This is a genomic window from Arthrobacter sp. BG3 (assembly GCF_056680185.1).
In genome coordinates, this window is record NZ_CM155270.1 from 3,656,920 (window position 1) to 3,714,590 (window position 57,671).

General features: G+C 68.9%; 49 protein-coding genes, 2 tRNA genes and 1 riboswitch (1 of these 52 running past the window's edge). Of the genes, 38 read left to right on the top strand and 13 right to left on the bottom strand.

All coding sequences use genetic code 11. The annotated features are described in order from the left end of the window. Window positions 1–65 precede the first annotated feature (65 nt). From AC1MFL_RS16415 to AC1MFL_RS16445, 7 genes are all read left to right on the top strand, one after another. Complete coding sequence (locus tag AC1MFL_RS16415; protein WP_479811171.1) at window positions 66–1,118, top strand: 3-isopropylmalate dehydrogenase; 1,053 nt, start codon at window positions 66–68, stop codon at window positions 1,116–1,118. 148 nt (window positions 1,119–1,266) lie between these two features. Then, window positions 1,267–2,379 (top strand): branched-chain amino acid aminotransferase, encoded by a 1,113-nt coding sequence (locus AC1MFL_RS16420; protein WP_479811173.1) that lies wholly within the window; start codon window positions 1,267–1,269, stop codon window positions 2,377–2,379. Window positions 2,380–2,516: 137 nt separating this feature from the next. Continuing rightward, on the top strand, window positions 2,517–2,891 hold the full coding sequence (locus AC1MFL_RS16425; protein ID WP_479811175.1) for a DUF1304 family protein: 375 nt from the start codon (window positions 2,517–2,519) through the stop codon (window positions 2,889–2,891). Between the two features lie 51 nt (window positions 2,892–2,942). Next, the gene (locus AC1MFL_RS16430) at window positions 2,943–3,716 is read left to right on the top strand and encodes an MBL fold metallo-hydrolase (RefSeq protein ID WP_479815527.1); all 774 of its coding nucleotides are present in this window, start codon (window positions 2,943–2,945) and stop codon (window positions 3,714–3,716) included. A gap of 95 nt (window positions 3,717–3,811) precedes the next feature. Beyond that, a complete protein-coding gene (locus AC1MFL_RS16435) occupies window positions 3,812–4,588 on the top strand; it encodes a fumarylacetoacetate hydrolase family protein (protein WP_226760730.1) in 777 nt (258 codons plus the stop codon). A gap of 131 nt (window positions 4,589–4,719) precedes the next feature. After that, window positions 4,720–6,252: a glutamate--tRNA ligase gene (gene gltX, locus AC1MFL_RS16440; protein ID WP_479811177.1), complete on the top strand. Its 1,533-nt coding sequence runs from the start codon at window positions 4,720–4,722 to the stop codon at window positions 6,250–6,252. A 50-nt stretch (window positions 6,253–6,302) separates the two neighbouring features. Further along, entirely contained in the window at window positions 6,303–7,016 is a 714-nt protein-coding gene (locus AC1MFL_RS16445; protein ID WP_479815529.1) for an HAD family hydrolase, read from the top strand. Between the two features lie 8 nt (window positions 7,017–7,024). Here AC1MFL_RS16445 and AC1MFL_RS16450 read toward each other — a convergent pair whose 3' ends face one another. After that, window positions 7,025–8,440: a hypothetical protein gene (locus AC1MFL_RS16450; protein ID WP_479811179.1), complete on the bottom strand. Its 1,416-nt coding sequence runs from the start codon at window positions 8,438–8,440 to the stop codon at window positions 7,025–7,027. 331 nt (window positions 8,441–8,771) lie between these two features. Between AC1MFL_RS16450 and AC1MFL_RS16455 the strand changes: the two genes are divergently transcribed. The 4 genes from AC1MFL_RS16455 (at window position 8,772) to AC1MFL_RS16470 (ending at window position 12,502) form a co-directional block, all read left to right on the top strand. Beyond that, window positions 8,772–8,843: transfer RNA gene (locus AC1MFL_RS16455), tRNA-Gln, on the top strand. Window positions 8,844–8,973: 130 nt separating this feature from the next. Further along, window positions 8,974–9,046: transfer RNA gene (locus AC1MFL_RS16460), tRNA-Glu, on the top strand. A gap of 97 nt (window positions 9,047–9,143) precedes the next feature. Then, window positions 9,144–10,889, top strand: coding sequence for a dynamin family protein (locus AC1MFL_RS16465; RefSeq protein ID WP_479811181.1), 1,746 nt, complete (start codon window positions 9,144–9,146; stop codon window positions 10,887–10,889). Next, entirely contained in the window at window positions 10,886–12,502 is a 1,617-nt protein-coding gene (locus AC1MFL_RS16470; protein WP_479811183.1) for a GTPase, read from the top strand. The genes AC1MFL_RS16465 and AC1MFL_RS16470 overlap by 4 nt, the downstream gene beginning before the upstream one ends. Window positions 12,503–12,513: 11 nt before the next feature. On the opposite strand, the gene AC1MFL_RS16475 is transcribed toward AC1MFL_RS16470, so the two are convergent. Beyond that, complete coding sequence (locus AC1MFL_RS16475; RefSeq protein ID WP_479811185.1) at window positions 12,514–13,050, bottom strand: DUF1697 domain-containing protein; 537 nt, start codon at window positions 13,048–13,050, stop codon at window positions 12,514–12,516. A gap of 162 nt (window positions 13,051–13,212) precedes the next feature. On the opposite strand from AC1MFL_RS16475, the gene AC1MFL_RS16480 reads away from it, so the two are divergent. Further along, window positions 13,213–14,856 carry an HNH endonuclease signature motif containing protein gene (locus AC1MFL_RS16480; RefSeq protein WP_479811187.1) on the top strand — a complete coding sequence of 548 codons (1,644 nt, stop codon included), beginning with the start codon at window positions 13,213–13,215 and terminating at the stop codon, window positions 14,854–14,856. Window positions 14,857–14,957: 101 nt separating this feature from the next. Here AC1MFL_RS16480 and AC1MFL_RS16485 read toward each other — a convergent pair whose 3' ends face one another. Continuing rightward, complete coding sequence (locus AC1MFL_RS16485) at window positions 14,958–15,677, bottom strand: IclR family transcriptional regulator (RefSeq protein WP_463962776.1); 720 nt, start codon at window positions 15,675–15,677, stop codon at window positions 14,958–14,960. A gap of 124 nt (window positions 15,678–15,801) precedes the next feature. On the opposite strand from AC1MFL_RS16485, the gene leuC reads away from it, so the two are divergent. The 6 genes from leuC (at window position 15,802) to AC1MFL_RS16515 (ending at window position 22,475) form a co-directional block, all read left to right on the top strand. After that, window positions 15,802–17,256 (top strand): 3-isopropylmalate dehydratase large subunit, encoded by a 1,455-nt coding sequence (gene leuC / locus AC1MFL_RS16490; RefSeq protein WP_479811189.1) that lies wholly within the window; start codon window positions 15,802–15,804, stop codon window positions 17,254–17,256. Window positions 17,257–17,298: 42 nt separating this feature from the next. Continuing rightward, complete coding sequence (gene leuD, locus AC1MFL_RS16495) at window positions 17,299–17,901, top strand: 3-isopropylmalate dehydratase small subunit (protein ID WP_226759553.1); 603 nt, start codon at window positions 17,299–17,301, stop codon at window positions 17,899–17,901. A gap of 245 nt (window positions 17,902–18,146) precedes the next feature. Continuing rightward, window positions 18,147–19,472 (top strand): UDP-N-acetylglucosamine 1-carboxyvinyltransferase, encoded by a 1,326-nt coding sequence (gene murA, locus AC1MFL_RS16500; protein WP_479811191.1) that lies wholly within the window; start codon window positions 18,147–18,149, stop codon window positions 19,470–19,472. Window positions 19,473–19,483: 11 nt separating this feature from the next. After that, window positions 19,484–20,278 (top strand): lysophospholipid acyltransferase family protein, encoded by a 795-nt coding sequence (locus AC1MFL_RS16505; RefSeq protein WP_479811193.1) that lies wholly within the window; start codon window positions 19,484–19,486, stop codon window positions 20,276–20,278. 11 nt (window positions 20,279–20,289) lie between these two features. Next, window positions 20,290–21,327 (top strand): NAD(P)H-dependent glycerol-3-phosphate dehydrogenase, encoded by a 1,038-nt coding sequence (locus AC1MFL_RS16510; RefSeq protein WP_479811195.1) that lies wholly within the window; start codon window positions 20,290–20,292, stop codon window positions 21,325–21,327. A 2-nt stretch (window positions 21,328–21,329) separates the two neighbouring features. Next, window positions 21,330–22,475, top strand: a complete 1,146-nt coding sequence (locus AC1MFL_RS16515; protein ID WP_479811197.1) for a D-alanine--D-alanine ligase family protein — start codon at window positions 21,330–21,332, stop codon at window positions 22,473–22,475. Between the two features lie 68 nt (window positions 22,476–22,543). Here the strand turns inward: AC1MFL_RS16515 and AC1MFL_RS16520 are convergent, their stop codons facing one another. After that, window positions 22,544–23,053: a DUF3515 family protein gene (locus AC1MFL_RS16520; RefSeq protein ID WP_479811199.1), complete on the bottom strand. Its 510-nt coding sequence runs from the start codon at window positions 23,051–23,053 to the stop codon at window positions 22,544–22,546. Between the two features lie 236 nt (window positions 23,054–23,289). On the opposite strand from AC1MFL_RS16520, the gene thiL reads away from it, so the two are divergent. The 4 genes from thiL to rsmD are packed head-to-tail and all read left to right on the top strand — an operon-like array spanning window position 23,290 to window position 28,289. Next, window positions 23,290–24,300, top strand: coding sequence for a thiamine-phosphate kinase (thiL, locus tag AC1MFL_RS16525; protein WP_479815531.1), 1,011 nt, complete (start codon window positions 23,290–23,292; stop codon window positions 24,298–24,300). 22 nt (window positions 24,301–24,322) lie between these two features. Further along, window positions 24,323–25,384, top strand: coding sequence for a DAK2 domain-containing protein (locus tag AC1MFL_RS16530; RefSeq protein WP_479815533.1), 1,062 nt, complete (start codon window positions 24,323–24,325; stop codon window positions 25,382–25,384). Then, entirely contained in the window at window positions 25,374–27,632 is a 2,259-nt protein-coding gene (locus AC1MFL_RS16535) for an ATP-dependent DNA helicase RecG (protein ID WP_479811201.1), read from the top strand. The genes AC1MFL_RS16530 and AC1MFL_RS16535 overlap by 11 nt, the downstream gene beginning before the upstream one ends. A gap of 30 nt (window positions 27,633–27,662) precedes the next feature. Further along, entirely contained in the window at window positions 27,663–28,289 is a 627-nt protein-coding gene (gene rsmD, locus AC1MFL_RS16540) for a 16S rRNA (guanine(966)-N(2))-methyltransferase RsmD (RefSeq protein ID WP_479811203.1), read from the top strand. On the opposite strand, the gene AC1MFL_RS16545 is transcribed toward rsmD, so the two are convergent. The 3 genes from AC1MFL_RS16545 to AC1MFL_RS16555 are packed head-to-tail and all read right to left on the bottom strand — an operon-like array spanning window position 28,286 to window position 31,130. Then, complete coding sequence (locus AC1MFL_RS16545) at window positions 28,286–29,068, bottom strand: spermidine synthase (protein WP_479811205.1); 783 nt, start codon at window positions 29,066–29,068, stop codon at window positions 28,286–28,288. The two genes, rsmD and AC1MFL_RS16545, sit on opposite strands and share 4 nt — an antisense overlap. Beyond that, complete coding sequence (locus tag AC1MFL_RS16550; protein WP_479811207.1) at window positions 29,068–30,276, bottom strand: aminotransferase class I/II-fold pyridoxal phosphate-dependent enzyme; 1,209 nt, start codon at window positions 30,274–30,276, stop codon at window positions 29,068–29,070. The genes AC1MFL_RS16545 and AC1MFL_RS16550 overlap by 1 nt, the downstream gene beginning before the upstream one ends. After that, window positions 30,273–31,130: an SDR family NAD(P)-dependent oxidoreductase gene (locus tag AC1MFL_RS16555; RefSeq protein ID WP_479811209.1), complete on the bottom strand. Its 858-nt coding sequence runs from the start codon at window positions 31,128–31,130 to the stop codon at window positions 30,273–30,275. The genes AC1MFL_RS16550 and AC1MFL_RS16555 overlap by 4 nt, the downstream gene beginning before the upstream one ends. A 48-nt stretch (window positions 31,131–31,178) precedes the next feature. On the opposite strand from AC1MFL_RS16555, the gene coaD reads away from it, so the two are divergent. The 5 genes from coaD (at window position 31,179) to mutM (ending at window position 34,381) form a co-directional block, all read left to right on the top strand. Further along, window positions 31,179–31,679, top strand: a complete 501-nt coding sequence (coaD, locus tag AC1MFL_RS16560) for a pantetheine-phosphate adenylyltransferase (RefSeq protein ID WP_301227544.1) — start codon at window positions 31,179–31,181, stop codon at window positions 31,677–31,679. 173 nt (window positions 31,680–31,852) lie between these two features. Then, complete coding sequence (locus AC1MFL_RS16565; protein WP_301227542.1) at window positions 31,853–32,377, top strand: YceD family protein; 525 nt, start codon at window positions 31,853–31,855, stop codon at window positions 32,375–32,377. 36 nt (window positions 32,378–32,413) lie between these two features. Continuing rightward, window positions 32,414–32,617: a 50S ribosomal protein L32 gene (rpmF, locus tag AC1MFL_RS16570; protein ID WP_009356569.1), complete on the top strand. Its 204-nt coding sequence runs from the start codon at window positions 32,414–32,416 to the stop codon at window positions 32,615–32,617. A 21-nt stretch (window positions 32,618–32,638) separates the two neighbouring features. Next, complete coding sequence (rnc, locus tag AC1MFL_RS16575) at window positions 32,639–33,400, top strand: ribonuclease III (RefSeq protein WP_479811212.1); 762 nt, start codon at window positions 32,639–32,641, stop codon at window positions 33,398–33,400. A gap of 9 nt (window positions 33,401–33,409) precedes the next feature. Next, window positions 33,410–34,381 (top strand): bifunctional DNA-formamidopyrimidine glycosylase/DNA-(apurinic or apyrimidinic site) lyase, encoded by a 972-nt coding sequence (gene mutM, locus AC1MFL_RS16580; RefSeq protein WP_479811214.1) that lies wholly within the window; start codon window positions 33,410–33,412, stop codon window positions 34,379–34,381. Here mutM and AC1MFL_RS16585 read toward each other — a convergent pair. Genes AC1MFL_RS16585 through AC1MFL_RS16595 form a run of 3 tightly spaced genes read right to left on the bottom strand, consistent with a single transcriptional unit; the run spans window position 34,333 to window position 39,061 of the window. After that, window positions 34,333–35,346: an NAD-dependent epimerase/dehydratase family protein gene (locus tag AC1MFL_RS16585; RefSeq protein WP_479811216.1), complete on the bottom strand. Its 1,014-nt coding sequence runs from the start codon at window positions 35,344–35,346 to the stop codon at window positions 34,333–34,335. The genes mutM and AC1MFL_RS16585 overlap by 49 nt on opposite strands. Then, on the bottom strand, window positions 35,343–38,045 hold the full coding sequence (locus tag AC1MFL_RS16590) for an alpha/beta fold hydrolase (protein WP_479811218.1): 2,703 nt from the start codon (window positions 38,043–38,045) through the stop codon (window positions 35,343–35,345). The genes AC1MFL_RS16585 and AC1MFL_RS16590 overlap by 4 nt, the downstream gene beginning before the upstream one ends. Then, entirely contained in the window at window positions 38,039–39,061 is a 1,023-nt protein-coding gene (locus tag AC1MFL_RS16595; RefSeq protein WP_479811220.1) for a 3-oxoacyl-ACP synthase III, read from the bottom strand. The genes AC1MFL_RS16590 and AC1MFL_RS16595 overlap by 7 nt, the downstream gene beginning before the upstream one ends. A 284-nt stretch (window positions 39,062–39,345) precedes the next feature. Here AC1MFL_RS16595 and smc point away from each other — a divergent pair, with 284 nt between their 5' ends. Continuing rightward, window positions 39,346–42,954 carry a chromosome segregation protein SMC gene (gene smc, locus AC1MFL_RS16600; RefSeq protein WP_479811221.1) on the top strand — a complete coding sequence of 1,203 codons (3,609 nt, stop codon included), beginning with the start codon at window positions 39,346–39,348 and terminating at the stop codon, window positions 42,952–42,954. A 62-nt stretch (window positions 42,955–43,016) separates the two neighbouring features. Continuing rightward, the gene (gene ftsY / locus AC1MFL_RS16605) at window positions 43,017–44,228 is read left to right on the top strand and encodes a signal recognition particle-docking protein FtsY (RefSeq protein WP_479811222.1); all 1,212 of its coding nucleotides are present in this window, start codon (window positions 43,017–43,019) and stop codon (window positions 44,226–44,228) included. Between the two features lie 269 nt (window positions 44,229–44,497). On the opposite strand, the gene AC1MFL_RS16610 is transcribed toward ftsY, so the two are convergent. Further along, entirely contained in the window at window positions 44,498–45,745 is a 1,248-nt protein-coding gene (locus AC1MFL_RS16610; RefSeq protein WP_479811223.1) for an MFS transporter, read from the bottom strand. Between the two features lie 273 nt (window positions 45,746–46,018). Here AC1MFL_RS16610 and AC1MFL_RS16615 point away from each other — a divergent pair, with 273 nt between their 5' ends. Both AC1MFL_RS16615 and AC1MFL_RS16620 read left to right on the top strand, forming a co-directional pair. Then, window positions 46,019–47,383, top strand: coding sequence for an ammonium transporter (locus AC1MFL_RS16615; protein WP_479811224.1), 1,365 nt, complete (start codon window positions 46,019–46,021; stop codon window positions 47,381–47,383). After that, window positions 47,380–47,718 carry a P-II family nitrogen regulator gene (locus tag AC1MFL_RS16620; protein WP_024366371.1) on the top strand — a complete coding sequence of 113 codons (339 nt, stop codon included), beginning with the start codon at window positions 47,380–47,382 and terminating at the stop codon, window positions 47,716–47,718. The genes AC1MFL_RS16615 and AC1MFL_RS16620 overlap by 4 nt, the downstream gene beginning before the upstream one ends. A 90-nt stretch (window positions 47,719–47,808) precedes the next feature. On the opposite strand, the gene AC1MFL_RS16625 is transcribed toward AC1MFL_RS16620, so the two are convergent. Further along, window positions 47,809–49,197, bottom strand: a complete 1,389-nt coding sequence (locus tag AC1MFL_RS16625) for a glucose-6-phosphate dehydrogenase (protein WP_479811226.1) — start codon at window positions 49,195–49,197, stop codon at window positions 47,809–47,811. A 152-nt stretch (window positions 49,198–49,349) separates the two neighbouring features. On the opposite strand from AC1MFL_RS16625, the gene ffh reads away from it, so the two are divergent. After that, window positions 49,350–50,936, top strand: coding sequence for a signal recognition particle protein (ffh, locus tag AC1MFL_RS16630; protein WP_479811228.1), 1,587 nt, complete (start codon window positions 49,350–49,352; stop codon window positions 50,934–50,936). 58 nt (window positions 50,937–50,994) lie between these two features. Next, complete coding sequence (locus tag AC1MFL_RS16635; RefSeq protein WP_301227520.1) at window positions 50,995–51,744, top strand: alpha/beta hydrolase; 750 nt, start codon at window positions 50,995–50,997, stop codon at window positions 51,742–51,744. Between the two features lie 42 nt (window positions 51,745–51,786). Here the strand turns inward: AC1MFL_RS16635 and thiC are convergent, their stop codons facing one another. Continuing rightward, the gene (gene thiC, locus AC1MFL_RS16640) at window positions 51,787–53,622 is read right to left on the bottom strand and encodes a phosphomethylpyrimidine synthase ThiC (RefSeq protein WP_479811230.1); all 1,836 of its coding nucleotides are present in this window, start codon (window positions 53,620–53,622) and stop codon (window positions 51,787–51,789) included. Continuing rightward, a riboswitch (TPP riboswitch) is annotated at window positions 53,618–53,725 on the bottom strand. It overlaps the preceding gene by 5 nt. A 76-nt stretch (window positions 53,726–53,801) precedes the next feature. Here thiC and AC1MFL_RS16645 point away from each other — a divergent pair. The 5 genes from AC1MFL_RS16645 to rpsP all read left to right on the top strand — a co-directional run. Then, entirely contained in the window at window positions 53,802–54,296 is a 495-nt protein-coding gene (locus AC1MFL_RS16645) for a GNAT family N-acetyltransferase (RefSeq protein WP_479811232.1), read from the top strand. 3 nt (window positions 54,297–54,299) lie between these two features. Further along, on the top strand, window positions 54,300–55,382 hold the full coding sequence (locus tag AC1MFL_RS16650) for an amidohydrolase family protein (RefSeq protein WP_479811234.1): 1,083 nt from the start codon (window positions 54,300–54,302) through the stop codon (window positions 55,380–55,382). Window positions 55,383–55,481: 99 nt separating this feature from the next. After that, window positions 55,482–56,357 (top strand): VOC family protein, encoded by an 876-nt coding sequence (locus AC1MFL_RS16655; protein WP_479811236.1) that lies wholly within the window; start codon window positions 55,482–55,484, stop codon window positions 56,355–56,357. A 398-nt stretch (window positions 56,358–56,755) separates the two neighbouring features. Beyond that, entirely contained in the window at window positions 56,756–57,193 is a 438-nt protein-coding gene (locus tag AC1MFL_RS16660) for a hypothetical protein (protein WP_479811238.1), read from the top strand. A gap of 205 nt (window positions 57,194–57,398) precedes the next feature. After that, window positions 57,399–57,671, top strand: the 5' portion of a protein-coding gene (gene rpsP, locus AC1MFL_RS16665; protein ID WP_463962816.1) for a 30S ribosomal protein S16. 150 nt of this gene lie beyond the right edge of the window; 273 of the gene's 423 nt are visible here — the first part of the coding sequence; its start codon is at window positions 57,399–57,401; the stop codon falls past the right edge of the window.

Here is a 57,671-nt window from a genome sequence, read left to right on the forward strand (position 1 = left end):
AAATCGGGTGTTCGGATAATGAGACGACTTGACCAGCATGTGGATCTCTTGGCTACGCTGAAAACATGAGCGCATCCACGATTGACCTGGCTGTTATTCCCGGCGACGGCATCGGCCCCGAGGTCACTGCCGAAGCCCTGAAGGTCCTTGAGAAGGCTGCTGCGGCCGAGGGGATCGTCCTGCAGCAGACCCACTACAGGCTTGGTGCCCAGCACTGGCTCGAAACGGGGGAGACCCTGCCGGAGGAGACCCTCGCCGATCTTCGCACCCGCGACGCCATCCTCTTTGGTGCGGTCGGGGCCGCCCCAGGCGATACCCGGATTCCGTCCGGCATCATCGAGCGCGAACTGCTGCTCAAACTGCGCTTCAGCCTGGACCACTTCGTCAATCTGCGCCCCTCCCGCCTGTACCCGGGTGTCGGCAGCCCGCTCGCCAGCCCCGGCGACATCGACTTCATCGTGGTCCGCGAGGGCACCGAGGGTCCTTACGTCGGCAACGGCGGTACGCTGCGCGCCGGCACCCCCCACGAGGTCGCCACCGAGGTCTCGCTCAACACCGCCCACGGCGTGGAGCGTGTGGTGCGGGACGCTTTCCGCCGCGCCAACGACCGGCCGCGCAAGAAGCTGACCCTGGTCCACAAGCACAACGTCCTGGTCTTCGCCGGCCACCTCTGGAAGCGCACCGTGGAGGCCGTGGCCCTGGACTTCCCCGAGGTGACCCATGACTACCTGCACATCGATGCCGCCACGATCTTCATGGTCACCGATCCGGCGCGCTTCGATGTGATCGTCACGGACAACCTCTTCGGCGACATCATTACCGACCTCGCCGCCGCGGTCACGGGCGGCATCGGCCTGGCCGCGTCCGGAAACATCAATATGGAACGCACCGCGCCGTCCATGTTCGAACCCGTCCACGGGTCGGCACCGGACATCGCCGGCCAGCAGAAGGCCGACCCCACCGCGGCCATCCTCTCTGCTGCGCTCCTGCTCGACCACCTTGGCTACGGCGCCGCCGCCCGCAAAATCGAAGCGGCCGTTATCGCCGATGTCGCAGGCCGCGGCTCCGCGGTCCGCAGCACCAGCGCGGTCGGCGACGCGATCGCCGCCGCCCTTTAGCCGTCCTTACAGCCGCCCCGCAGGCGGCTCCCCGCCGCGCGCCGGAGGGTCTGCTGACGGGCGTAAGCTTGTTTCGAATCACCAATATGCTGCCGTGGTCCGACGATGAACCACGTTCACACGCCAGGCAGCCGACCGTGGAGGAACCATGACTCAGACTGCCCATGGCGTCGAATTCACCCAGCATCTTTCGGCAACCCCGAAGTCCGCTGAAGAACGTGCTGCCATCCTGGCGAACCCGGGTTTCGGCAACTATTTCACCGACCACACCGCCATCGTCGACTACAGCGTCGACGCTGAGGGCAAGGGCGGCTGGCACGATGCCCGGGTGGAGGCCTACGGCCCGATCTCCCTGGACCCGTCCGCGGCCGTGCTCCACTACGGCCAGGAGATCTTCGAAGGGCTCAAGGCCTACCGCCACGCCGACGGCTCCATCTGGACGTTCCGCCCCGAGGCCAACGCCGCGCGCCTGAACAGTTCGGCGCGCCGTCTGGCCCTCCCCGAGCTTCCGGAAGAGTACTTCCTGGGCGCCATCCGCGAGCTCGTCTCGGTGGACAGGGAATGGGTTCCCTCCGGCGACGGCGAAGCCCTCTACCTGCGGCCGTTTATGATCGCCACCGAGGCCTTCCTCGGTGTCCGCGCCGCCCGCGAAGTCTCCTTCCGCGTCATCGCCTCCCCGGCCGGCAACTACTTCGGCGGCGAGCTCAAGCCGGTCTCCATCTGGATCTCCCGCGAATACGCCCGCGCCGGCCGCGGCGGAACCGGCGCCGCAAAGTGCGGCGGCAACTATGCCGCGTCACTGATCGCGCAGCAGGAAGCCGAGGCCCACGGCTGCAAGCAGGTGCTGTTCCTGGACCAGTTCAATGACAACGCCGTGGAAGAGCTCGGCGGCATGAACGTGTTCTTCGTGATGAGGGACGGCTCCCTGGTCACCCCCGCGCTGAGCGGAACCATCCTGGAGGGCATCACCAGGATGTCCGTCATCCAGGTCGCCAGGGACATGGGCCGCGAGGTCACCGAACGCAAGATCACCCTGGATGAGTGGCGCGACGGCGTGGCCTCCGGCGACATCGCCGAGGTCTTCGCCTGCGGCACCGCCGCCGTCATCACCCCGATCGGGGTGCTCAAGGACAACACCGAGTTCATCGGCTCCGAGGACGCGGCAGCCGGGGAAACCACCATGGCCATCCGCGAGCAGCTCCTCGGGATCCAGACCGGAACCGTCAAGGACACCCACGGCTGGCTGACCCGCCTGGCCTGAGCCCCGGCCCCCAGGCAACAGCCAGCGCGCGACGGCGGCCCCCACCTTCCGGTGCGGGGCCGCCGTCGTCGTTGGGCTTGAGGCCCGACCCGCAGAAGTCCTAGCCACGTTCTGGACGCAGGGGCACAATATTGCCCATGACTGGACTCATTCAGGTTCTGGGAGTCATCTTTGGGATTGTGCTGATTCTCGTGGGAATCCTCGAGTCCTTCTTCTTCCGGGACCACCGGCTCCACCGGCTGTTCCTGATCCAACCGGAGGACACCGACGCCGTGCGGATGTGGACCTTCAATCTCGGCTTCTACAACATGATCTGGGGAGTCGGCGCAATTGTCGGCGCGGTGATGCTGGCCGGTCCGGAGCCGGCGGCCGGGCGGACCCTGTTGCTCTTCACCTGCCTCGGCCACGTGCTCCTGGGTATTATTCTGGTGCTCTCCGAACGGCGGCTGTGGGCGAGCGCCATCGCCGAGGCACTCCTGCCGGCGGTCATTGCAGTAATGCTGCTCGTCTGACTGCCGCTTCGGTGCGAAGATGGAACTGTGATCCCGGACGACCCCCGCGCCATGGTGCGCAGCACAGAGCTGACCCGCTTCAGGCTGGCCCCCAACCCGGGGCCGATGAGCCTGCACGGGACCAACTCCTACGTCATTTCCGCCCCCGGAGCGGCCGGCGCCGTCGTGGTTGATCCCGGCCCGCTGGATGAACCGCACCTGCAGGAACTGGCCGGGGCCGGCGCCGTCGAGCTCATCCTCATCACGCACCGGCACGCCGACCACACCGCCGCCGCCGCCAGGTTCGCCGAACTGACCGGCGCACCGGTCCGCGCCAAGGATCCCGCGCACTGCCATGGCGGAAGCCCCCTCGTGGACGGCGAAGTCATCCACGCCGGCGGCGCAGAAATCAGGGTCCTGGCGACGCCGGGCCACACCTCGGACTCGGTCTGCTTCCATCTGCCACAGGACGGCGCCCACGGCTCGGTCCTTACCGGCGACACGATCCTGGGACTCGGAACCACGGTCCTGGACTACCCTGACGGCACCCTGGGCGACTACCTGGCCTCGCTGGACCGGCTGGAAAGCCTCGGCGCCGCCACCGTCCTCCCGGCCCACGGACCGATGCTTCCCGCCCTGAACACCATCGTCCGCGCCTACCGGGACCACCGCGAGGGCCGCCTCGCACAAATCCGCGCCGCCCTCGAGAGCCTCGGCGACGGGGCCCAGGTCACCGAGGTTGCCGACGCCGTGTATGCCGCCGTCGATCCCGCCGTGCGCCCCGCGGCGGAACTCTCCGTGGCCGCCCAGCTGCACTACCTGCGACTGGGCAGCGGCACCCCCTAACCCGGCGCCGGGGGGACCCGGCCCGCACGTCCCGTGCCGGCCCCGGGCCCTGCAAGGCGTCGGGCCCACCCGCCGGAGACGGTACGCTTGGAGCCATGCGTATCGCCCGGTTTGTTGTTGATTCTGATCCCCTCTACGGCATTGTTGAAGGTGAGCCCGGCAGTGAGGAAGTCACTGTCATCAACGGCGACCCCTTCTTTCACGGCGTGGAACGAACTGCCGTCCGGCACAAGCTGGAGGACGTGCGCCTGCTCGCCCCGATCATCCCGCGCAGCAAGGTTATCGGCGTCGGCCGCAACTTTGTGGAACACGCCGAGGAACTCGGCAACGAAGTCCCGAAGCAGCCGCTGCTTTTCCTGAAGCCCAATACGTCTGTGATCGGGCCCAACGATCCGATCGTCCTGCCGGAGTTCTCCGAGGAAGTGTCCTTCGAAGCCGAGCTCTGCGTCGTCATCAGCCGGATCTGCAAGGATGTCCCGGAGGAGCGCGTCGACGACGTCATCTTCGGCTACACCTGCGGCAATGACCTCACCGCCCGCGACGTCCAGAAGACCGACCTGCAGTGGGCCCGGGCCAAGGGTTTCGACACCTCCGCGCCGCTGGGGCCGTGGATCGAGACCGAACTGAACACCGAGGACCTGCAGATCCAGGGTCGTCTGAACGGTGAACTGCGCCAGGACGGCAGCACCAGCCAGATGATCCGGGGCGTCCGCGAACTCGTCTCCATCGTCTCGCAGGCCTTCACCCTGCTGCCCGGCGACGTCATCATGACCGGCACTCCCGCCGGCGTCGGGCTCGTCCAGGCCGGCGACCGCTTCGAGGTGGAGATCGAGGGCATCGGCCGCCTCTCCAACCCGGTCGTGCGGCGCTAGCCCGCTCCGCGCCAAAGAAACAGCTCCGATTCCGGACAGCCGCACTGTGGGTCCACGGTGCGGCTGTCCGTTTCCGTAGCGGATGCCGTGGGCGTCCGGCGATGATCGGGGTTGGTAATGTTGGTACCACTATGACTACTCCCTCCGCGCCCGACGCCGTCTCCAGCTCCGCCCCCAGTGTGACCAGCGAAGTCACTGCCGACACCCCGGTCCGTGTCCGGTTCTGCCCGTCACCCACCGGCACCCCGCACGTCGGCCTGATCCGCACGGCCCTGTTCAACTGGGCCCACGCCCGCCACACCAAGGGCACCTTCGTCTTCCGCATCGAGGACACGGACGCGGCGCGCGACTCGGAGGAGAGCTACCAGCAGCTGCTCGAGGCCCTGAAATGGCTCGGCATCACCTGGGAGGAAGGCGTGGAGGTCGGCGGACCGCACGAACCGTACCGGCAGTCACAGCGCCTGGACCTGTACAAGGACGTCGTCGCCAAGCTGATGGAAGCCGGCTACGCCTACGAGTGCTATTCCTCCCCGGAGGAGGTCGAGGCCCGCCACCGCGCCGCCGGCCGCGATCCAAAGCTGGGCTATGACAACTTCGACCGCCAGCTCTCCGCAGAGCAGCTGGCCGCGTTCAAGGCCGAGGGCCGCAAGCCCGTGCTCCGCGTGCGGATGCCGGAGGAGGACGTCACCTTCACCGACATGGTCCGCGGCGACATCACGTTCAAGGCCGGCAGCATCCCGGACTACGTGATCGTCCGCGCCGACGGCTCCCCGCTCTACACCCTGGTCAACCCCGTGGACGACGCCCTCATGGGAATCACCCACGTGCTCCGCGGCGAGGACCTGCTCTCCTCCACGCCCCGCCAGGTGGTGCTGATCCGCGCGCTGATGGACATCGGCGTGGCCAGCTACATGCCGGTCTTCGGGCACCTGCCCTACGTCATGGGCGAAGGGAACAAGAAGCTCTCCAAGCGCGACCCGCAGTCCAACCTGTTCCTGCTCCGGGACCGCGGCTTCATCCCCGAAGGCCTGCTTAACTACCTCTCCCTGCTCGGCTGGAGCCTCTCCGCCGATGAGGACATCTTCACAGTGGAGCAGCTGATTGAGCACTTCGATGTCAACGACGTCCTGGCCAACCCGGCCCGCTTCGACATCAAGAAGGCCGAGGCCATCAACGGCACGCACATCCGGATGCTCGACGCCGAGGACTTCCGCGCCCGGCTCGTCCCGTACCTGCGCACCGCCGGCTTTGTCGGCGACATTCCCACCGCCCGCCAGGAGGAGATCCTCGCCGAGGCGGCCCCGCTGATCCAGGAACGCATCTCGCTGCTGGGCGAAGCCCCCGAAATGCTGGCCTTCCTGTTCAAGAGCGACGATGCGATCGACGTCGCGGACGACGCCCGCAAGGGGCTTCCGGAGAACCTCGCCGAGGTGCTCGACGCCGCCCTGGCCGCCCTGGCGCCGCTGGCCGAGTGGGACGCGGACGCCATCCAGGCCGCCCTCAAGGCAGCCCTCGTGGAGGGACTCGGGGTCAAGCCGCGGCTGGCCTTCGGCCCGGTCCGCACTGCCATCTCCGGCCGGCGGATCTCCCCGCCCCTGTTCGAATCCATGGTGATCCTGGGCAAGGACTCCTCCCTGGCCCGGCTGCGCGCCTTCCGCGGCTGATGATCGCCGTGCAGTCCGGGAACCGACCCGGCGACCGGCCCGAGTCCCGGATCAGCGCGCTGGCCGCCGGCCTGGGCGGCATCCGCGGCGTGCTGTTCGACATCGACGACACCCTGGTGGATCTTGAGTTCGCCATGACGGCAGCGCTCCGCGACGTCAGCGAGCACCTCCTGCCCGGCATGGACGAGGCCGGGTGGGAGAAGTTCGGCCGGATCTTCACCCGCGAGACCACCCACTTCTACGACCGTTACCTGGCCGGGGAGCTGAGCTTCAACGAGCAGCGCCTGCTCCGGGGCAGGGCCGCCCTCGGACACTTCGGTGTGGAACTGGAGGAGGGCGAGCAGGCCCATCACTGGGTCAGTTCCTACGCTAGCCGGCAGCACGGATACATCCGTGCCTTCGACGACGTCACCCCGATGCTGGACGCCCTGGATTCCGCGGGCATCCCCTATGGGGCCGTGAGCAACAACGTCCACGACTACCAGCGGGTCAAGCTGGATGCCGCCGGCCTGGCACGCATCAGCGTGCTGGTGGGAACGGACACTGTGGGTGCGGCGAAACCGGATCCGGCCATCTACCTGGAGGGCGTCCGCCGCCTCGGAACCGGCGCGGGCGAAACGCTTTACGTGGGGGACAACCGCCTTCTCGACGCTGACGGCTCGACGGCAGCGGGCCTCCTGGGCGTCTGGCTGAACCGCGGCGGGGAACCGGCCCCTGGCTTCGCCGGCCGCGAGATCGGTTCCCTGCTGGAGCTGCTGGCCTAACCGGCCCCCTAACTGCCGGTTTCAAGCCCCGGCTTGGCGGCGCGGCCAGGAACCCGGCGGTCCCGCAGCACCAAGAAGCCGGCAATCGAGCCGAGGCTCAGGACACCGACGATCCCGAGGGCCGTGGCGGCGTCGGACTGACCCACCATGTTCGAGGGCGAGACTGCCGCGGCGCTGGCGTACAGCGTGCCGGTGCCCGCGGCAATCTGGGCGTTCCCGTCCGCAAGCTTGTCCGCGCCGGTTGACAGCTGCGAGGAACCGGACGCCAGTTTGGTGTTGCCTGCCGAGAGCTCGGAGGCGCCCGACGCGAGGGCCAGGGATCCGTTGAGCAAGCCGGGATTCGCCGGATCTGCCGGATCTCCCTTGATGCCCGCGTTAAGGGCCCCGGTTCCCTCCGCGAGCCGGGAACTGCCTTCGGTCATCCTGGCGGCAGCCTTGATGAGCCCCGGGTGTTCAGGGTCCCCCGGAACGCCGTCCATGCCAGTCCGGATCTTGGACGTTCCATCCGCCAGCAGTTCCGTGCCCAGGACCACGCCGGGGCTGCCGGGGTCCCGGCTGTTGAGCTTGGCGGCAAGGGTGCCGAAACCAGCCGTCAGCTTCCCGGTCCCCGCCTTCAGCTGGCCGGCGCCTGCCTGCAGGCGGCCCGCGCCGGCCTGCAGCTGGGAGGCCCCGGCGTCCAGCTTCCGGGCGCCGGCGGCAATCTTGGCGATCTTGTCCTTGACCGCGGCCAAGGGCACCAGGCCCTGCACGGGATCCGAAGAGGCGGCCTCCAACAGCTCGAGGGCCTGCGCAAGGGCCGCGGTTCCCGTCCCGGCTTCGGGGTCGTTGTGGGCGCCCCGGTAGCCCTTGAGCTGGACCGTTCCGGCCGCCAGCTCGCCGGAGCCTTGAGCCAGCCGCGCCGCGCCCGCATCCAGCTGCGTGGCGCCGTCGGCCAGGTTGTTCTCGGCGGTGCCGGCGGCCGTCGGGGTCAGGGCAGCAGAGAGCTGCACGGCACCCGCCGCCAGCTTGTGCGCGCCGTCGTCGACCTTGTAGACGCCGGGGGCAAGTTTGTTGTTGACGTCGGTTTCAATCTTCACCGCGCCCGCGGACAGCTGGTCGGCGCCGGCCTGGAGCTTCTCGGCGCCGGGAGCCAGTTTCCCGCTGATCCCCTCATGGACCTTTTCGGCCCCGGCCGAGAGCTTGCCGGCACCGGTGTCGGCCTGCCCGGCGCCGGTGGCGAGCCTGCCGGCCCCGTCTTTGAGCTGTGCGGCTCCGGCAGAGGCCTGCCCGGCGCCTTCCTTGAGCCGGGCCGAGCCATCCGTGATCCGGCCGGTGACGAGCGTGTAGAACCCCAAAAGGGCGATGAGAAGCAGGGCAAGGATGGCGATGGCGATCTGTTGGCCACGGGTGCGGGTCCTGCTGGCGGCGGCACGGCTCTGTGTCACTGTGGTTCCTCTCGACGGTGTTGCCGGCAGCGGCTTTGCTGCCGGCCCTCGGCTGTGACGCAGCTAACACCCGGAAAATCCGGCGCAGCTGCCCGCAGCGGACTGGGGGAGGGTTGGTTACTCGTAGGTAACTTACCGAGAGTAAACTTGTGAGTGCCCGATTGGCAAGGGTTTTTCTGTTTGGGAGCCGGTGCCGGGTGCTCCGAGGGCCGTTCCGGGGGCGTCAGGGCGGCCGATTTGTGCGCAGGAAAACTCTCGGGTAAAGTAATTACTCGTGCTGAGGCGCCGGGAGCGCGGGTTTAGACCCGGGGATCCGGCCCGAAAGTTCCATTGGGATATGGTGTAATTGGCAACACTACGGTTTCTGGTACCGTCATTCTAGGTTCGAGTCCTGGTATCCCAGCTCTGAAAAACCCGCGGATTTCCGCGGCTGATCAGGGGTTTTGAATCGGCCTACCGATTTGAAACACTTGCTGAGTGTATGAAATAATCGCTTAGCGCGAATGGCAGGAATGCCGTTCTGGAGAGTACGCGGCCCCATCGTATAGCGGCCTAGTACGCTGCCCTCTCACGGCGGTAACGCGGGTTCGAATCCCGCTGGGGTCACAGCTGAAACGGTCCCGGGCATCAGCCCGGGGCCGTTTTTCGTGTACCCATCCCGCGGCGCCCGACCGGGGCAACCCTAAGCTGGCATGATGATGCGGTGAGCTCCGACGAAACCCCCGGCCAGGCCGTTGAACTACTGGAAGCCGTCCACCGCGACCTGGCTGCAACGTCCCTGCCCCTGGCCCTCCCCGGCTCGGACGGTGCCCGGCGGGACATCCGCAGCGCCGTTGCCCAGCTCGAGGACTACATCCTGCCGCGTTACCGGAGCCTGGATGCACCCCTGCTGGCCGTCGTGGGCGGCTCCACCGGCGCCGGTAAATCGACCCTCGTCAATGGACTCGTCGGTCACGCCGTCACCCGTGCCGGTGCCATCCGGCCCACCACGCGCCAGCCCATCCTGCTGCACCACCCCGCCGACGGGCGCTGGTTCGAGGACCAGCGGGTCCTGCCAAACCTGGGCCGGGTCCGCGGCACTGTGAACCGCGGACCACTGCCCGCCAGCCAGGCCGGACCCACCCCGGACCCGGCCGCGGTCACCTCACTGGTGCTGGTGGCCGATCCGGCGGTGCCGCAGGGGATCGCGCTGCTGGACGCTCCCGACGTCGACTCGATTTCCGCTGAGAACCGCAAGCTGGCGGGCCAGTTGCTCGCCGCCGCCGACCTGTGGCTTTTCGTCACCACTGCCAACCGCTACGCCGACGCCGTCCCGTGGCGCCTCCTGCTGGACGCGGCTTCCCGGGACATTATGGTGGCCGTGGTGCTGGACCGTGTCCCGGCGGCCGCGGAAGCCGAGGTCAGCGCCGACCTGCAGTCCATGCTCGGCAGGGAAGGTCTGGGCGGGGCCCGCCTCTTCGTTGTGCCTGAGGTGGCCCTGGACGGGATGGGGATGCTTCCGCCGGGCGCCGTGGAGCCGGTGCGGCTCTGGCTGCAGGAACTCGCCGCGGACGCCGCCGGGCGCGCCGACATCGCCCGGCGGACGCTGAACGGCACCGTCAAGGCACTGGGGACCCGCATCGAGGCGGTGGCGCAGGCCGCCGCGGCCCAGGAGCATGCTGCCCAGGTCCTCGCGGGGGACGCCGAGGACGCCTACCGGGCCGCGGTCGCCAGGATCCTTGAGGCCACCCGGGACGGCGCCCTCCTCCGGGGTGAGGTCCTGGCCCGCTGGCAGGACTTCGTAGGTACGGGCGATTTCTTCCGGGCCATGGAACAGAATATTGGCCGGTTCAGAGACCGGGTGGGTGCGTTCCTCCGGGGCGAACCGACGCCGGCCGTGCGGGTGGAGACCGCGATCGAGTCCGGACTGCAGGCTGTCATCATCGATGAAGCCGCCACTGCCGCGGAGTCCACGGACCAGCGCTGGCGCTCCGACCCTGCCGGCCGCCAACTGCTCGGGGCCGACGACCTCTCCGGCACCTCCGAGGATTTCGCCGGGAAAGCAGCTGCCGAGATCAGGGCCTGGCAGGGGAGCCTCATGGAACTCATCCGGACTGAAGGCCAGGGAAAGCGCACGCAGGCCCGCTGGCTGTCCTTCGGCATCAACGGTTTAGGCGCCGCCCTGATGATCGTGGTCTTCTCCATGACGGCCGGACTCACCGGGCTGGAGGTCGGCGTCGCAGGCGGCACCGCCGTCGTCGGGCAGCGGCTGCTGGAAGCGGTCTTCGGGGAGGACGCCGTCCGCCGGCTCGCCAAAACGGCCCGCGAGGATCTCCACGCCCGCTGCCAGCTGCTGCTCCAGGCCGAGCAGCAGCGCTTCCTGGCCCGGCTTGCTGTCTCCGGCGGGGTCTCTCCGGCAGTGCTCGAGGGCCATGCTGCGGCGCTCCGCCGGTTGGCGGCCTCCGCGTGAGCCGCCACGGCGCGGCTGCCGAAGCCTCCCGGCTGGACCGCCGCCTCGAGGCCCTGAACGAGGCGCGCGAACTCGCCGCGGGGGCGCTCCCGGAGGATGTCCTGGACGCAGTGCTCCTAGTGCTGGACCGGGCCAGTTCCCGGCGTTCCCTCTCGGCTGACCACACCGTTGTCGGCTTCTTCGGGGCCACCGGCAGCGGAAAGTCCTCCCTCTTCAACGCCGTCAGCGGGGCGGACATTGCGACGGCGGCCGTCCGGCGGCCCACGACGTCGGAACCGCTCGCCGGCATCTGGGGCGCGGAGGGCAGCGATGAGCTGCTGGACTGGCTGGGCGTTCGGAACCGGCATCACGCCACCCCGGTCCCCGGTTTCGCCGACGACGGCACCGGCCTCATCCTCCTGGACCTGCCCGACTTCGACTCCACCCGCGCCGCCAATCGGGAGATTGTGGAGCGGATGGTGGGACTCGTCGACGTCCTTGTCTGGGTGCTCGATCCGCAGAAGTACGCAGACGCCGCGGTTCACGACGATTTCCTGACACCGCTCGCCTCCCACGGCGCCGTCACCCTGGTGGTGCTGAACCAGATCGACCGGCTCCCGGCACATGAGGTCCGCCCGGTGCTGGAATCGCTCGGCGGCATCCTGGCGCGCGACGGACTCGGCAAGGTCCAGGTCATCGGCGCCTCCGCCCTGGTGGGGAGCGGGGTGGACAATGTCCGGGCCGCGATCCGCCAGGTGGCAACGCAGCGGCAGGCCCAGTCGCAGCGCCTCGGCGCGGACGTCACGCGGGCCTCGGCCAGGCTCGCTCAGGCATCCGGCGAAGGCGAGGGGGCCGGGGTCACCGCAGCGTCGAAGGCGAGGCTGGCCGAGGAACTGTCCGTGGCCGCGAACGTCCCGCTCGTGGTGGACGCCGTCGTCCGGTCCTACCGGCTGGAGTCGACCCGCCGCACCGGCTGGCCGGTGACACGCTGGCTGGTCCGCTTCCGGCCCGATCCGCTGCGGCGGCTCAACCTGCGCCGGGAGGGCGCCAGCGCGGAACTTAACCGCACCTCGCTGCCCCCGGCCGGCGCCCCGGAACGTGCCCGCACGGATGCCGCCGTCCGGGAATTCGCCGATGCGGCCTCCGACGGCGCCCCCGGCCCCTGGCGGGCCGTGATCCGGGGTGCGGCCCGCGAGGGTCGCGAGCAGCTGCCGGATGCGCTGGACCAGGCCATCGCCTCCACGGAGCTGAAAGCCGGCCGCAAGGCCTTGTGGTGGACGGCGTTCAACATTGTGCAGTGGCTGGCCCTGCTGACAGCCCTCGGCGGCTTCGTCTGGCTCGGCGTCCTCGCCGCGCTGGGCTATTTGCAGCTTCCCGTCCCGCAGGTGCCGCTCGTGGCGGGCTGGCCGGTGCCGACCGTGATGATCGCCGGCGGGGCGCTCCTCGGAATTGTCCTGGCCGTATTGGCGAAATTCATCGCGGCCGCGGCCGCCCGTGCCCGGGGCGCCGGAGCCCGGAAGCGGCTCAAGGCGTCTGTCGCGGCGGTCGCGGCGAAACTGGTGGTGGAACCGGTGGAGCTGGAGGTCAGCCGGCTGGCGTCCTTCAACAAGGCCTTGCGGGCGGCGGCGCGCTGACCGGGCTCCGACTACGCCGGGGCTGCGGCGTCGCGGACCTTGACCATGGTGCGCAGGTTGCGGGTGGTGGTGGAAGCCTTGTACTTCGGCTTTGAGGAGAGCTTGCTGAACGGGCTGTCCAGAGTGCCGCCCGCCGGGGCCAGCCAAGCCAGGGCCTCCGGACCCAGCATGGTCAACTCGGCCCCGTTCACTGCGCTGCCGGCCGCAAACAGCTCGGCAAGCACTTCGGCGTCCGAGCCGAGCGTGAGATAAGTGTGCGTGGATTTGTCGTCCGCCGGGTAGGGACACGCCGCGACCAGTTCGCTCACCCGGTCCGCCGCCAGAACCACCACCCAGGCGTCATAGCCGAAGGCATCCCGGAGGCAGGCCTCGAATTCCTCCTTGACGCCGACCGGGGACAGCTCACTCGAAAGCACGACGTTGCCGCTGGCCAGGAGCGTCTTCACCGCTGAAAACGGCCGGGACTTAAGGGCCTCCTTCAGTTCGGCCATCCTGATGGTCACGCCACCGACATTGACCCCACGCAGAAACACCGCATAGCTGTTCATGCGGACAGCCTAATGCTTCCGCTATGCAGAACCTGTGCTTCCTGTAGTCGTGCACCGTGGAGCCCGTTGGTTCATGGTGGGCGGTTTGGTCGTCGTCTCCGGTGTCGCGCTGCCACCCGGCTGGTTCATCTTTTTGTCGGAGCCCAGATTTACGCTTGGGGTATGGACAGCGGAGCAGCGTTCAGTGTGGAAAGCAGACAGGCCCTTGCGGCTGTCGCCGCGTCCACGGCTGCGCTTGCTGCGTTCATCGGGGCGGGCGCGGACGGACCGCAGCTGCGGGACACGGATCCGTTCCGGGGCATCGATCCGTTGCGGGATCTGGCCGATGACTGTCTGGATGCGTTGGCGGGGGTGGCGCGGCTGGAGGCGGGGACGGCGGCGTTGAAGGTGCGGCTGGCCGCGGAATACGTGCAGGCCACCAGGGCCCTGACGCCGGCGTCGTTGCTGGACTCCGTCCAGGATATGGCCGTGACCGCGGAGGTCGCCGGTGTCCTGACCGTCAGCGAACGGACCGCGGATGCGTTCCTGGGCGACTGCCAGGCACTGACCACGTCGCTGCCGCTGACCCTGGCGGCGCTGCAGGCCGGGACGATCTCCTGGCAGCACGCCCGGATCATGGTCGATGAAACCACCAACCTGGACCGGGCCGGGGCGGCGGGGCTGGAAGCGCACTTCCTGGACGCGCACGCACCGAACCCGGCCCGTGGGTGTCCGGCCGGGGAGCTTGTCCCGGGACGGTTCCGGGCCAAAACACGTGTTTGGCGGGAACGCCACCACCCCGTCAGCATCGAGAAACGCCATACCAAGGGTGCCGCGGACCGGCGGGTGGAGTTCCTCCCGGACCGGGACGGGATGGCCTGGTTCTCCGCGTATCTGCCGGCGGATACCGCTGCGGGGATCTGGGACCGGACCACCGCGGCCGCCCGGGCCCTGCAGGGCCCCGGCGAGGCCCGCACCCTGGCCCAGCTGCGCGCCGACATCGCCGCGACCCTGCTTCTCGCCGGCACCGGGCTGGGCGGGCACACGAGGGCCGGGTGCGGGGATGTTCCGGTGCCGCGGGCGCAGGTCCTGATCACTGTCCCGGTCCTGTCGCTGCTGGGCGTGACCGGGGAGCCGGCGGTCCTGGACGGGTACGGGCCGATCCCGCCCTCGATGGCCCGGCGCCTCATCGCCGAGGGTGCAGGGTCGTTCTACCGGGTCCTGACCGACCCGCGGGACGGGGCCCCGATGGAAATCGGCCGGACCCGCTACCGCCTCACCAAAGCCCAGCGCCGGTGGCTGCGCCTGCGCGACGGGAAGTGCCCGTTCCCGGGCTGCAACAACGCCTCGCTGGATAACGACGCGGACCATCTCCTGGCCTGGGCCGACGGAGGGACCACCGGGATCTCCAACCTCGGACAGCCCTGCCCCAGACACCACAGACTCAAACACGGCTCGGCGTGGACACCCTCCGGGGCCAGCAAAGACAAACCACCGGGGTGGACCTCACCCTCGGGACGGTACTACCCCAGCGAAGAACAGGACTGGGAACCACCCCACTGGCCACCTCACTGGCCACCCGGCCTCCTGACCACACCCACCGACGCGAACACGGACACGTTCACGTTCACGTTCCCGGACCTGGATGCGGACGCGGACGCGGACGCGGCACTGCCCGAAGACCCCTTCCCGGACTGGCACCTCTTCACGGCCGCACACGGATTCCCCGCCGCAGAGCCGGAAGATCCGGTATACCCGGAGGACCTTTACTGGCCAGAGCCGCTCGAGGACACGTGCCCCGAATACTTCCTGCCCCAAAGCGCCTGAATGGCTCGGATGTGTTTTCCGTTCAAGGACTGCTCGACACGGAGCTGCCTTTGTGGGCTTCGGTATCGAAGTCCAGGCGGCGACCGCTGCGGGCCTGACCCTTAGTCGCTGGTCTTGCGCAGGGCCTCGGTCAGCACTCGGGCGGCGTTGCAGACAACTTCGGCGTGCAGCCGGCCCGGCTGGCGGGTCAGCCGCTCGATCGGCCCGGAAATCGACACCGCAGCGATGACGCGGCCTGACGGTCCGCGGACGGGGGCGGAAACGGACGCAACCCCGGGCTCGCGTTCGCCGAGACTCTGGCCCCAACCCCGCCGTCGTACTCCGGCCAGGACGGTGGGGGTGAAGCGGGCGGCCTGCAGGCCCTCCAGGAGCCGGTCGTGGTCCTCCCAGGCGAGCAGCACCTGGGCGGCGGAGCCGGCCTTCATGGACAACTGGGTGCCGACGGGAATGGTGTCGCGCAGGCCGATGGGGCGTTCGGCGGAGGCTACGCAGACGCGCCAGTCACCCTGCCTGCGGAAGATCTGGGCGCTTTCGCCGGTGGCGTCGCGGAGCTGCATCAGGACCGGGCCCGCGGAGGCGATCAGGCGGTCCTCGCCGGCCGCGGAGGCGAGCTCCACGAGGCGGCTGCCGAGCACAAAACGGCCCTGGATGTCACGGCTGACCAGCCGGTGATGGACCAGCGCCAGTGCCAGCCGGTGCACGGTGGGCCTCGCCAGTCCGGTGGCAGCAACAAGCTGCGCCAGGGTGGTTGGGCCAGCCTCAAGTGCGTCAAGCACATGGGCGGCTTTATCGATGACACCGACTCCACTAGAATTGTCCATGTAATGATATTGCCGTCTCATTATCTGAGATGCAAGTCAACTCGCTGGCGCATTACGCGGGAGTGCTGATTCAGTGGAGACAACAAGCCGGCAAGTACGAACACCGCAGTGAAGGGAGAAGGCCGTGGCAAAGACACTGGCCGAGAAAGTCTGGGACGCGCACGTGGTGCGCAAAGGCGATGGCGAAGGAGCCAACGCCCAGCCGGACCTTCTTTTCATCGACCTCCACCTGGTGCACGAGGTGACCTCGCCGCAGGCGTTTGAGGGACTGCGGCTGGCCGGGCGCAAGCTGCGCCGGCCGGACCTCACCATCGCCACCGAGGACCACAACACTCCCACGCTGGACATCGACAAGCCAATTGCCGATCTCACCAGCCGCACGCAGATCCAGACGCTGCGCAACAACTGCCAGGAATTCGGTGTCCGGCTGCACTCGCTCGGTGACGCCGAGCAGGGGATCGTCCACGTCGTGGGCCCGCAGCTTGGCCTCACCCAGCCGGGCATGACGGTGGTCTGCGGTGACTCGCACACCTCCACGCACGGCGCCTTCGGGGCCCTCGCGATGGGCATCGGCACCTCCGAGGTGGAACACGTCATGGCCACCCAGACGCTGTCGCTGAAGCCCTTCAGGACCATGGCCATCAACGTCGAGGGCGCCCTGCGGCCCGGCGTTTCCGCCAAAGACATCATTCTGGCCGTCATCGCCAAGATCGGCACCGGCGGGGGACAGGGCTACGTGCTCGAGTACCGCGGCTCCGCGATCCGGGCGCTGTCCATGGAAGCCCGGATGACCATCTGCAACATGTCCATCGAAGCGGGCGCCCGCGCCGGGCTTGTCGCACCGGACCAGACCACGTACGACTACATGTTCGGCCGCCCGCACGCGCCGCAGGGCGCCGAGTGGGATGCCGCCGTCGAGTACTGGAACACCCTGCGCACCGACGACGACGCGACGTTCGACGTCGAGGTGGACCTCGACGCCGATACGCTGGAACCGTTCGTGACCTGGGGGACCAACCCCGGCCAGGGCGTTTCCCTGTCCGCCAAGGTGCCCTCGCCCGAGGACTTCGGCGACGAGAACGCCAAGGCGGCGGCGGAACGCGCGCTGCAGTACATGGGGCTGGAAGCCGGCACCCCGATGAAGGACATCCGCGTGGACACGGTCTTCCTGGGCTCCTGCACCAACTCCCGGATGGAGGACCTCCGTGCGGCCGCGGACATCGTCCGCGGCCGCACCAAGGATCCCAATATCCGGATGCTCGTGGTGCCGGGATCCGCCCGCGTCCGGCTCGAAGCCGAGGCCGAGGGCCTGGACCGGGTCTTCAAAGACTTCGGCGCCGAATGGCGCTTCGCCGGCTGCTCCATGTGCCTGGGGATGAACCCGGACCAGCTGGAACCGGGGGAGCGCTGCGCCTCCACCTCGAACCGCAACTTCGAGGGCCGCCAGGGCAAGGGCGGACGCACCCACCTGGTCTCCCCGGTCGTGGCAGCGGCAACGGCGGTGCGCGGCACCCTGAGCTCGCCGTCGGACCTGGACCCCGCCCCCGGCTCCGCAGCCAGCGGCACCGCCGCCGCCTAGCTTCCGACAGCCCCAGATCCACACAGCCCAGAAGGATCCGTCATGGAAAAATTCACCACCCACACCGGAATAGGCGTCCCGCTGCGCCAGAGCAACGTCGACACGGACCAGATCATCCCGGCCGTCTACCTCAAGCGCATCACCCGCACCGGCTTCGAGGACGCCCTGTTCGCGGCGTGGCGCAAGGACCCGGCGTTCATCCTGAACCAGGAACCCTTCAACGCCGGCTCCGTGCTCGTGGCCGGCCCCGACTTCGGCACCGGATCCTCCCGGGAGCACGCCGTCTGGGCGCTCAAGGACTACGGCTTCAAGACCGTGCTGTCCTCACGCTTCGCGGACATCTTCCGCGGCAACTCCGGCAAGCAGGGCCTGCTCGCCGCCGAACTGGCCCAGGACGACATCGAACTCATCTGGAAGGAACTGGAGAACGCCCCCGGCACCGCGGTCACCGTGGACCTCGTCTCCAAGACCGTCCAGTGCGGCAACATCGTGGCTCCGTTCGAGATCGACGACTACACCCGCTGGCGCCTCCTCGAGGGCCTGGATGACATCGGCCTGACCCTCAAGCATGAGGAAGACATCACCACCTTCGAGACCACCAGGCCGTCGTTTATGCCCAAAACCCTGCCGGCCAGGCTGTCCTAGCTTTCCAGTTGCCCTGACCCGCACTGACCTGCGCCGCCACTGCAACGCGGGGTCACGTACGGCCCGTCCCGGAACCCCGGACCGGCCGTACGTGACCCCGCGTTGTCTGGTTTTCGACGGCGGCCGCCGGGGCACGGGCGACAGGCCGGGCGCACGCCGTATTTCAGATCGGTAACGCTAGCTCCTATGCTTAGCTGGTGCCTTTGTAAGGATTTGGGGGCGAGTAGTCGTGAGGAAACCGGTATATGAGTAGTGTTTTGACAATCCGCGGAGGCGTCCCGCTGACTGGCCGCGTCACCGTGCGGGGGGCCAAGAATCTTGTCCCCAAGGCCATGGTGGCTGCCCTGCTGGGCAATGAGCCGTCCGTGTTGCGCAACGTCCCTGAAATCAAGGACGTCGAGGTTGTCACCAGCCTGCTCCAGTTGCACGGCGTCACCGTCGAGAAAGACCCCGTTACCGGGGATCTGACCCTCGACCCGACCAACGCGAAGACGGCCTCGCACACGGCGATCGACGCGCACGCCGGCGATTCCCGCATCCCGATCCTGCTGTGCGGTCCCTTGATCCACGCGATCGGCGAGGCCTTCATTCCGGACCTGGGCGGCTGCAAAATCGGTGACCGCCCCATCGACTACCACCTGAACGTGCTGCGGCAGTTCGGCGCCGTGGTGGAAAAGCGCCCCGGCGGCATCCACATCTCCGCCCCCGACGGGCTCAAAGGCGCCAAGATTTCCCTGCCGTACCCCTCCGTGGGGGCCACCGAACAGGTGCTGCTGAGCGCCACGAGGGCCGAGGGCATCACCGAGCTTTCCGGTGCGGCCACCGAGCCGGAAATTGTCGACCTCATCGCGGTGCTGCAGAAAATGGGCGCGATCATCAGCGTCCAGACGGACCGCACCATCCGGATCGAGGGCGTCACGGACCTCGGCGGCTACAACCACCGGGCGCTGTCGGACCGCAACGAGTCGGCCTCCTGGGCCTCGGCGGCGCTGGTCACCCGGGGCGACATCTTCGTCGAAGGCGCCACCCAGCGCGACATGATGACCTTCCTCAACACCTACCGCAAGGTCGGCGGCGGAATGGACATCGGCGACGACGGCATCCGCTTCTATCACAAGGGCGGCAAGCTCAACCCGCTGGTCCTCGAGACGGACGTGCACCCCGGCTTCATGACCGACTGGCAGCAGCCGCTGATTGTCGCCCTGACGCAGGCCGAGGGTGTGTCGATTGTCCACGAAACCGTGTACGAGAACCGCTTCGGCTTCACCGAGGCCCTGATCCGGATGGGCGCCAACATCCAGGTCCACCGCGAATGCCTCGGCAGTGTCCCGTGCCGCTTCGGCCAGCGCAACTTCCTGCATTCAGCCGTGATTTCCGGCCCCACCCAGCTGACCGGCACCGATATCGACGTACCGGACCTGCGGGGCGGCTTCAGCCACCTGATCGCGGCGCTGGCCGCCAACGGCACCTCGCGGGTCACCGGAATCGACATCATCAACCGCGGCTACGAGCGCTTCACGGAGAAGCTCGCGGGCCTGGGCGCCGATTTCGACATCACCGCCGCGAAGTAGCGGGGGACGAAGTGAACGAATCGGCGAAGAGCCGCATCACCTTTGTCGTTGTCGCCGGGATTGTCCGGCCGGTAATGAACCTGCTGATGCGGAAGGAATGGATCGGCCTGGAGAAGCTGCCCGCCGGCGGCTTCATCGCCGCACCCAACCACTGCACCGAAATCGATCCGCTGGTGGTGGGGCACATGCTGTACAACCAGAAGCGGATGCCACGCTTCCTGGCCAAGTCCGGACTCTTCAAGGTGCCCGTGCTGGGATTCGTGCTGCGCGCCACCAAGCAGGTCCCGGTGGAACGCTCGACGGCGGGCGCCAACCGGGCATTGCAGATCGCCAAGGAAGTCGTCGACGAGGGCGGGGCCATCATCATTTACCCCGAGGGCACGCTGACCCGGGACCCCGGACTGTGGCCCATGAAGGGCCACACCGGTGCCGCGCGGATGGCGCTGGAAGGCGGTATTCCCGTGGTGCCGATGGCACACTGGGGAGCCCAAGAGGTCTTGCCCCGCTACGCCAAGCGGTTCCACATCTTTCCGCGCAAGACGTCCCGACTGGTCGTGGGGGATCCCGTGGACCTGAGCGCTTTCACCGGACGTCCGCTGGACAAAGCCACCCTCACTGAGGCCACCAACGTGATCATGGATGCCATCACTGATCTCCTGGCCACGCTCCGCGGTGGACAGCCGCCCCTGGTCCGCTGGGACCCTTCGGCCCACAACCAGTCCACGCACGGCCGGTTCATCGAGGCCGACGGCAAAGCCGGCGGCCCCGGCACACCCAAAGAGAACCTTGGGGACAGCGACGAATGACATTCGATCAAATGCGGGGACCATCCGCCACGAACGTTGCCGTACTCGGCGCCGGATCATGGGGGACCACCTTCGCGAAGATCCTCGCGGACGCGGCCGCCGCGTCCGGCGTGGAGCGCGACATCCGGCTCTGGGCCCGACGCGCCGAGGTCGTCGAGCAGATTAACCTGAAGCACCGGAACGAGCAATACCTCACGGACATCGCCCTTCCGCCCAGCATCACCGCCTCCACCGACGTCGCCGAAGTCCTGGCCGGAGCCCAGCTGGTGGTCCTCGCGGTCCCGGCCCAGACCCTGCGGCCACAGCTGCGCGAATGGAAACACCTGCTGCCCCAGGGCGCCCTGGTTGTCTCCCTCATGAAGGGCCTGGAACTGAATTCTGACGCCCGGATGAGCGAGGTGATCTGCGAAGAGCTGGGCATCCCCGCCAGCCACGTCGCCGTGGTGTCCGGGCCCAACCTGGCCATGGAAATTGCCCGGGAAGAGCCCACCGCTTCTGTTGTGGCATGCTCCGACTTTGGTGCCGCCAGCTGGGTCGCGCGGAGCTGCACCGCACCGTATTTCCGGCCGTACACGACGGCGGACGTAGCCGGCGTGGAAATCGGCGGCATCGTCAAGAACATCATCGCCCTCGCCGTGGGCATCTGCGAAGGCAAGCAGATGGGCGACAACACGAAAGCTTCTGTCATCACCAGGGGGCTTGCGGAAACCTCGCGGCTCGCACTTGCCCTCGGCGGCCAGGCCCAGACAATGGCCGGCCTCGCCGGCCTCGGTGACCTCGTCGCCACATGCTCCTCGCCGCTGTCGCGGAACCATACCGCCGGCCGCCTGCTGGGCACGGGGCTGACCCTGGACCAGGTCACGGCGCGGATGACGCAGACCGCCGAGGGAATCAAGTCAGCTCAGGCCGTGCACGAGCTCGCCGGCAAGCTCGGCGTCGAAATGCCCATCACCGCGGCCGTTGTTGCCGTGCTGGCCGGAAAACTGTCCGTAGACGAACTGGGGCCGCTGCTGCTGTCCCGGGACCTGAAACGCGAAGGCGATTACTGAGAGTGTCGGAACTAAACGAATCAACACAAGGCCGGGCCGCACGGTCCAGGCCCCGCGTGGCCGTCCTCTTCGGCGGCCGCTCCAGCGAACACGCCGTCAGCTGCGTCACCGCGGCCGGGGTCCTCGGTGCCATCGACCAGACGAAGTACGAGGTCATCCCGATCGGGATCGCCAAGACCGGCCAGTGGGTACTGGCTTCCGGTGACACCGACGACTGGTCACTCTCTGCATCGTCCCTGCCCGAGGTCGCATCCTCGGCCCAGACCGTGACGCTGGCCGAAATCGGCGGCGAACACCAGCTCATCGTGGCCTCCCCGAACGAGGTCCCGCACGAACTGGGCGCGGTGGACGTGGTGTTCCCGCTGCTGCACGGCCCGTTCGGCGAGGACGGCACCATCCAGGGTTTCCTGGAACTCTCCGACACCCGCTACGTGGGTGCCGGTGTACTTGCGTCCGCCGTCGGCATGGACAAGCACTTCATGAAGGTGGTCTTCGAATCCGCCGGGCTCCGCGTGGGGCCCTACATCGCCGTCACGGACCGGCAGTGGCGCAACGATCCCGAAACCGTCCGCAAACGTGTGGACCAGCTCGGCTTCCCGGTCTTCGTCAAGCCCGCGCGGGCCGGCTCCTCGATGGGCATCTCCAAGGTGGACTCCCTCGACGGCCTGGACGCAGCGATTGAGGCCGCCCGTCAGCACGATCCGAAACTCGTCATCGAGGCCGGCGTTGTCGGCCGGGAGATCGAATGCGCCGTGCTGGAGGGCAGGGGCACCGACAGCCCCCGGACGTCCATGCCGGGCGAGATTTCCGTGGCTGGCGGCGGGCACGAGTTCTACGACTTCAATGCCAAATATGTGGACAACGCGGCGGCGCTCAGCTGCCCGGCCGACCTCCCGGACGAAGCCATCGCCAGGGTCCGTGAGCTGTCCGCCGTCGCTTTCGACGCAGTCGGGGCCGAGGGGCTCAGCCGGGTCGACTTCTTCTACACCCCCGAGGGCGAGCTGATCATCAACGAGATCAACACCATGCCCGGGTTCACGCCAAAAAGCATGTACCCGCAGATGTGGAAAGCGTCCGGCCTGGGGTACGCGGAACTCATCGACGAACTGATCTACCTGGCGCTGCACCGCAAAACAGGCCTGCGCTAGACCGGCGGCCCTGCGCCAGACCCGCGGGTCCGGCCACCGGTGCGCGGTGGCCAGGCCCTGCCGGGACGCTACGGGGTGGGCGGCAGGTTCTGCAGGTCCGCCTGGCCCACGCAGTTGCGCGTCGCCGGCACCTTGGCGGCTGCGGCCGCGAGGTCGGCCAGTACGGTTGCCGAACTGATTTTGTCCGGGTCCATCAGGATCTCGGTTGCCGGTTCGCGTCCGAAGGTCGTCAGCGTCCACACCGGGTCGCCTTCCTTAATGACCCAGTCGACGCCGTTGACGCTGACGCAGCGGTCCGTCGTCGGCCCCGGAACATTCACCCCGCAGCGCAGGACCACGAGGGACGGATCCCCCCACGCTGCTGTGGCCTGGCTGTTGGTCTTGCGCAGCTTGGCTTCGCCGATCGCATCCGGCAGCGCGACCATCATCGGGGCACACGCCGCGTTCGCGGCGTCCTTGGCCGGCGTGACGTCGACAACCGGAGCGCAGGCGCTCAGCAGGATCCCTGCCGCCGCCGCCGCCGCCGCGGCCAGACTGCGGAGCGGACGTGCGGAAGCCGGGAAACGGAAGCGCTGCATACTTCAAGCCTATCCCGGCCTGCCGGGCGTTGTGGCAAGGCGCTGCAGCCGCTAGCGCTGAACACGCTGCCCCGGCGTATCGCCCGCCGGTTCCGGCGCTGTGCGGCTGTGGCGGGCCCGCGCGGTAGCGTAGGGCTGTGCCTGAACACGAGCCTGTCCCACTTTCCGAAGCGACCCTGTCCGGGGTGACGCCGCCGAGGCCGGCCCTGCCCGGGCCGACGCCGTCCGGCGCGGCCCTGACCGTGGCGGGGCTCTCCGAATCCCAACTGCTGGAACGCATCTTCCCGCGCCTGCACTACGGCCAGGAACACAACCCGTCCCTGATCCTGGGCCCGGGCGACGACGCCGCCATTGTGGCCGTTCCGGACGGGCGGACCGTCCTCAGCATCGACACCCAGGTGGCGGACCAGGACTTCCGCCTGGAGTGGAACAACGGCTACCGGACCACCGGTTACGACGTCGGCTGGAAGGCCGCCGCGCAGAACCTCAGCGACATCAACGCCATGGGGGCGCGGGCCACGTCCCTCGTGGTCAGCCTCACCATGCCCCCGGAAACCCGGGTTGCCTGGGTCGAGGACTTCGCCGACGGACTCAGTGCCGGCATCCGGGACCTCGGTGCCCCGGACTGCGCCGTGGCCGGCGGGGACCTCGGCCGCGGCCGTGAGCTGGCGGTGAGCGTGGCGATTCTTGGCAGCCTCGACGGCCGCGCCGCCGTGCTGCGCTCCGGGGCCCGGCCCGGGGACGTCCTGGCGCTCGCCGGCACCGTGGGCCGTGCCGCGGCGGGTCTCGCGCTGCTGGAATCGACGAACCCCGTCGAGGCCCTGGACCGGGAACAGCGCGCCCTGATGGATACCCAGTGCAGGCCCATGCCCCCGCTCGCCGCGGGCCCGCTGGCCCGGGATTCCGGAGCCACAGCCATGATGGACATTTCCGACGGGCTGGTCCGTGACGGCCAACGGATGGCGTCCGCCAGCCACACCGTCCTGAACCTCGACGCGGCGGCACTGCGGGAACTGGCGGTTCCGCTGCTGCCTGCCGCCGGGTTGCTCGGCGCAGACCCAATGGCCTGGGTCCTGGGCGGCGGGGAGGACCACGGGCTGCTTGCCACATTCCCACCCGGTCTTCAGCTGCCTCACGGTTTCACTGCGATAGGCTCGGTAGAAGCCCCTGCACCAACGGACCGCGGGGGCGTCAAGATAGCGGGCAGGCCCGCTGACACTGTGGGATGGGATCACTTTGCAGACTAAGATTGCCGCGAACGCGCAAGCGATGAAGCGGTGGTTGAGCAAGGCAGAAACAACGCTTGGAAACCACAGCGACCGCCTGAACGCCATCAACATCTTCCCGGTTGCCGACGGCGACACCGGCACCAACCTGTACCTGACCGTGCGGGCCGCCGCCCAGGCCCTCCACAGCCTGGACACCGCCGCGCTGCCACAGATCAGCCCGGACCCGTCCCTGCATTCCTTCGGCCCGCCGGACCCGGCCCGGAACGACGTTGGCGCCGTCCTCGCCCGGGCCGGCCTGGCCGCCATGGAAAAGGCCCGCGGCAACTCCGGCACCCTGCTCGCTGTCTTCCTCTGCGCCGCGGCCGAACCCCTCGCCGGCCACCACCGGCTGAGCGCGCCCCTGCTGGCCGCGGCGCTGAACCGGGCCCAGCTCCGGGCCTGGTCCGCGTTGAGCGACCCGGTTCCCGGCACCATGCTGTCCGTGATGGAGGCCGCCGCCCGCGCCGCGGCCGCCGTGGACTCTGCGCACGACGGCGACGACAGCAACCACACCCTTGGCCTGGCCCTGGACGCCGTCGTGGACGCAGCCGTCGCGGCTGTGGTGCGCACTGAGGACCAGCTGGAGGCCCTGCACGCCGCCCACGTGGTGGATGCCGGCGGCGTCGGGATGCTGCTGGTCCTCGACTGCCTCCGCTCCGCCGTTCTCGGTGAGGAACTCCAGGACCAGCTGCTCGACGGACTGCACGGCTACGACGTCCAGGACCCCCACATCCATGCCGGCATGCCGCGTGACGAAGGCGTGGAAGTCATGTGCACCATCACGCTTTCACCCCTGGACGCCGCCATGATGCGCCAGCGGCTCGACGAAATGGGCGAGTCCGTCATCATGAGCCAGGTCGGCGGGGCCGCCGACGCGTCCGGGACCTACCGCTGGCGCGTCCACGTCCACGTGCCCGCCGCCGCGCCGGCCGTCGCGCTGATCCGCTCCCTCGGCGAACCCTCGGACATCAGCGTCACTGACCTTGCCGTGCCGGACGCTGAACCCCGCGACTCCGCCGACCGCGAACCCGCAGGACAGGCCCCCGACGGACATGAACGCTGAGCTGCGCAACGCCGAAGCGGCACTGGCCCTGGAACGCCGGGTCGGCAAGCGTTCCGCGGCGGTCATCGAAAAGCACCTTGGCATCGCCACCGTCGGCGGCCTGCTGGACCACTTCCCCCGCCGCTACATGGACCGCGGCGAACTGACACCCATCAGCGAGGTTCCGCTCGACGAGGACGTCACCCTGATTGCCCGGGTGGTCAGCAGCAGCTCCCGGTTCATGAAGACCCGGCGCGGCTCGCTGACCGACGTCGTGATCACCGACGACGCCGGCGCCGCGGCCCCGGGCGCCGGCCGGCCCGGCACCCTGAAGGTGAGTTTCTTCAACGGCCACCGGGCCAAGGCCGAGCTGCAGCCGGGCCGCCGCGCCCTGTTCTCCGGAAAGATCACCCGCTACGGAGGCGCCCTGGGGCTGACGAACCCGGACTTCCAGCTGCTGGACGAGGACCCGGACACCCCCGGGATGGACCCGGAGGCGCTCGCCGCCATGCCCATCCCGGTATACCCGGCCACCGCCAAGCTGACCAGCTGGTCCATCCAGAAAGTCGTCTCCACGCTGCTGGAGACCGCGGACCTGGACGCCCTGCCTGACCCGCTGCCGGCGGAGATCACGGCCCGGGAGAAGTTCGTGCCGGTCGCCGACGCCTACCGGCTCATCCACGCCCCGCACGGCCCCGCAGACTGGCAGCGCGCCCGGGACCGGTTCCGCTACCAGGAAGCCCTGGTGCTCCAGTCCGCCCTCGCCCGGCGCCGCGCCCAGCTCGCCGCGGAGGAGGCCACCGCCCGCCGGGCCGCCGCGGAGGGGCTGCTGGCCGCCTTTGACCGGCAGCTGCCCTTCACCCTGACGGCCGGACAGGCCGCCGTCGGGAAGACCCTGGCCGCTGAGCTCGCCCAGGACTCGCCGATGAACCGGCTGCTCCAGGGCGAAGTCGGTTCGGGGAAGACCATCGTGGCCCTGCGCGCCATGCTGCAGGTGGTCGACGCGGGCGGACAGGCTGCCCTGCTGGCCCCGACCGAGGTCCTTGCCGCGCAGCACTTCGAATCGATCCGCCGCACGCTCGGGCCGCTGTCCCGCGACGGCATGCTTGGCGGCTTCGGCCCCGACGCGGTCCAGGTCACGCTGCTCACCGGCTCCATGCCGGCCGCGGCCCGGAAACAGGCCATGCTGGACGCCGCCTCGGGAACCGCGGGGATTGTCATCGGCACCCACGCCCTGCTCAGCGACAACGTTTCCTTCTACGACCTCGGGCTGATCGTGGTGGACGAACAGCACCGCTTCGGCGTCGAACAGCGCGACGTGCTCCGGTCCAAGGCCAGGAAGCCCCCGCACCTGCTGGTCATGACCGCCACCCCCATCCCCAGGACCGTGGCCATGACCGTGTTCGGCGACCTCGAAACGTCCGTGCTCGACGAACTGCCGGCCGGGCGCGCGCCGATCACCACCCACGTCGTCGGTCTCGCGGAACACCCGGCCTGGGCCACCCGCATCTGGAGCCGCGCCCGGGAGGAGATCGACGCCGGCCACCAGGTGTACATCGTCTGTCCGAAGATCGGCTCGGACGACGACGGGGACTTCAGTCCCGGCGAGGCCGAACCGTCCGCCGCGGATCCCGACGGCGACAGCGCGGCGCGCGAACTGGCATCCGTCACCGCCGTCGTCGAACAGCTCCGGGACGAACCGGCCCTGGCCGGCGTGCCCGTGGCGCCGCTGCACGGCCGGCTGGACCCGGCGCTGAAGTCCGAAACCATGGCCTCCTTCACCGCCAACCAGACCAAACTCCTGGTCTCCACCACCGTGATCGAAGTGGGCGTGGACGTCCACAACGCCACCCTGATGGTGATCCTGGACGCGGACCGCTTCGGCATCTCGCAGCTCCACCAGCTCCGCGGCCGGGTGGGCCGCGGCGGGCTGCCGGGCACCTGCCTGCTCGTCACGGCCCTGGAGCCCGGCCACCCGAGCCGCCGCCGGCTCGACGCCGTTGCGGCCACCACCGACGGCTTCGCACTCTCCCAGGAGGACCTCAAGCTGCGCCGTGAAGGCGACATTCTGGGCGCCTCGCAGTCCGGCGGCCGGTCCACGCTGAAGCTGCTGCGGGTCCTGGAACACGAGGACGTGATCGCCCGGGCACGGCAGGACGCGCAGGCGATCGTCGGCGGCGACCCCTCACTGGGCGCCCACCCCGCCCTCGCCGCATCGATCGACGAATACCTCAATCCGGAAAAGGAGGCGTTCCTTGAACGCGGCTAACACCATCCATGCATCCACGGGGATACAGCCATGAGCCGCATCATTGCCGGTGCCGCGGGCGGAACGACCCTGGTCAGCGTCCCCGGGTCCCTGACCCGGCCCACCACTGACCGGGTCAAGGAAGCGCTCTTCTCCCGGCTGGACGCCTTTGAGGTCATCGCGGACGCCCGCGTGCTGGACCTCTACGCGGGCTCCGGTTCCCTCGGCGTGGAAAGCGCCAGCCGCGGGGCGGAGAGCGTCGACCTGGTGGAATTCGACGGGAAGGCCAGCGAGGTCTGCCAGCGCAACGCGGACCTGGTCAACACCGTCGCCGGGCGCAAGGTCGTCACCGTGCACCGCTCCAAGGTCGATTCGTTCCTGGAACGCGCCCAGGACGGCGTCCGCTGGGACCTCGTCTTCCTGGACCCGCCCTACCCCCTCGACGAGCCGGCACTGGCCGGGGTGCTGGCCAAGCTGCTCCCGCATCTGGCCGCGGGCGCCGTCGCCGTGGTGGAGCGCTCCTCCCGGTCGCCCGAGCCGGGCTGGCCGGACGGGATGGAGCGGTTTGCCGAACGGAAGTACGGGGAAACGAAACTCTGGTTCGCCGAACCCAGCGTGCAGGAAGGCGCCGAGGAGACCGACCCGGACCAGGCAGCAGAGACGAACAGCGCCGGCTAGCCGGAGAGCGCGTCCAGCGCGACGCCGGAGAGCACCTTCGCGGGGTGCGGCCCGCGGGCGGTGAGCGCCGCGGTCCACACCTCCGGCCAGGGTCCCTGCGTCCCGGTCAGGATGATGTTGCCGGGGTAACGGCCGCCGAACATGCCGGCCTCGGCAAAGGCGGAGACGTCGGACATCGCCCGGCGCAGCGCGGCCACCTGGCTGCGGACCAGCGTGAGCCCGGGTTCATCGCCCACGTTGACGATCAGGACCCCGCGGGGACTGAGCCTTGCCGCGGCTTCGAGGTAGAACTCCGTGCAGGCGATATGCTCCGGCGCCTCGGGCCCGGAGAAGATGTCCAGGATCACGACGTCGAAGCGCAGTTCCGGGGGCAGCTCGGCCAGGGCGTCCCGGGCGTCGCCGATCAGGGTGTGCAGCCGGGTGCCCTCCGGCAGGGGGAGCTGCTGCAGCACGAAGTCCAGCAGTTCCCGCTCCAGCTCCACCGCGTACTGCACGGAGCCCGGCCGTGTGGCCTGGATGTAACGGGCCAGTGTCAGCGCACCCGCCCCGAGGTGCAGGGCCGTGATGGGTTCGCCCCAGGGGGCCGCAAGATCCACCACGTGGCCGATCCTGCGCAGGTACTCGTAAAAAATGTCCGACGGGTCCGCAAGATTGACGTGCGACTGTTCCGCACCGCCGATGCTGAGGACAAAGCCGCCCTCGGTGAAGGCGTCGGGCTCGATGGTCGCGTGCTGGCCGGTGGCGCGCAGGAAACGCGAGGCCGGGGGAGTGTCCGGCATCAGAGCCTGTCGCGGAGGGTCGCGAGCCGTTCGGCGGCTTCCTGCAGCACGTCGATCCGTTTGCAGAAGGCAAAGCGCAGCAGGCTCCGGGTACGTTCGGCGCCTTCCGGGTGGCAGAAGACCGGCACCGGAATCGCCGCGACGCCCACGAGCGCGGGCAGCCGGCGGGCCAGGTCCACGGCGTCGGTGATGCCCAGCGGGGCGGTGTCCACGTTCACGAAGTACGTCCCCTGCGGGGTGAAGACGTCCAGTCCGGCCGCACGGAGACCCTCGCTGAGGATGTCGCGCTTGAGCTGCAGGGTGTCGGCGATTCCGGCGTAGAACTCGTCCGGCAGGCCGAGGCCGGCCGCGATGGCGCTCTGGAATGGGGTGCCGGAGCTGTAGCTCAGGAACTGCTTTACCGTGCGCGCCGCGGCGACCAGGTGCCCGGGCCCGCTGAGCCAGCCAATCTTCCAGCCGGTAAAGGAGAACGTCTTCCCGGCGGAGGAGACGGTCAGGGTGCGTTCCGCGGCGCCCGGCAGGGTGGCCACCGGGATGTGACGGGCCCCGAAGGTGAGGTGTTCGTAGACCTCGTCGGTGATGATGATGGCGCCGTGCCGGATGGCGAGCTCGACGACGCGTTCGAGCACTTCGCGGGGGAACACCGCGCCGGTGGGGTTGTGCGGGTTGTTGACCAGCACCACCCGGGTGCGGCTGCTGAACGCCGCGTCGAGGGCGTCCAGGTCCGGCATGAAGTCGGGGGCCAGCAGGGGTGCGGTGACGTGGCGGGCGCCGGAGAGGCCGATGATCGCGCCGTAGGAGTCGTAGAACGGCTCAAACGTGAGCACCTCATCTCCTGGCCCCACGAGGGCCAGCAGTGAGGCGGCAATGGCCTCGGTGGCGCCCGTGGTGACGATGATCTCGGTCTGCGGGTCCGGCTGCAGGCCGTAGAAACGCTCCTGGTGGAGCGAAATCGCCTCCCGCAGCTCCAGGATGCCTTTGCCGGGGGCGTACTGGTTGGCGCCGGCGGCGATGGCGGCCTGCGCGGCCGCCTTGATCTCCACCGGACCGTCCTCGTCCGGGAAGCCCTGGCCGAGGTTGATCGCGCCGGTCTGCAGGGCGAGGGTGGTCATCTCCTCGAAGATGGTGACGCCGAGGGTGCCGTCCGGGGAGAGGAGGTTGGCTCCGGTCGCTGTCCGCTGCCACGGGAGCTGCTTCGGGGAGTTCACCGCTGGCCCGTCTTCTCGGCCCGCCCGGTGAACTTGTCCATGGTGGAGTAGATCCCGAAGACCTTCCCGCCCACGAAGTCCCAGGCCCGCACCGGCAGCAAGCCGCGCAGGACTTTGCCCAGCTGCGCTGTCGCCGGGGCGATCAGTTGCGGCCGGCCGGCGGCGGTGGCCCGCCACGCCCGGTCCACGGCGTCCTCCGGCGTCATCAGCGGTGTCAGCAGCGGGCCGCGGGCGCCGGCGAACATCCCGGTGGAAATGTAGCTGGGGCAGAATGTCGTCACGGCGAGGTGGCGGTAGCCCTGCTGTTCGAGTTCGAGCCGGAGCGAGTCGCTCCAGCCAATGACGGCCCACTTGGACGCCGCGTACACGCTCATCCTCGGGTTGGAAACGGTGCCGGCGGCGGAGGCGATGTTGAGGATCCGGCGCGGCCGGCCGGCGTCGGCCATCATGCCCGGCAGGAACGCGTGGGTGACGTACATCGGCGCCAGCGCGTTGATGTCCATGGTCAGGGCGATGTCCCGCTCCGGGTTGTGGTCCCAGAAGAGCGCACCGCGGACGATGCCGGCGTTGTTGACCAGCAGCGTCAGCGGACCTTCCTCCGCGCAGTCCGCCGCGGCCGCGGCGATCGCCGTGCGGCTGGCGAGGTCCACCTGCCGGACGACGGCACGGGCGCCGAGGGCGGCGACTTCGGCGGCGGTCTTCGCCAGGCCGGCGGCGTCGACGTCCCAGAGAATCACGACGCCGGCGCCCTCGCGGGCCGCTCGCAGGGCGTAAAGACGGCCCATGCCCATGGCGGCCCCCGTTACGAGAACCACGCCCCCGGACACAGTGAAGGGAATGCTTGATGCTGACATTCAGCCATGTTATCCCGGCCGGCGGCAGCAATACGGTAGGTTCGGAGGATGAGACGCGCCGTATGCCCTGGCTCCTTTGACCCGATCCACAATGGCCACCTGGAAGTCATTGCCAGGGCCGCAGGCCTGTTCGATGAAGTCATTGTCGGCGTCTCCACGAACTACGCCAAGAAATACCGGTTCACGCTGGAGGAGCGCATTGACATGGCGAAGGAGACCCTGGCTTCCCTGCGGGGCATCGTGGTCGAGCCGGTCGGGGAGGGACTCCTCGCGGAGTACTGCCGCCAGCGGGGCGTGTCCGCCATCGTCAAGGGCCTCCGCTCCTCCTCCGACTTTGACTATGAGCTGCCGATGGCGACGATGAACCGGCAGCTGACCGGCGTCGAGACAGTCTTCCTGCCCGCCGAGAGCCACTACCTCCACCTGTCCTCCACTTTGATCAAGGAAGTGTTCACCCTGGGCGGTAATGTCTCCGACTTTGTGCCCCGCTCGGTGCTGAAACGGCTGCACCCGGGCGGGCCGGTCCAGGATCAGCCGCGCAGAGGGTAAGCTTGATCGGTACTCGGCGGCCTGCTGCCGGTTGCGGGGCCTGAATCCGAAGCGGCCTGCGGTGCGAACTGCAGGATGCCACCGGCTTGAGTCCGCCCGGCAGATCAGGCTAGGATAGTACGTCGGTCATATGTTCAACAGGAGTTCTCATTAAACGAGATGCTAGTTCGCCCTTGGTTTTTGACGTCAAGGACCTCGGACGCAGTCCGGGAAGCATGCGGACGCTGACAGAACATGTACCCGCACCAGGTGATCTTGGTGTGGCGCTCATCGGCGTGCAGGAAGGCTCGGATGTCGAGCTGGATCTGCGGCTTGAGGCCGTACACGAAGGAATTCTGGTATCAGGAACCGCGCACGTCGAAGTTACTGGCGAGTGCGGCCGATGCCTGGATCCCCTTGCGTATGACCAAGAGGTCGATGTGCAAGAACTTTTCTTCTATGAGGACGCTGTGTTCTCGGATGAGGAAGACGAAGAAGAGCAACGTCGAATCGAGCACGATCTGATCGATCTTGAGCCGGTGTTGCGGGACGCAGTTGTAACCATGCTGCCGTTCCAGCCGGTGTGCCGGGAAGACTGCCAGGGCCTTTGCTCCGAATGTGGAGTTCGCCTGGAAGACGAGCCGGGGCATCACCACGAGGTGGTAGATCCTCGCTGGGCTGCCCTAGCTGACTTGGCTAAGCCTGACCGGCAAAACTGATTTGTAAGTGTTGGACTAGAGAGAAATGAGTTAGCCGTGGCTGTCCCGAAGCGGAAAATGTCTCGCTCGAATACCCGCGCCCGCCGCTCCCAGTGGAAGGCAACTGCCCCCCACCTGGTGAAGACTGTCGAGAACGGCCAGGTTACGTACAGCCTGCCGCACCAGGCAAAGGTCGTTACCGACTCGGCAGGCACCGCGCTGTTCCTTGAATACAAGGGCCGCAAGGTCGCAGACGTCTAATCCGCCAACTGGCTGACTAAGATGTCTTCAACTGAAGAGCTTCTGAAGCGTCTCGGTGTCACTATTGACGCCGGGACGCTTCGTCTTGCGCTCACACACCGTTCCTACGCCTACGAAAACGGCGGCATCCCCACCAACGAACGGCTCGAGTTCCTCGGCGACTCCATCCTGGGGTTCTCGGTCACCGACGCCCTGTACCGTGACAACCCCACGCTGCCCGAAGGTGACCTGGCCAAGCGCCGTTCCGCCGTCGTCAGCACCCGGGCACTCGCGGGAATCGGCCGCAGCATCGGGCTTGGCGAGTTCATCTACCTCGGACAGGGCGAAAAGCTCACCGAGGGCAAGAACAAAGCCTCGATCCTCGCGGACACCATGGAGGCGCTGATCGGCGCCACCTATGTCTCCAATGACATCGAGACGGCGCGCCAGCTGGTCATGCGCCTGATCGGACCGCTCCTGGCGGATGCCGCGGCGCTCGGTGCCGGCACCGACTGGAAGACTTCCATCCAGGAGCTCGCGGCCAGCCGCCAGCTCGGGACGATCAACTACGCGGTGGAGGGCTCCGGCCCGGACCATGCCCGGACCTTCGAAGCCATCCTGCGCATCGGCGGGACCGACTACGGCAGCGGGTCGGGCAACTCCAAGAAGGAAGCCGAGCAGGAAGCCGCCGCGGATGCCTGGCGCAGGCTGTCGGCTCCGTCGGTTGTTACGCCGGAGGCCGGGCCGACCGGCGGGCCCGGTGCGTCCGGCCCGGAGCAGCTGCAGTCCCAGCCCGGCGCCTAGGCCCGCCCGGTGCCTGAACTGCCCGAGGTCGAAGTTGTCCGCCGCGGCCTCGTGAGCTGGTTGCGGGGCCGGACCATCACCGCCGTTGAGGTGGTGGATCCGCGCTCCGTCCGCCGGCACGCGCTCGGCCCGGAGGACTTCGCCGGCAACCTGGAGGGCGCCCGTGTCCTGGACGTGGTCCGGCGCGGAAAGTTCCTTTGGCTGCCGCTGTCGGACACCCCCGCGGACGGTCCCGGCGGCGGCGCAGCCGGAGCGCCAACTCCGGCGGTGGCCCTCATGGCGCACCTGGGCATGTCCGGACAGCTGCTGATGCAGGACTCCTCGGTCTCCGACGAGAAACATCTGAAAGTCCGCCTGCGGCTCAGCCCCGCGGAGGGCATGCCGGAACAGCTCCGGTTCGTGGACCAGCGGATTTTCGGTGGGCTCTTCCTGACCTCGCTGGTCCCCACCGCGGACGGCGGCCCCGGCGGCCTCGCCGAGACTCCGCTGCCGCTCATCGCCGCCGAAGCTTCCCACATTGCCCGGGACCCGCTGGATCCATGCTTTTCCTTCGATGAGTTCTACCGCCGCCTCCGCGCCCGCAAGACAGGCCTCAAGCGCGCCCTGCTGGACCAGGGGCTCGTCTCGGGGATCGGCAACATCTACGCGGACGAGGCACTCTGGAAGGCGCGGCTGCACTTTGCCCGGCCCACGGACACGCTGCGGCGGGCCGATGCGCTCCGGGTCCTTGACGCCGCGCGCGAGGTCATGACCGATGCCCTGGCCGCCGGCGGGACCAGTTTTGATGCGCTCTATGTCAACGTCAACGGGGCGTCCGGCTACTTCGACCGCTCCCTGAACGCCTACGGCCGCGAGGGCAAGGAATGCAAACGCTGCGCCGCCGCCGGCCTGGTCAGCACCATGAGGCGGGACCAGTTCATGAACCGCTCGTCCTATAGCTGCCCCGTCTGCCAGCCGAGGCCGCGCAACGGCCGCTGGTAGGTCCCGTAGTGCGCGGCCAGCCGCGCCAGGGCCTCGTCAAGTGACACGGCGGGAGTCCAGTCGAGAAGTTCACGGGTCCCGCGCTGGTCGAACCAGTGGGCAGTGGAGAGCTGTTCCGCGAGGAATCTGGTCATCGGTGGTTCTCCTTCCCGGCCGGCCCGGGTCCAAATCTTCTCCACCACCGTTCCTGCCGCCCGCGCGAGCCGGCCCGGTACCGTCCAGGACGGCGCGGGGACACCGGCGGCGGCGCAGATGCCCGCCAACAGCTCGCCGACCGGGCGCGGTTCGCCGTTGCTGACCACGAGCGCCCGGCCGTGGACATGCCCCATGCGGTGCAGTCCGGCGACGATGGCCGCAGCCGCGTTGTCCACGTAGGTGGTGTCGATCAGGGCCGCCCCGGCGTCGAGCAGCGGCAGCCGGCCGCGGCCGGCACGTTCCAGCACCCGTTCCACCAGCTGCGTGTCGCCGGGGCCCCAGACGATGTGCGGGCGCACCGCCGCTACCCGGAAGTCCGGGCTGTCCGCGGCCAGCGCCAGCAGTTCGGCCTCGGCCTTGGTGCGCGAGTAGTGTCCGTGCGCGCGGGCCGGGTCCGCGGGCTCGGCGCCCAGGCCGGCGATGGCGGCCCCGGAGTTGGCCACGGACGGGGACGACACGAACACCAGGTCCCGGACCCCGGCCCCGCGGGCCACCCGGAGCAGCCGGCGGGTGCCTTCGACGTTGACCTCGTCGAATTCCGCCGGGCGGCCGGTGAACGAGACTTTCGCGGCCAGGTGGATCACGCCCTCGGCGCCGGCGGCGGCGCGGCGGACGGCGTCCTCGTCCGTGACAGACCCGCAGAGGTCCGCGGCGCCGTCGACGCCCGCGGGACGGCGCTGGAAGGTGGTGACGGCGTGGCCCTGGCGCACCAGCAGCCGTGCCACTTGCCCGCCGAGCAGGCCGCTTGCGCCGGTGACGAGGACCCTCACGGCGTGCCCGGACGGCCGCCGGCCAGCACCGCCGAAGCCCACCGGGACAGGCGGGTCCTGTCGATCTTGGCGTTGTGGCGGATGTCGGTCGGCTGGGAGGGGACAACAAGAACCGCCGAGACGCTGACACCTGCCTGCCGGGCCGCCCCGCGGACGCGCCCGGCGAGCTGCGGCGCGGCAGGGCCCGCCCGGCGGGCGGGGGGTACAGTCTCGACGACGGCGACGACGGCCTGCGTCCCCGCCGGGCCGATGCCGACGACGGCGGCCAGCCCGACGTCGGACAGGCGTTCGATGGCCTGCTCGGCACCCACAGGCGTGATGACGGTACCCGGCGCCGTTACGACGTGCGCGAGGCGCCCTTCCACCCAGAGCCGGCCGGCGGCGTCGAAGTGCCCGACGTCGCCGGTGCGGTGCCATCCGGCTGTGCGGGCGCTCTCGCGCTGGGTCAGCCAGAGCCTGTCGTAGGCCTCCTTCACATGCGGGGCGCTGACGAGGATCTCGCCGGTCACTCCTGCCTCGGTGACGGGGTCGTTCCCCGGTGCGGTGCCGTCCGCGGCGAGCGGGATGACGGCCACACGGGCGCCGTGCACCGGCCGGCCCACGCATACGCCGTTGCCGGCCCCGGCCACGGTTCCGGCGGCGGCCTCGGCCCCGGCGGCGCGGATCTGTTCGAGGCTGACGTCGGTGGCGGGCAGCACCTCGGTCATCCCGTACGGGGTGTGCAACGAAGCCAGGGGCAGCAGCCGCTGCACCTGGGCGAGCAGTGATTCGGGGACGGGCGCGCCGGCGGAGAGCAGCAGTTCCACGCGCCCCAGGGCCTCGTATCCGGCCCGGCCCAGGCCGCCCCGGGTCGCGAGGACGTTGCGCAGCGCCGCGGGTGAGGCGAAGACCACGGTGGCGTCGATGGCCGCGGCAGCGTCCGCCAGTGCGCGGGCCGTCAGGGTGCGGGGCGCCGTCACGTCCATGGCTGGCGTCACCGAGACGGCCCCGAGTGCCGGTCCCAGCAGGGCGAACGGCGCGAAGCCAGCCACCAGGCGTGCGCCCGGGCGGATCCCCAGCGTCACGGCGACGGTGTCCCGCATCGCCGCCAGCTGCCGGTGGGAATAGAGCACTCCCTTGGCGGGGCCGGTGGATCCGGAGGTGAAGAGCACAGCCGCCGGGGCGTGCGGGTCCGGACCCTGCAGCGGCGGCGTCTTCCCCGAGAGGAGCTCTCCCCGGTTGGCGAGGACGGCCAGGGAGGTCTCCACGGCCAGAAGCCGGCGGCGGGCGGCCGGCAGCTCCCGCACACTGATGCGCCGTCCCGGCCAGCCGAGCACAGATGCCGCCGCGAGGGCCTTGTCGATGCCGATGAGGAAATCCGGGGTGGCGCCTTTGACGGCGCGGCTGAGTCCCCGGGTGCCCAGGCCGGCATCGGCCACGACCACCACCGCGCCGAGCCGGAGACAGGCGTAGAGGACCACGGTCAGGTCCACGCCCGGGGGAACCATCAGGCTCACCCGGCTGCCGGGCCCCACACCGGCTTCCTGCAGGCCCGCTGCGAGCGCGGCAATACTTTGTTCCAGCTCCTGCCAGCTGAGCGAGCGGGCGACGCTGCCGTCCGCGGCCATTTCCGCGACAGCTGTGTCGCCGCCCCCGGGTCCGTTCGCCGCCTCGGCGAGCGGCGCCCAAAGGGGCGGAGGCCCGGTGCCGGGTTCCAGCGGCCCGGCCCGGTCCTCCGGCGTTGGGCCGGCGCGCAGAGAGTCCGTCCGCTGGACGCCGGGTCCGCTGTCCCGGCCGTGTTCGGAAAGCCACTCGAAAACGGGAGTGGCTATGTCCCGGTCCTCCGCGACCAGGTGGCCGGCCCCCTCGAAGCGGTGCACTTTCGCGGAGGGCAGCCGGCCGATGAGGTCCTTCAGGTACCGGTCGGAAAAGATCGGGTCCCGCGGTCCCCACAGCATCAGGGCCGGGACCCCCAGCCCGCTAAGCCCTTCGGCGACGCGGCCAAGGGCCGGGAAGCTGGGATGTGACGCGTCGGCGGGAATGTCCGCGACAAAATTCCCCACGCCGGCGCGGCGGCCGGCGCCGCGGTAGGGCGCCATGAAGGCGCTGCGGACATCCGCGGCCAGCGGCGGGCGGGCCAGGGAGTGCGTCACCCGCAGGAAGGCGTCCGACGTCGTCGTTCCCCAGCGGTGCACCGCCGGGTGCAGGGCAAGCCGCAACGCCGGCGGGATGCGGGAGCCTGGGGACTGGTGGACAGCGGTGTTGGTGAGGACCACGCCGGCGAGCTGCTCCGGATGCGCCAAGGCCCAGCCGAGGCTGATCACGCCGCCCCAGTCGTGGCCGACGGTCACGACCAGGCCGCCCAGCCCGAGCGCGGCAGTGAGGTCGCCCAGGTCGTTGATCCGGTCCGCCAGGCGGCGGAAGGTGCCGGTGCGCTCCGAGAAGCCCATATCCAGTTGGTCCACCGCCACCACGCGCCAGGGATGCGCGGGGTCGGACCCGGCGGCCAGCAGGGTACGCCACAGGTAGGACCAGGTCGGGTTGCCATGCACGCACAGCAGGGTCCCGGCAGGAGTCAGGCCCTGGCGGGACAGCTGGGCGCCGTTGTCGAGCAGGTGCCAGCGACGCACGGTTCCGGGCCCGTCCGGGGCGGAGGTGGACGCCACCTCGATTTTGCGCGACCATTCGGGGTCGACGCCGGGCCAGTCGGCGGCTACCAAACTATTTCGACCATGGCGGTGTTGAGGCCGGAACCGACGCCCATGCACAGCACCCGGTCCCCGGGGCTGAGGCTCTGCGCTTCGGCCGCGAGGGTCATAGGGAGGGAGGCCGGGCCCACGTTGCCCCAGTGCGGAAACGTGATCGGCACCTTGTCCGGGTCCAAGTCAATGGCCCCGATGATGGCCTGGGTATAGGCGGTACTCACCTGGTGCGTGACGTAGCGGTCCATGGAAGCCCAGTTCCACTCCGGCTGGGCCTCGTGCCAGGCATCGACCACGAGCTGCAGGCCGCCGTCCAGCAGGGCTTTGGTGTCTGTGGCCATGCCGTCGATGCCGCCCACGCACAGTTCGTGGTGCTCAGTGCCGGCGCGCATCACGCCGCCGAGGATCCGGTGCGCCCCTGGGTTCTGGTCGGCGGGGCCCAGGACGGCGGCAGCGGCTCCTGAGCCGAGGGTGAGTGTGGCAAACTCACGGTTAAAGTCCTCGCGGGTCGTCTCGGGTCGCTGCAGCCTGGCCAAGGTGGCCTCCTGCGTTGCCTGGGCGTCCTCGCCGTTGACGATCACTGCGTACTTGATCTGGCCCGAATCGATCATGTTGGCCGCCAGGGTCATGCCATTGACGAATCCGAGGCAGGCGTTGGCCAGGTCGAAGTTCATGGCCGAGGACGGCAGGCCGAGTCCGTGGTGGATCTTCACCGCGACCGACGGTTCAAGGTTGCGCCGCGTGACGGAGGTGTTGATCAGCAGGCCGATCTCGGACGCTTCGATGCCGGACTCGGCCAGTGCCTTGGCGCCCGCCTCGATGGCGGCGTCGTCGAACGATGTCCCTGGCGCCCACCAGCGCCGGTGGGTGACGCCGGCAACCCTTTCGAGCAGTTTCGGGGGGAATTTCAGCCGCCGCAGGGTCGCAGCCAGCCTGTGGTCGAAATCCGTGGAACTGACGATCCTCGGAGCCTCGACGCTTGTCACTGAAAGCAACGCGGTGTTGCGGTGTCGGAATGTTGCATTCCCTATCAAAATTACGCCTCTGTTCGTGTCTGTCCTGCGCTCCGCGGTTGACCGCACCTTCAGGCACAAGCCCAAGGGCTTAACTATGCCCGTTGCAGATCCATTCCCGCAGATGCCGCCCGTGGCGTCTGCCGCCGCATCGGCGGCCGGCCCCCACCGGTTCTGCGCGGAATTCCCACAGCTCCGCAGTAGATTGTAGGTATCAGGGGCCGTCCCCGAACATCCGAGTTCGTCCGAATCATGCTTTCGCCCAACCTCGTGTCCAGTCCGCCGAGCAGGAGATCCGAAACACCTTGCACCTCAAAACCCTGACCGTCCGGGGATTCAAGTCCTTCGCCTCGGCGACGATCTTCGAATTCGAACCGGGCGTCACCGCCGTGGTCGGCCCCAACGGCTCGGGCAAGTCCAATGTGGTGGACGCCCTGGCCTGGGTGATGGGCGAGCAGGGCGCCAAGACCCTCCGCGGCGGCAAGATGGAGGACGTGATCTTCGCGGGCACGTCCGGACGCCCGCCGCTGGGCCGCGCCCACGTCTCACTCACCATCGACAACAGCGACGGCGCCCTGCCGATCGAATACAGCGAAGTCACGATTTCCCGCACGCTGTTCCGCACCGGCGGTTCGGAATACGCCATCAACGGCGCCGGCTGCCGGCTCTTGGACATCCAGGAACTCCTCTCCGACTCCGGCCTGGGCCGGGAGATGCACGTGATCGTGGGCCAGGGGCAGCTGGACAAGGTCCTCCACGCCACCCCGGAGGACCGGCGCGGTTTCATCGAAGAAGCCGCCGGCATCCTCAAGCACCGGCGCCGCAAGGAAAAAACGGTCCGCAAACTCGAAGCCATGCAGGCCAACCTGGCCCGGCTCAGCGACCTCACCGGCGAAATCCGGCGGCAGCTCACCCCGCTCGGCAAGCAGGCCGAAGTGGCCAGGCGTGCCCAGACCGTCCAGTTTGAAGTCCGCGACGCCCGCTCCCGCCTCCTGGCGGACGATCTCGTCCGGCTGCAGACGGCCCTGGCCCGGGACGTAGCGGACGAGAGCGCACTCAAGGCCCGCCGCGGCGTCGTCGGGCACGACCTCGAGCTCGGCAGGCAGCGGCAGGCCAGCCTCGAACAGCTCGCCGCCGAAGCCACCCCCAAACTCACCGCCGCGCGCGAGAACTGGTACCAGCTCACCGCCGGGCGCGAACGGCTGCGCTCCCTGGGCTCGCTCGCCGAGGAACGGCGCCGGCTGCTCGGGGCCTCCGACAACGTCCCTGATTCCGGCCGTGACCCCGATCAGCTCGACCGGCAGGCCGCCCGCGTCCGGGAGGAACAAACCGGGCTGGAGCGCCAGATCGTGGACCGCCGCAGCGCACTGGCCGCCGCCACGACCGCGAAACAGGACGCCGAACACGCCGCCGCCGCCGAGGACAAGCGGCTCGCGTCCTTGCTCCGCGCCGCCGCGGACCGCCGCGAGGGCCTGGCCAGGCTTGCCGGGCAGGTGGGCGCCGCGCGCTCCCGGGTCGAGTCCGCGCAGGCCGAACTCGGCCGGCTCCGCGAATCCCTCAAGGCAGGGGAGCAGCGCCGCCGGCTGGCCCACAGCGAGTTCACCGCCCTTGAAACCCAGGTCGCCGGCGTGGAGGACGGCGAGGAGACCCTCGACGCCGACTACGAGGACGCCAGCGCGGCACTGGACGCCATCGCCGCCGAGATCGAGGCCCTGAAGACGGCCGAACGCGAAGGCGAACGGGAACGCGGTGCCCTCCTTGCCCGGCGTGACGCCCTCCAGCTCGGACTGAACCGCAAAGACGGTTCGGGCCACGTCCTCGGCTCAGGGATTTCCGGGGTCCTCGGATCCCTGGCGTCCATGATCACTGTGGAACCAGGATTCGAAACCGCCGTCGCCGCGGCCCTCGGCGCCGCCTCCGACGCCATCGTGGTGCAGGGCAGCGAGGCTGCGGCCGCCGCGGTCCAGCTCCTGAAGGACGACGACGCCGGCCGGGCCGCCCTGCTGCTGGCAGGGGAAGTTGCCCCCGGAGCCGACGCCCGGCCAGCTTCCGACGGGCAGCTCCCCGCGGGCGCCCGGTGGGCCTCCCGGCTCGTCACGACGTCCGGTTCGGATCAGGATGCCGCCTCCCGGCTGCCGCTGTCCGGGCTGCTGGCGGATATCGCCGTCGTCGAGGGCCTGGACGGTGCGGCGCAGCTGCTTGCCGGCCGCCCGGAACTGACCGCCGTGACCCTGGCCGGGGACGTCCTGACCGCACTGACAGTCAGCGGAGGCTCCGCGAAGGCGCCCTCGCTGATCGAAGTGCAGGCCGCCGTCGACGATGCCTCCGCGCGGCTTGCCGAGGTGACCGCGGAACTGGAACGGCAGCGTTTCGCTCTCGCGTCCGCGCAGGCCAGAAGGGCCTCGGCGCAGGACCGTGCCGATGCTGCGCTCGAAAAACTCCACGATTCGGATGCCCGGCTGGCCGCCGTCGCCGAACGCCTGGGCCACCTGAATTCCGTGTTGCGCAGCGCCGTCGGGGAAAGCGAGCGGCTCGCCGCCTCCCTTGCCAAGGCCGAGGCCGGCATCGTGAGCGAGCAGCAGGCGCTCGAAGCCGTGGCGGCACGGCTCGCCGCCGCACAGGAAGCGCCGGCCGAGGAGGAACCCTCCCCGGAACACCGTGACGCCCTCGCCCTGGCTGCCTCACTGGCCCGAAGCGCCGAAATGGAGGCCCGGCTTGCCCTGCGCAGCGCCGAGGAACAGCTCACAGCCACCCGCAACCGGGCGTCGTCGCTTGAACGCGCTGCCGCCACCGAACGGCGCGCCCGCGAGGAGGCCGCCGAACGGGCACGGCGCCGTCGGCTCCAGGCCAAACGCGCTGCGGCCGTCTCCGCCGCCGTCGGCCAGGTGATCGGCCACATCGATGTGTCCGTGGAACTTGCCGCCCGGGAGCGGGACCGCGCCGAGCAACACAAGGAGCAGATGGACGGCGAGCTCGCCGCATTGCGCAGCAACAACGATGCCCTCGCCCGCGAACTGGCCCAACTAACCGACTCCGTCCACCGCGACGAACTGGCCCGCACCCAGCAGCGCCTCCGGATCGAAGCCCTCGAGCTTCGAAGCATCGAGGAGCTGGGACTGACCGCGGACCAGCTGGTGGCAGATTTCGGCCCGGACCAGCCTGTCCCCGTGGCCGCCACGGCACAGGCGGACAAGTGGGCGGCCCTGCGCGCCCCGGTGGACGAGGAGGGCCGCGAGATCGTGGCGGGCAAACCCTTTGTCCGCGAGGAACAGGAGAAACGGCTGAAACGGGCCGAACGGGACCTGTCGGCGCTGGGCCGGGTCAACCCCCTGGCGCTGGAGGAATTCGCGGCCCTCGAAGAACGCCACCAGTTCCTCAGCACCCAGCTCGAGGACCTGAAATCCAGCCGCAAGGACCTGCTGGACATCATCAAGGAAGTCGACGAACGCGTCCAGAAGGTCTTTGCCGAAGCGTTCGAGGACACCTCGGCGCAGTTCGTCAGGATTTTCGCGCGGCTGTTCCCGGGCGGCGAGGGCCGGCTGGTCCTCACCGACCCCTCGGACATGCTCACCACCGGCATTGAGGTCGAGGCGCGCCCGGCCGGGAAGAAAATCAAGCGGCTCTCGCTGCTTTCCGGCGGGGAACGTTCGCTGACCGCCGTCGCGCTGCTCGTGGCGATCTTCAAGGCCCGGCCGTCACCGTTCTACGTCATGGACGAGGTGGAGGCGGCCCTGGACGACACCAACCTGGGCCGGCTCATCACCGTCTTCGAGGAGCTGCGCGAATCCAGCCAGCTCATCATCATCACCCACCAGAAACGCACCATGGAGATCGCGGACGCCCTCTACGGCGTCACGATGCGCGGCGACGGCGTTTCCACCGTCATCAGCCAGCGGCTCGGCGCGGAGGTCTGAGGGACGCCCGCCCGCGTTTTCAGGCTCCGCGCCGGCTTTCCGGTGTGTGAGAAGCTAGGGGAGTGAACGACATCCTCCCCATTCTTCTGCCCATTCTCGCCGCCCTGGTGGTCCTCGGTGCGCTCATCCCGGTCCTGATGAAGACCCGGAAGAACATCACCAACTACCCCGGAAAACGGGACGAGAACGACCCTGTGCAGCCGGGTGCGGGCGGCGGAACCCTGCTCGAGGACCGCCCCGCGCCGCCGCGCGAACGCACGGCACCGGACTTCGTTGACCGCGAGGGCCTGGCAACGGTCGAAGTCCCGGACAACGTCGCCGGCCTGGAAACCGTTCCGGTGGAAACACCGCTGCCGGTGGCCGGCCGCCTGACCCGGCTGCGTGAACGCCTCGTCAAGTCCAACAACATCCTCGGCAAGGGCCTGCTGGCACTGCTCTCAGCAGACAAAATCGACGAACACGTGTGGGACGAGGTCGAGGAGACCCTCCTGCTCGCCGACCTCGGCACCGAGCCGACCCTGCAGCTGGTGGACGCCCTGCGCGAACGCGTCAAGGTGCTCGGCACCCGCTCCCCGGAGCAGGTCAAGGCCCTGCTGCGCGAGGAACTCATCAAGCTGGTCGACCCGACGATGGACCGCACCCTGCGGGTCGAACGGCATGCGGACAAACCCGCCGTCGTGCTGGTCGTCGGCGTCAACGGCGTCGGCAAGACCACCACGGTGGGCAAGCTCGCCCGCGTCCTGGTCGCCGAGGACAAGGACGTCCTGCTTGGCGCGGCCGACACCTTCCGCGCCGCCGCCGCCGAGCAGCTGGCCACCTGGGGCCAGCGCGTCGGCGTCGCCACCGTGAAGTCCGACGTGCACGGTGCGGACCCGGCATCGGTCGCCTACGAGGCGGTCAAGGCAGGCATCGACCAGGAAGTCGACGTCGTCATGATCGATACCGCCGGACGCCTGCAGAACAAGGTGGGCCTGATGGACGAACTCGGCAAGGTCAAACGCGTCATCGAGAAGCTGGCCGAGGTCGACGAAGTGCTCCTGGTCCTCGACGCCACGACGGGTCAGAACGGACTGAACCAGGCCCGGGTTTTCGCCGAAGTCGTGAACATCACCGGCATCGTCCTGACCAAGCTCGACGGAACGGCCAAGGGCGGCATCGTGGTGGCCATCCAGAAGTCGCTCGGCGTCCCGGTCAAGCTGATCGGACTCGGCGAGGGCGCGGACGACCTCGCCCCGTTCGACGCCGAGAGCTTCGTCGACGCCATCCTGAACTAACCGCAAGCAGTGCCTTAAACCCGGCTGGCTCCCGGCTGGTGTCGTCGGACTTCCGAATCGACATCAGCCGGGAGCCAGTTGCGTGTGGTGCCCAGTGCTTGAAGTTCAGCACGGTCACCGTTCCGCACACTCGCGGGCAGATCGCGCGTGGCCGCCGTCCGAGTCCAGCTTCAGGAACTTCCTGCCCTCCATCCCGGGGACCATGGGGATGCCAAGGAAGCTGGCCTGGCTTTCGTCGCAGCTGTGGAGCGGTTAATTGGACAGGATCTTCAGGCGCCGCGGCGCGCGGGCCGCTGGAACGTCTCCCGGGCCAGCAGCCAGCCGGCGGCGGCCGCGACCAGGACGCCGCCGGTGACGCCGAAGGCCCAGCCGTAGCCCAGCCGGTCCGCGAGGAGCCCGGCAAGGACCGGTCCGACGATTGCGCCGCTGTCGGAGGTCATCTGGAAGATGGCGAGCACCCGACCGCCGGAGCGTTCGTTGCCAATCACATCGGCCATGGCTGCCTGCTGGGCCGGACCGAGCAGCCCCGAACCGATGCCGGCGACCGCGGTCGCCGCGAGGAACCAGGGCAGCTCGTGCGTGAAGCCGATGGCTGCCGTCGCGGTTCCGGTGACCAGGAGCCCGGAGATCATCATCGGTTTCCGGCCCAGGCTGTCCGCGAGTTTGCCGGAGAACGTCAGCGCCACGGCGTTGGCGGCGGCGAACATGGCCAGTGCCCAGCCGGCCGATCCGGGTCCGGCGTTCAGTGCCGCGACCGCGAAGAGCGGTACGGTGGCCATCCGCACGCCGAACGTCGCCCAGCCGTTCGCGAAACTGGAGAACAGCCCCGCCCGGTACGCGCTGTCCCGCAGCGCGGTCCGCAGCTCCATGGCCGGAGCCGCGCTTCCGTCCGGGCGGGACGCGGCGGGCACGTGGCTCAGCTGGGTCTGCACCACGAGGGCGGCCAGCACCAGGGCGGCCGCGTAGACGAGGAAGGGCACGCGCAGGCCGAACCCGGCCAGCAGCCCGCCCACGATCGGCCCGCAAACATTGCCGATCAGGAACGCCGAGGCGTAGGCCCCGGAAACCCGGCCGCGGCTACCGGGCGGGGCGAGCCGGACCACCAGGGCCATTGACGCCACCGTGAACATCACGGAGCCGGCGCCGCCGAGTCCCCGGAAGATGAGCAGCTGCCAGTAATCCTGGGCGAACGCGCAGGCCGCCGTCGAGGCCGCGACGATCAGCAGTCCTGCCACATACACCGGCCGTTCCCCGAGCCGCACAATCAGCGCGCCTCCCGCGGGAGCGAACACCAGCCGCATGAACGCGAAGATGCTCACAATCACTGCAGCTGCCGTCGCCCCGACGTCGAAAGTGGTGGCGAACTGGGGGAGGACCGGGGCCACAAGGCCAAAACCGAGGGCGATGAGGAAGGCAGCTACCAACATCACCTTGATGTCCCGGGGCAGCACCGGCGTGCCGTTGGTCCGGATGCCGGCCTGCGGCGGGGAACCCGCGGGGCGGGGGGTCTTGCTCATGGTGGTGGCTTCCTGGCGAACTGGCGAACGGGCGAACGGGCGAACGGGGCGGGCGGGACAGGCGAAGTTGGAACGCCCGAAACATAACCGTAACAAGAACGATTTCAACCATTTACTTCCGGGAGGTTCTTGTAACAACCCGGCAATCTAAATCCTCCGTCGGCGAAACACGCCTTCGACAAAATCTTCTTAGAACGCAAACAGCGTTGAGGCACGCGGAGAACTCCGCAGGAACAACTTCTGGATCGCAACCAAGCAAGGAGGACGTGCACCATGGAACTTACCGCAGGTCACGTATGGCTGATGGTGGCAGCGGCACTCGTGCTGTTCATGACACCGGGACTCGCATTTTTCTACGGCGGCATGACGCGCGCCAAGGCTGCACTGAACATGATGATGATGAGTTTCATCTCCATCGGCGTGGTCGGTGTGGTCTGGGTGCTCTGGGGATCGTCGATGAGCTCCGGCGAGGGCTTCCTGCAGATGGTGGGAAACCCCTTCGCCACCTTCGGGCTGGAGGGCATCAACACTCCTGACGGACTCATCAAGGTCGGCTACGCAGCCACCTTCGCCATCATCACCGTTGCACTGATCAGCGGCGCGATCGCCGACCGCGCCAAATTCGGCGCCTGGTCCCTGTTCGTCCCCGTCTGGGTCACGCTGGTGTACTGCCCGCTGGCCTACATGATCTGGGGCGGCGGGCTCTTCGGCCCGGAAGGCGCAATCGGGAAGGCCCTCGGCCCGGCCATTGACTTCGCCGGCGGTACGGTCGTGCACATCAACGCCGGTGTCGCCGCGCTGATCCTCGTGCTGATCATCGGCAACCGCAAGGGCTTCGGCAAGGACCCCAACCACCGCCCGCACAACATTCCCTTTGTGATGCTCGGTGCCGCGATCCTGTGGTTCGGCTGGTTCGGCTTCAACGGCGGCGCCGCGACCACCGCGGAACAGGGCGGCCTGATCTGGATCAACACCCTCGCAGCCCCCGCCGCGGCGATGCTGGGCTGGCTCATCACGGAGCGTATCCGCGACGGTCACCCGACCTCGCTCGGTGCAGCCTCCGGTGTGGTTGCCGGCCTCGTGGCCATCACCCCGGCCTGTGCCAACGTCAGCCCGGTCGGCGCACTTGGCCTCGGACTCATCGCCGGTATGGCTTCCGCACTCGCCGTCGGCCTCAAGTTCCGCTGGGGCTTTGACGATTCGCTCGACGTCGTCGGTGTCCACCTCGTCTCGGGCATCATCGGCACCGTGTCACTGGGCTTCATCGCCCTCCCGGTTGCGGGTGCCGGCGGCGGCCTGTTCTACGGCGGCGGTTTCACCCAGCTCGTGGCGCAGCTCGCTGTGGCCGGTATGGCCATCACCTACTCCGCAGTGATGACCACGATCATCGCACTGGCCATCCACAAGACCATGGGCTTCCGGGTTTCCCAGGAGCAGGAAGTGGTGGGCGTGGACCTCAGCCTGCACGCCGAAACCGCCTACGAATTCGGAGTCGGGGGCCACGGCGGAAGCTTCACCCCGCTGCACGAACTCATCACCGGCAAGGCCCAGGCCGTGGCTCCGGCCCCCGCACCGGTGGACGTGGCGTCCAACGGCAAGAAGACCGCAGCAGCAGGCAAGGAGAGTGTGGAGGCATGAAACTGATCACAGCAATCGTCCGGCCGGAAAAGCTCGACACCATCCGCGAGGGGCTCGAAGCCTACGGCGTGCAGGGCCTCACGGTCAGCGCAGCCAGCGGCTACGGCCGGCAGCGGGGCTACACCGAGGTGTACCGCGGCGCCGAGTACAACGTGGACCTGCTCCCCAAGATCCGGGTAGAGGTCCTGGCCACCGATGAACAGGCGGACGACATCCTGGATGTCATCATCGCCAGTTCGAACACCGGCCGGGCCGGCGACGGCAAGGTCTGGACGATGGACGTGTTCGAGGCAGTGCGGGTCCGCACCGGCGAACGCGGATCGGCCGCAATCTAAGCAGCTTCAAACACCAAGGCGGGCCGGGTACCTGAAAGGGTTCCCGGCCCGCCTTAGTGTCGTCTGCGGACCACCCGACGACGGCGCCGGTCAGCGCGGCCAGCCGTCCGGCCCGGCGCTTCCGGCGGCGTACTCCTCCAGCGGCGCGCTGTCCCGGGCCCAGGCCTTGAGGACGGGCCCCAGGATCCGCCAGCAGTCTTCCGCAGTATCGGCGCGGACCGAGAGAAGGGGATCGCCGGTCAGGACGCCCTCGAGGACCTCCCCGTACGGCAGCAGTTCGGAGGCGCTGAGCTCGGCCTTCAAGGTCGCGCGGTCCAGGCTCAGGACCTCGCCGGGGCCGTTCACGTCGACGTCGAACTGCAGGGTGTCCGGTCCGAAGCCGATCCGGAGCTGGTTGGGGACGTCCACCCCGGTAAAGCCCCTCGGCAGGTGCGGTACCGGCCGGAAGGTCACCACGGCTTCCTTGCGTTTGGTGCCCAGGGCCTTGCCGGAACGCAGGATGAACGGCACGCCCTGCCAGCGCCAGTTGTCGATCTCCACTTCGACCTCGGCCAGCGTCTCGGTGCCGCGGGCAGCGTCGACGCCTTCCTCCTTGGCGTAGTCCGGAACCTTGCGGCCGCCGAGGGATCCCGCGGTGTACCGGGCGCGGCGCGTGCTCTTGGCGTAGGGCGCCTTGATGCTGCTGGCCCGCAGCACCGTGGCCACGGCGTCGCGGAGGTCCCGTTCGTCCACCGAGGCGGGCGGCTCGATCGCCATCAGGGCCATGATCTGCAATAGGTGGCTCTGGATCATGTCGCGCAGGGCTCCGGCGCCGTCGTAATAGCGGGCCCGCCCCTCCAGTGCGAGGTCCTCGTCGAAGACGATCTCGACCTTTTCGATATGGTTCCGGTTCCACACCGGCTCCAGGAAGGTGTTGGCGAAGCGCAGGCCAAGGATGTTCAGCACCGTCGCCTTGCCCAGGAAGTGGTCCACCCGGTGGATATGGTCCCCCGGGACCAGAGCGGCCAGGGTGTGGTTGAGGTGCCGGGCGGACTCCTCGCTGGAACCAAAGGGTTTCTCCATGACCAGCCGGGTCCCGGCGGGCACCTGGCCGGGAGCCAGCGCCTCGCAGGCCAGCTGGCTGACGCGCGGCGGCAGGGCGAAATACACGGCCACCGGCCCCTCCAGCTCCGCCAGCAGACCGGCCAGCTGCCCCTCGGCCGTGACGTCGAGCTGGTGGTAGCTGGTGGTTTCGCGGATCCGTTTCAGTTCCCGCCGGCCATAGGCTTCGGCCTGGGAGTTGGCGTCGGCGAAGGACTCCTCAACGCGTTCCAGCCATTGATCCGGGGTCCAGTCGTCCGACCCGGCGCCCACCAGGGTCAGTCCGGCGGCGCGTCCCCGGGACACGAGCCGGGCAAGGCCCGGCAGCAGGAGCCGTCCGGTGAGGTCGCCCGACGCGCCAAGGATGAGCAGGGTTTTCACAGTTGTTTGGCTGGTCACCTAAGTCAGCATGCCATCTTGAAGGCGCGTCTTGGTACCCTAGATAGTCGAGTCCCGTTGTCGAGACGGTTCGTTCAGGCGAACATCAGTCGCGACGCTGGCGTGCCGGACCGGCCGCCATCCGCAGATCCACTGAAAGAAGTGCACGGCGCGTGTTCAATTCACTCTCTGACCGGTTGACAGCAACCTTCAAGAATCTCCGTGGCAAGGGCCGCCTGACCGAGGCGGATGTTGATGCCACGGTCCGCGAAATCCGGCGTGCCCTCCTGGACGCCGATGTGGCCGTGTCCGTCGTCCGCGAATTCACCGGGCGCGTGCGCGAGCGTGCCCTCGGCGCCGAGGTCTCCGCCGCACTGAACCCGGGCCAGCAGATCGTGAAGATCGTCAACGAGGAGCTCGTGGAGATCCTCGGCGGCGAGACCCGCCGGATCCGGCTTGCCAAGACCGGGCCCACCATCATCATGCTCGCCGGCCTTCAGGGCGCCGGCAAAACGACCCTGGCGGGCAAGCTCTCCAAGTACCTCAAGGCGCAGGGCCACAGCCCCATGCTGGTGGCCTGCGACCTGCAGCGTCCCAATGCCGTGACCCAGCTCCAGGTCGTCGGCCAGCGCGCCGGCGCACCCGTCTTCGCCCCGCACCCGGGCGCCACCTCCACCGAACTGGACCACCCGGCCGGCGACCCGGTCGCGGTCGCCCGCGCCGGCGTCGAGGAAGCCCGCCGCACGCTGCACGACGTCGTCATCGTCGACACCGCCGGCCGGACCGGCGTGGACGCCGAGATGATGGAACAGGCACGCCAGATCCGCCGCGCCATCGTTCCGAACGAAGTGCTGTTCGTGGTGGACGCCATGATCGGCCAGGACGCCGTCAACACGGCCATGGCCTTCGACGAAGGCGTCAACTTCACCGGCATCGTGCTCTCCAAGCTCGACGGCGATGCCCGCGGCGGCGCCGCGCTCTCCGTCTCCTCCGTCACCGGCAAACCCGTGATGTTCGCGTCCACCGGCGAAGGCCTGGACGACTTCGAACTCTTCCACCCGGACCGCATGGCCTCACGCATCCTCGACCTCGGTGACGTGCTCACCCTGATCGAGCAGGCGGAGAAGTCCTGGGACAAGGACGAGGCTGCCCGGATGGCGAAGAAATTCGCCGACCAGGAAGACTTCACGCTGGAGGACTTCCTCTCCCAGATGCAGCAGATCCGCAACATGGGTTCCATGAAGAAGATGCTCATGATGATGCCCGGAGCGCAGAACATCCGGCAGCAGCTCGAGCAGTTCGACGAGCGTGAAATTGACCGCGTCGAGGCGATCGTGCGTTCCATGACCCCGCATGAACGCGTCGCCCCCAAAATCATCAACGGTTCCCGCCGGGCCCGGATTGCCCGCGGCTCCGGTGTGCATGTCTCCGAGGTCAACGGCCTGCTGGAACGTTTTGCCCAGGCCCAGAAGATGATGAAGAAGATGGCCGCCGGCGGAGGCATGCCCGGAATGCCGGGAATGCCCGGCATGGGCGGCGCAGGGGCCCGCAAGGGCGCCAAGAGCGCACCCAAGAAGAAGGCCCGCTCCGGCAACCCGGCCAGGGCCGCGCAGGAGCTCAAGGACGCCCAGGCCCGCCGGGCCGAAGGCGCCAAGGCCCTTCCCACCGGTGCCGCCTTCGGGCAGCAGGGCGGCGACTTCGATCCGTCCCAGCTGAACCTGCCCAAGGGCTTCGACAAGTTCCTCGGCGGCGGCAAATAGGGCCCTTCAGCCGAAATGTCGGCGGCCCGTTGCCGGGCCGGTGTCATAGGGTTAGACCATGTACAAGCAGCGCGTAGTATTCGTCCACGGAGCCGGCAGCTTCGGCGCTGCCGCGTGGCCGAAACAGCACGGAATGGCGCTGAACTACGACGCGCTGTTCCTGCGCCGCCACGGTTATGACCCCGTCGCCGAGCCGCTGGAGACGGACTTCGCTGCCGACGCCGCCATTGTCCTCCGCGCCCTGTCCGACGACGGCCGCAGCCGGGCCGGCGGGCACGTCGTGGCCCATTCGCAAGGGGCCATCTCCGCCATGATGGCCGCCGTGGAACGGCCGGACCTGGTGCACTCCCTGACCCTCGTGGAACCGGCCTGCCTCTCGCTCACCGCGGACCAGCCGGCGACAGCCGCGCACCGCGCCTTGATGCAGCCGCTCTTCGAAGTCCGCCACCACCTGAGCGATGAGGATTTCCACCGCGAGTTCGTGCGTCGGGTGTTCGCGGCCCATACCCCGGCGCAAGCGACCCTGGGTGCGCCCAGTCCGGAGGACCAGCGGGAGGCGCGCCGCCTGCGGCTGCAGGCTCCGCCCTGGGAAGCCCCGCTGCAGATCGTCCCTGGCGTCCCGACGCTGGTCCTGACCGGCGGCTGGGAGCCGCTGTATGAGGAGATCGCAGGCTACCTGCGTGAGACCGGCGCCCTGCACCGCACCGCGGCGGGCGGGCACCGGCCCCAGGATTCAGCAGAGGGCAACCGGCTCATCCGGGCGTTCATCGCCGACGTCGGCCGTCAGCAGCACGCCCACGCCTCCTAAGCGGGGCGGGGCGCCCTGCTCCGCCCGGTGCGGTCCGCCCTCTTAGCGGGGTGCGGGGCCGCCCACGGCAGGCGCCGGCAGGTAGACCTTGCCGCCTGAGGCCAGGAACTCGGTGCTCTTCGCCCGCATCCCGGCGGCCAGTTCGGCCCGCGCGGCCTGTGAGTCCGCGGACCCGTACTCATCGCGGATGTCCTGGCTGATCCGCATGGAGCAGAACTTGGGACCGCACATCGAGCAGAAATGGGCCGTCTTGGCCGGCTCCGCGGGCAGCGTCTCGTCGTGGAACGCCTCGGCCGTCACGGGGTCCAGGGACAGCGCGAACTGGTCCCGCCAGCGGAACTCAAACCGTGCCTTGGACAAAGCGTCGTCGCGTTCGTGCGCTCCCGGATGTCCCTTTGCGAGATCGGCGGCATGGGCCGCGATTTTGTAGGTGATGACGCCGGTCTTCACATCGTCCTTGTTGGGCAGGCCGAGGTGTTCCTTAGGGGTGACGTAGCAAAGCATGGCGGTGCCGTAGCGGGCGATCTCGGTGGCGCCGATTGCGGAGGTGATGTGGTCATAGCCCGGAGCAATATCGGTCACCAGCGGCCCGAGCGTGTAGAACGGGGCGCCCTTGCAGAGTTCCTGCTGGCGCTCCACGTTTTCCCGGACGAGGTGGAACGGCACATGTCCCGGGCCCTCCACCATGACCTGCACATCGAACTCCCAGGCCCGCTGCGTGAGCTCGGCCAGGGTGTCCAGTTCGGCGAACTGCGCCGCGTCGTTGGCGTCTGCGGTCGCACCGGGCCGCAGGCCGTCACCGAGCGAGAACGCGACGTCGTAGCGGGCGAAGATTTCGCAGAGCTCATCGAAGTGGGTGTAGAGGAAGTTCTCCTGATGGTGGGCCAGGCACCAGCCGGCCATAATGGCTCCGCCGCGGGACACGATGCCGGTGACCCGGTCCGCGGTCAGCGGCACGTAGCGCAGCAGCACCCCGGCGTGGATGGTCATGTAGTCCACCCCCTGCTCGCACTGTTCAATCACGGTGTCCCGGAAGATCTCCCAGGTCAGGGCGTTCGCCTCGCCGTTGACCTTCTCCAGCGCCTGGTAGATGGGGACCGTGCCGATGGGGACAGGGGAGTTGCGGAGGATCCATTCGCGCGTGGTGTGGATGTCGTCCCCGGTGGAGAGGTCCATCACCGTGTCCGCACCCCACTGCGTGGCCCACTGGAGTTTGTCGACTTCCTCGGCGATGGAGCTGGTCACCGCGGAGTTGCCGATGTTGGCGTTGATTTTCACCAGGAACGCTTTACCGATGATCATCGGCTCGGATTCGGGGTGGTTGACATTGCTGGGGATAATGGCGCGGCCCGCCGCGACCTCGCTGCGCACCAGCTCCACATCGCAGTTTTCCCGCAGCGCCACGAACCGCATCTCCTGGGTGATGACCCCGTCCCGTGCGTAGCGCATCTGCGTGACCGTCCGGCCGTCGACCGCGCGCCGCGGCACCGGCCGCTCACCCCTCCACTCCGCGGACGCCGCGCCCCGGCGCACGGCGGACTTGCCGTCGTCGAGCAGCGCCCGTTCCCGGCCGGCGTAAGTTTCGGTGTCCTCCCGGGCTTCAATCCAGGGCGCCCGGAACGGCTCCAGCCCGCGGACCGGATCGCTGCCGGGGCCGGCCGTGCGGTACACCCGGAACGGGGGGTTCCCGGTACCGTCGGGGGAGCCCGCCAGGGCGATTTCGGTCACCGGGACGCGGATGCCGTGTTCCGTGTCCTGGTCAAACGCCAGGGAATGGGACTCCAGCGACCGCGTAGGGGCGGCCGGCTCAATCTGGCCCGTCAGCCTGCCGGCTGACAGGTTTTGGACAGGGCTGTGCTGCGTCAATGGTGTGTTCACGGAAATACTCACTTCCTTCGCCGGCATTACCCGGACAGGTTCAACGGTCGCAGGCTGCGTCAGCCCGATCTCAGCCCCTGCAAGGGCACCCGTGTGGTCGTAGACGAAGCTACCACGTCCCGCCCGGGCGGCTGTCGAGTGTGACGGCGGCCGTCACGGCCCGGTGTTACCGTGGCATCGTGACGCAGTCCAGGGCCGTGCCCCGCATCAGGGAGGCGGCGCCGGAAGACCTCGCGGCCCTGCCGGCTGTTGAAGCGGCGGCTGACCGCCTCCTTGAAGCGGAGCTGGGGCACCAGGGGCTCCCGGAGCTGCCGGCGACGGGTGTTCCGCTCTTCATCCTGGTCGCCGGAAGCCCGCCCGTGGGGTTTGCCCGCGTCGATGAGGTCGGCGGCCAGCCCCACCTGGAACAACTCTCCGTGCATCCCGACGCTGCCAGGCGCGGGCTCGGAAGGTCGCTGGTGGAGGCCGCCATCGGCGAGGCCCGGGACCGTGGCTATCAGTCGATGACGCTTTGCACCTTCGCGGGGATTCCGTTCAATGCGCCGTTTTACGCGAGCTGTGGCTTCGAGGAACTCGCCGACCCCGGGCCCGCGCTGGCCGCCGTGCGGTCCCACGAAGCGGAGCTGGGGCTGGATGAGCTGGGCCGGCGGCTCGCGATGCGGATTAGGCTTTAAGCCATGACCAGCATCATCGAGTTCACCGGCACCGTCCTCACCGGACCCGACAGGGAGCACCGCGGATTGTGGTCCGTCGGCGGCGTTCTGACCTTCCAGCGGCCCGCCGCTGCCCCGGACCACGTCCTGGACGGCTGGGTCATCCCCGGGCTGGTCGACGCGCACTGCCACATCGGGCTTGGCCCCGGCGGGGACGTCCCGGAGGAGCTGGCGGAAGAACAAGCCATGACCGACCGCGACGCCGGAACCCTCCTTGTCCGCGATGCCGGTGCTGTCCACGACACCCGCTGGATCCAGCACCGCGCGGACCTGCCCCGCATCATCCGCTCGGGCCGGCATATCGCCCGGACCCGGCGGTACCTCCGCGGGTTCGCCGTCGAGGTGGAGCCGGAGGATCTGGTGGAGGCCGTGCGCAAGCAGGCGCGGGCCGGTGACGGCTGGGTCAAACTCGTGGGGGACTGGATCGACCGGGACGCCGGCGACCTCGCCGCTAGCTTCCCCGCCGGGGTGCTGAAAGGTGCCATCGAGGCCGCCCACGACGAAGGCGCCCGGGTCACGGCGCACTGCTTCGCCGAAGACACCCTGGACGACATGCTCGACGCCGGCGTCGACTGCATCGAGCACGCGACCGGCCTGCTCCCGCGGCATCTGGCGCGTTTCGTCGAACAGGGTGTTCCGATCGTCCCCACGCTCATCAACATCGCCACGTTCCCCGGCATCGCCGCGCAGGCGGAAGCGAAGTTCCCCCGCTACGCGGCGCACATGCGCTCTCTCTGGGAGGGCCGGGCGGAACGTGTCCTGGCGGCCTTCGAAGCCGGAGTCACCATCTACGCCGGGACGGACGCCGGCAGCGTCATCAGGCACGGGCGCATCGTCGACGAACTCCAGGCGCTGCACGCCGCCGGACTTCCTGCGACGGCGGCCCTCGACGCCGGATCCTGGGCTGCCCGGGCCTGGTTGGGGGCCGCCGGCATCACCGACGGTGCCAGCGCCGACGTGCTGGTCTGCGCCGAGGATCCGCGCCGCAACCTGGCCACCCTGCGGGAGCCGCAGAACATCGTGCTGCGCGGGGAACTGGTCCGGTAGGAACACTCCTTCTCCATTAGGAATAAATTGAAGCTTCAAGTAATTTACCCTGTATGAGGTCATCGAAGGGCGGTGGCCGCCAAGCCCCGGAGCGATCACATGACTGCAGAAACCAGCACCCGGGATCTACTTCCCGCCGAACTCACCATGGGCACCGTGATGCTCAAGGTCGGCGACATGAAGGTCATGACGGACTACTACCAGCGCGCACTCGGCCTCGACATCGTGGCGGAGCAGGACGGCGGGCTCTACCTCGGGCGCCGGCAGAAGCCGCTGGTCCACCTTGCGCCGGCGCCGGGGCTGAGCGTGCCGTCCCGCGGCGAGGCCGGCCTCTTCCACACGGCGCTGCTCTTCGGTGACCAGTCCTCCCTCGCCGCCACTGTCGCCAGCGCGGCGCAGTACGAACCGCAGTCCTTCACCGGCAGCGCCGACCACCTCGTCAGCGAAGCGTTCTACTTCAACGATCCCGAGGGCAACGGCATCGAACTCTACTGGGACCGTCCCCGCGACGCCTGGTCCTGGGACGGCACCAACGTGGTCATGGACAGCCTGGCGCTGCCGCCGCAGCGCTACCTCGAACAGTTCCTGACCGAGGAATCCGTCAGCGGGCAGCGCGAGGCCGAGGCCGGCGTCGGCCACGTCCACCTCCAGGTCGGCGACGTCCAGTCCGCCCGGGACTTCTATGTCGGAACCCTCGGCTTCGAGAAGACCGCGGGCTGGCACGGCCAGGCCCTGTTCGTCTCGGCCGGCGGCTACCACCACCACATGGCCATGAACGTCTGGAACAGCCGCGGCGCCGGCCCGCGCCGCGACACCCTGGGACTTGGCGAGGTGCTGATCGAAGTGCCGGCCGGAGACGACATCGGCGCCCTCGCCGACCGCCTCAGGACCGCCGGAGTCCAGTCCCACCACACCGGAGCCGAACTGCGCTTCGAGGACCCGTGGCGCAACCGGATCCGCGTCGCCGTCCGCTGAACACCAGCCGTCCCCGGCGCCCAACCGGCCGTCCCCGGCGCCCGCCCCGCTGGAATCCCCCGGCTGGGACCCGGGGACATGCCCAGTGCGGGCGGCAGCGACTGGACATAATGGCCATATGTCCACTCGTGCCGGTCAGGGGAGGGCATGTCCAGCGGGCTGGGGTGAGTGAGGCGGGGTGCTGCCGGGATCGGCGGAGGGCATGTCCACTTCCCGCTGGCAGGACCGCGGAGCATGTCCGCCGGCCGAGGCCAGGAGTGGACATAGTGGCTTTATGTCCACTGGTCGCGATCAGGGGAGGGCATGTCCAGCCGGGGCGCGGCCGGGCGCAAGCGGCTAGGCTGAAGCGACGCAGAAAACAGCGGACCAGCGCCGCCAGACACAAAAGGACGAGCTCCATGGGATTCACCGAAATCTTTGTCTCCACCCACGATGAAGCCCTTAAGCGTGCCGCAGCCCTCGACGGCGGCGCTGCCGCGGCCCCCGGGGCCGTCCGGATTGCGGATATCAGCGACTTCGAAGTTGAGCGCCTGGGCGACCTGGCCGGAACTGCCGTCCACGCTGCGGGCGCCGACTACGAGCTGGCCATGGTGGATGTCGCCAGCGACTCCCTCCTGGGCGTCCCGCCCGCGATGGTCCGTGCCCTGGCCGAGCTGCTCAGCTATGAGACCGAAGGGGAAGGCGACGTCCTGGCTGATGTCGCCGAAAGCTGGGCCGCCGAGGAGGACATGCCCTTCGGTGTGGAGCAGGCCGCCCGGTACGTCCGGCAGCTCGCCGAGCTCGCCGCCGGCGTGGACCCCGCCAGCAGATCCGGCCTCTACGTCTGGACTTCCTGAGCCACCTTGCGCCGGGAAATATGGGGCCAGGGGGTGTCAAGTCGAAATCCCGCCGCTGATCTGGCACAATAAACAGGTACTCGATCTGCGTGGCCCCTCTCTCCGCGTCTGGATCCTGTCCTTTTAGAACCCCCTAGTACGGCCCGCCCCACGGGTGCAGAACGCCGGGCTCGACCCCGTTTCAGAAACAGGAGTGACCACAAAAGTGGCCGTAAAGATTCGCCTTAAGCGCTTTGGCAAGATGCGCGCACCGTACTACCGCATCGTCGTCATGGACGCACGCTCCAAGCGTGACGGCCGTGCCATCGAAGAGATCGGCAAGTACCACCCGACCGAAGAGCCCTCGTACATTGAGGTCGACGCGGACCGTGCCCAGTACTGGCTCGGCGTCGGCGCACAGCCGTCCGAGCAGGTTGCCGCGATCCTCAAGATCACCGGTGACTGGCAGAAGTTCAAGGGTCTCCCGGGCCAGGAGGGC

What these genes read in the sequence shown, in the direction of transcription:
- AC1MFL_RS16415 (WP_479811171.1), top strand. Translation starts at nt 66, where the DNA reads ATGAGCGCATCCACGATTGACCTGGCTGTTATTCCCGGCGACGGCATC.
- AC1MFL_RS16420 (WP_479811173.1), top strand. Translation starts at nt 1,267, where the DNA reads ATGACTCAGACTGCCCATGGCGTCGAATTCACCCAGCATCTTTCGGCA.
- AC1MFL_RS16425 (WP_479811175.1), top strand. Translation starts at nt 2,517, where the DNA reads ATGACTGGACTCATTCAGGTTCTGGGAGTCATCTTTGGGATTGTGCTG.
- AC1MFL_RS16430 (WP_479815527.1), top strand. Translation starts at nt 2,943, where the DNA reads ATGGTGCGCAGCACAGAGCTGACCCGCTTCAGGCTGGCCCCCAACCCG.
- AC1MFL_RS16435 (WP_226760730.1), top strand. Translation starts at nt 3,812, where the DNA reads ATGCGTATCGCCCGGTTTGTTGTTGATTCTGATCCCCTCTACGGCATT.
- gltX (WP_479811177.1), top strand. Translation starts at nt 4,720, where the DNA reads ATGACTACTCCCTCCGCGCCCGACGCCGTCTCCAGCTCCGCCCCCAGT.
- AC1MFL_RS16475 (WP_479811185.1), bottom strand. Translation starts at nt 13,050, where the DNA reads ATGAACAGCTATGCGGTGTTTCTGCGTGGGGTCAATGTCGGTGGCGTG.
- AC1MFL_RS16480 (WP_479811187.1), top strand. Translation starts at nt 13,213, where the DNA reads ATGGACAGCGGAGCAGCGTTCAGTGTGGAAAGCAGACAGGCCCTTGCG.
- AC1MFL_RS16485 (WP_463962776.1), bottom strand. Translation starts at nt 15,677, where the DNA reads ATGGACAATTCTAGTGGAGTCGGTGTCATCGATAAAGCCGCCCATGTG.
- leuD (WP_226759553.1), top strand. Translation starts at nt 17,299, where the DNA reads ATGGAAAAATTCACCACCCACACCGGAATAGGCGTCCCGCTGCGCCAG.
- murA (WP_479811191.1), top strand. Translation starts at nt 18,147, where the DNA reads ATGAGTAGTGTTTTGACAATCCGCGGAGGCGTCCCGCTGACTGGCCGC.
- AC1MFL_RS16510 (WP_479811195.1), top strand. Translation starts at nt 20,290, where the DNA reads ATGCGGGGACCATCCGCCACGAACGTTGCCGTACTCGGCGCCGGATCA.
- AC1MFL_RS16520 (WP_479811199.1), bottom strand. Translation starts at nt 23,053, where the DNA reads ATGCAGCGCTTCCGTTTCCCGGCTTCCGCACGTCCGCTCCGCAGTCTG.
- AC1MFL_RS16530 (WP_479815533.1), top strand. Translation starts at nt 24,323, where the DNA reads ATGAAGCGGTGGTTGAGCAAGGCAGAAACAACGCTTGGAAACCACAGC.
- AC1MFL_RS16535 (WP_479811201.1), top strand. Translation starts at nt 25,374, where the DNA reads ATGAACGCTGAGCTGCGCAACGCCGAAGCGGCACTGGCCCTGGAACGC.
- rsmD (WP_479811203.1), top strand. Translation starts at nt 27,663, where the DNA reads ATGAGCCGCATCATTGCCGGTGCCGCGGGCGGAACGACCCTGGTCAGC.
- AC1MFL_RS16545 (WP_479811205.1), bottom strand. Translation starts at nt 29,068, where the DNA reads ATGCCGGACACTCCCCCGGCCTCGCGTTTCCTGCGCGCCACCGGCCAG.
- AC1MFL_RS16555 (WP_479811209.1), bottom strand. Translation starts at nt 31,130, where the DNA reads ATGTCAGCATCAAGCATTCCCTTCACTGTGTCCGGGGGCGTGGTTCTC.
- coaD (WP_301227544.1), top strand. Translation starts at nt 31,179, where the DNA reads ATGAGACGCGCCGTATGCCCTGGCTCCTTTGACCCGATCCACAATGGC.
- rnc (WP_479811212.1), top strand. Translation starts at nt 32,639, where the DNA reads ATGTCTTCAACTGAAGAGCTTCTGAAGCGTCTCGGTGTCACTATTGAC.
- AC1MFL_RS16610 (WP_479811223.1), bottom strand. Translation starts at nt 45,745, where the DNA reads ATGAGCAAGACCCCCCGCCCCGCGGGTTCCCCGCCGCAGGCCGGCATC.
- AC1MFL_RS16615 (WP_479811224.1), top strand. Translation starts at nt 46,019, where the DNA reads ATGGAACTTACCGCAGGTCACGTATGGCTGATGGTGGCAGCGGCACTC.
- AC1MFL_RS16620 (WP_024366371.1), top strand. Translation starts at nt 47,380, where the DNA reads ATGAAACTGATCACAGCAATCGTCCGGCCGGAAAAGCTCGACACCATC.
- AC1MFL_RS16635 (WP_301227520.1), top strand. Translation starts at nt 50,995, where the DNA reads ATGTACAAGCAGCGCGTAGTATTCGTCCACGGAGCCGGCAGCTTCGGC.
- AC1MFL_RS16650 (WP_479811234.1), top strand. Translation starts at nt 54,300, where the DNA reads ATGACCAGCATCATCGAGTTCACCGGCACCGTCCTCACCGGACCCGAC.
- AC1MFL_RS16655 (WP_479811236.1), top strand. Translation starts at nt 55,482, where the DNA reads ATGACTGCAGAAACCAGCACCCGGGATCTACTTCCCGCCGAACTCACC.
- AC1MFL_RS16660 (WP_479811238.1), top strand. Translation starts at nt 56,756, where the DNA reads ATGGGATTCACCGAAATCTTTGTCTCCACCCACGATGAAGCCCTTAAG.